This window comes from Janthinobacterium glycogeni, from assembly GCF_051380725.1.
Lineage (GTDB): Bacteria > Pseudomonadota > Gammaproteobacteria > Burkholderiales > Burkholderiaceae_D > Janthinobacterium.
In genome coordinates, this window is record NZ_JBNYXP010000001.1 from 797,198 (window position 1) to 853,754 (window position 56,557).

48 protein-coding genes (1 of these 48 only partly in view) are annotated in these 56,557 nt (G+C 62.5%); 20 read left to right on the top strand and 28 right to left on the bottom strand.

The annotated features are described in order from the left end of the window. Positions 1-1,100, top strand: the 3' portion of a protein-coding gene (locus ACQ4W4_RS03665; protein WP_436540817.1) for an aspartate aminotransferase family protein. It extends 223 nt beyond the left edge of the window; 1,100 of the gene's 1,323 nt are visible here — the last part of the coding sequence; its start codon lies off the left edge, out of view; it ends in the stop codon at positions 1,098-1,100. Here ACQ4W4_RS03665 and ACQ4W4_RS03670 read toward each other — a convergent pair. After that, positions 1,097-1,360: a PAAR domain-containing protein gene (locus ACQ4W4_RS03670; RefSeq protein ID WP_436541116.1), complete on the bottom strand. Its 264-nt coding sequence runs from the start codon at positions 1,358-1,360 to the stop codon at positions 1,097-1,099. The two genes, ACQ4W4_RS03665 and ACQ4W4_RS03670, sit on opposite strands and share 4 nt — an antisense overlap. A gap of 310 nt (positions 1,361-1,670) precedes the next feature. On the opposite strand from ACQ4W4_RS03670, the gene ACQ4W4_RS03675 reads away from it, so the two are divergent. The 4 genes from ACQ4W4_RS03675 (at position 1,671) to ACQ4W4_RS03690 (ending at position 8,441) form a co-directional block, all read left to right on the top strand. Then, positions 1,671-3,911 carry a protein kinase domain-containing protein gene (locus ACQ4W4_RS03675; RefSeq protein WP_436540818.1) on the top strand — a complete coding sequence of 747 codons (2,241 nt, stop codon included), beginning with the start codon at positions 1,671-1,673 and terminating at the stop codon, positions 3,909-3,911. Next, positions 3,908-4,465: a hypothetical protein gene (locus tag ACQ4W4_RS03680; RefSeq protein ID WP_141170352.1), complete on the top strand. Its 558-nt coding sequence runs from the start codon at positions 3,908-3,910 to the stop codon at positions 4,463-4,465. The genes ACQ4W4_RS03675 and ACQ4W4_RS03680 overlap by 4 nt, the downstream gene beginning before the upstream one ends. 242 nt (positions 4,466-4,707) lie before the next feature. Beyond that, positions 4,708-7,401: a DNA mismatch repair protein MutS gene (gene mutS, locus ACQ4W4_RS03685; RefSeq protein WP_436540819.1), complete on the top strand. Its 2,694-nt coding sequence runs from the start codon at positions 4,708-4,710 to the stop codon at positions 7,399-7,401. Beyond that, positions 7,398-8,441: a hypothetical protein gene (locus ACQ4W4_RS03690; RefSeq protein WP_436540820.1), complete on the top strand. Its 1,044-nt coding sequence runs from the start codon at positions 7,398-7,400 to the stop codon at positions 8,439-8,441. Before mutS ends, ACQ4W4_RS03690 begins: the two co-directional genes overlap by 4 nt. Positions 8,442-8,745: 304 nt before the next feature. Here ACQ4W4_RS03690 and ACQ4W4_RS03695 read toward each other — a convergent pair whose 3' ends face one another. Next, complete coding sequence (locus ACQ4W4_RS03695; protein WP_152250192.1) at positions 8,746-9,291, bottom strand: FKBP-type peptidyl-prolyl cis-trans isomerase; 546 nt, start codon at positions 9,289-9,291, stop codon at positions 8,746-8,748. A 93-nt stretch (positions 9,292-9,384) separates the two neighbouring features. Here ACQ4W4_RS03695 and ACQ4W4_RS03700 point away from each other — a divergent pair, with 93 nt between their 5' ends. Then, entirely contained in the window at positions 9,385-10,506 is a 1,122-nt protein-coding gene (locus tag ACQ4W4_RS03700; protein WP_436540821.1) for a JmjC domain-containing protein, read from the top strand. A gap of 353 nt (positions 10,507-10,859) precedes the next feature. Continuing rightward, positions 10,860-11,117, top strand: a complete 258-nt coding sequence (locus tag ACQ4W4_RS03705) for a hypothetical protein (RefSeq protein WP_077407633.1) — start codon at positions 10,860-10,862, stop codon at positions 11,115-11,117. 173 nt (positions 11,118-11,290) lie between these two features. Here the strand turns inward: ACQ4W4_RS03705 and bamC are convergent, their stop codons facing one another. The 8 genes from bamC to ACQ4W4_RS03745 form a co-directional block, all read right to left on the bottom strand. Beyond that, positions 11,291-12,484 (bottom strand): NlpB/DapX family lipoprotein, encoded by a 1,194-nt coding sequence (bamC, locus tag ACQ4W4_RS03710; RefSeq protein ID WP_436540822.1) that lies wholly within the window; start codon positions 12,482-12,484, stop codon positions 11,291-11,293. Between the two features lie 81 nt (positions 12,485-12,565). Continuing rightward, positions 12,566-13,444, bottom strand: a complete 879-nt coding sequence (gene dapA, locus ACQ4W4_RS03715) for a 4-hydroxy-tetrahydrodipicolinate synthase (RefSeq protein ID WP_436540823.1) — start codon at positions 13,442-13,444, stop codon at positions 12,566-12,568. An 84-nt stretch (positions 13,445-13,528) separates the two neighbouring features. Further along, a complete protein-coding gene (locus ACQ4W4_RS03720; protein ID WP_436540824.1) occupies positions 13,529-14,101 on the bottom strand; it encodes a class I SAM-dependent methyltransferase in 573 nt (190 codons plus the stop codon). A gap of 35 nt (positions 14,102-14,136) precedes the next feature. Then, positions 14,137-14,817 carry a site-2 protease family protein gene (locus ACQ4W4_RS03725; protein WP_436540825.1) on the bottom strand — a complete coding sequence of 227 codons (681 nt, stop codon included), beginning with the start codon at positions 14,815-14,817 and terminating at the stop codon, positions 14,137-14,139. A 140-nt stretch (positions 14,818-14,957) separates the two neighbouring features. Further along, a complete protein-coding gene (locus ACQ4W4_RS03730; RefSeq protein ID WP_436503514.1) occupies positions 14,958-15,581 on the bottom strand; it encodes an L-threonylcarbamoyladenylate synthase in 624 nt (207 codons plus the stop codon). A gap of 38 nt (positions 15,582-15,619) precedes the next feature. Beyond that, positions 15,620-16,504, bottom strand: coding sequence for a protease HtpX (gene htpX, locus ACQ4W4_RS03735; protein ID WP_436540826.1), 885 nt, complete (start codon positions 16,502-16,504; stop codon positions 15,620-15,622). Between the two features lie 223 nt (positions 16,505-16,727). Next, positions 16,728-17,561 (bottom strand): 3',5'-nucleoside bisphosphate phosphatase, encoded by an 834-nt coding sequence (locus ACQ4W4_RS03740; RefSeq protein WP_436540827.1) that lies wholly within the window; start codon positions 17,559-17,561, stop codon positions 16,728-16,730. Between the two features lie 90 nt (positions 17,562-17,651). Then, positions 17,652-18,527: an alpha/beta fold hydrolase gene (locus tag ACQ4W4_RS03745; RefSeq protein WP_436540828.1), complete on the bottom strand. Its 876-nt coding sequence runs from the start codon at positions 18,525-18,527 to the stop codon at positions 17,652-17,654. 207 nt (positions 18,528-18,734) lie between these two features. Between ACQ4W4_RS03745 and ACQ4W4_RS03750 the strand changes: the two genes are divergently transcribed. From ACQ4W4_RS03750 to ACQ4W4_RS03770, 5 genes are all read left to right on the top strand, one after another. Next, complete coding sequence (locus ACQ4W4_RS03750; protein ID WP_436540829.1) at positions 18,735-19,259, top strand: gamma carbonic anhydrase family protein; 525 nt, start codon at positions 18,735-18,737, stop codon at positions 19,257-19,259. 4 nt (positions 19,260-19,263) lie between these two features. Continuing rightward, on the top strand, positions 19,264-20,241 hold the full coding sequence (hslO, locus tag ACQ4W4_RS03755; protein WP_436540830.1) for an Hsp33 family molecular chaperone HslO: 978 nt from the start codon (positions 19,264-19,266) through the stop codon (positions 20,239-20,241). A 151-nt stretch (positions 20,242-20,392) separates the two neighbouring features. After that, on the top strand, positions 20,393-22,798 hold the full coding sequence (locus ACQ4W4_RS03760; RefSeq protein WP_436540831.1) for a TonB-dependent receptor: 2,406 nt from the start codon (positions 20,393-20,395) through the stop codon (positions 22,796-22,798). Next, on the top strand, positions 22,798-23,928 hold the full coding sequence (locus ACQ4W4_RS03765) for a glycerophosphodiester phosphodiesterase (RefSeq protein WP_436540832.1): 1,131 nt from the start codon (positions 22,798-22,800) through the stop codon (positions 23,926-23,928). Before ACQ4W4_RS03760 ends, ACQ4W4_RS03765 begins: the two co-directional genes overlap by 1 nt. A gap of 152 nt (positions 23,929-24,080) precedes the next feature. Further along, positions 24,081-24,359 carry a hypothetical protein gene (locus ACQ4W4_RS03770; protein WP_436540833.1) on the top strand — a complete coding sequence of 93 codons (279 nt, stop codon included), beginning with the start codon at positions 24,081-24,083 and terminating at the stop codon, positions 24,357-24,359. Positions 24,360-24,755: 396 nt separating this feature from the next. On the opposite strand, the gene ftsB is transcribed toward ACQ4W4_RS03770, so the two are convergent. The 3 genes from ftsB to pyrG all read right to left on the bottom strand — a co-directional run bounded on the left by ftsB (position 24,756) and on the right by pyrG (position 28,217). Then, positions 24,756-25,079, bottom strand: a complete 324-nt coding sequence (gene ftsB / locus ACQ4W4_RS03775; protein WP_035821182.1) for a cell division protein FtsB — start codon at positions 25,077-25,079, stop codon at positions 24,756-24,758. Positions 25,080-25,140: 61 nt separating this feature from the next. After that, positions 25,141-26,424 carry a phosphopyruvate hydratase gene (gene eno, locus ACQ4W4_RS03780; protein ID WP_070260371.1) on the bottom strand — a complete coding sequence of 428 codons (1,284 nt, stop codon included), beginning with the start codon at positions 26,422-26,424 and terminating at the stop codon, positions 25,141-25,143. A 140-nt stretch (positions 26,425-26,564) separates the two neighbouring features. Then, positions 26,565-28,217: a CTP synthase gene (gene pyrG, locus ACQ4W4_RS03785; RefSeq protein ID WP_436540834.1), complete on the bottom strand. Its 1,653-nt coding sequence runs from the start codon at positions 28,215-28,217 to the stop codon at positions 26,565-26,567. Between the two features lie 246 nt (positions 28,218-28,463). Between pyrG and ACQ4W4_RS03790 the strand changes: the two genes are divergently transcribed. Then, complete coding sequence (locus tag ACQ4W4_RS03790; RefSeq protein ID WP_436478735.1) at positions 28,464-28,868, top strand: PRC-barrel domain-containing protein; 405 nt, start codon at positions 28,464-28,466, stop codon at positions 28,866-28,868. A 54-nt stretch (positions 28,869-28,922) separates the two neighbouring features. Here ACQ4W4_RS03790 and ACQ4W4_RS03795 read toward each other — a convergent pair whose 3' ends face one another. From ACQ4W4_RS03795 to ACQ4W4_RS03815, 5 genes are all read right to left on the bottom strand, one after another. Further along, positions 28,923-31,178 (bottom strand): TonB-dependent receptor domain-containing protein, encoded by a 2,256-nt coding sequence (locus ACQ4W4_RS03795; protein ID WP_436540835.1) that lies wholly within the window; start codon positions 31,176-31,178, stop codon positions 28,923-28,925. A gap of 53 nt (positions 31,179-31,231) precedes the next feature. After that, the gene (locus ACQ4W4_RS03800; protein WP_436540836.1) at positions 31,232-32,005 is read right to left on the bottom strand and encodes an energy transducer TonB family protein; all 774 of its coding nucleotides are present in this window, start codon (positions 32,003-32,005) and stop codon (positions 31,232-31,234) included. Then, positions 32,002-32,427 (bottom strand): TonB system transport protein ExbD, encoded by a 426-nt coding sequence (exbD, locus tag ACQ4W4_RS03805; protein WP_436540837.1) that lies wholly within the window; start codon positions 32,425-32,427, stop codon positions 32,002-32,004. Before exbD ends, ACQ4W4_RS03800 begins: the two co-directional genes overlap by 4 nt. Positions 32,428-32,430: 3 nt before the next feature. Then, entirely contained in the window at positions 32,431-33,186 is a 756-nt protein-coding gene (gene exbB, locus ACQ4W4_RS03810; protein ID WP_436540838.1) for a tonB-system energizer ExbB, read from the bottom strand. Positions 33,187-33,328: 142 nt separating this feature from the next. Next, positions 33,329-34,237 (bottom strand): ChaN family lipoprotein, encoded by a 909-nt coding sequence (locus ACQ4W4_RS03815; RefSeq protein ID WP_436540839.1) that lies wholly within the window; start codon positions 34,235-34,237, stop codon positions 33,329-33,331. Between the two features lie 188 nt (positions 34,238-34,425). Here ACQ4W4_RS03815 and ACQ4W4_RS03820 point away from each other — a divergent pair, with 188 nt between their 5' ends. Further along, positions 34,426-35,835, top strand: a complete 1,410-nt coding sequence (locus tag ACQ4W4_RS03820) for an FAD-binding oxidoreductase (protein ID WP_436540840.1) — start codon at positions 34,426-34,428, stop codon at positions 35,833-35,835. A 122-nt stretch (positions 35,836-35,957) separates the two neighbouring features. Here ACQ4W4_RS03820 and ACQ4W4_RS03825 read toward each other — a convergent pair whose 3' ends face one another. After that, the gene (locus ACQ4W4_RS03825; RefSeq protein ID WP_436540841.1) at positions 35,958-36,437 is read right to left on the bottom strand and encodes a GNAT family N-acetyltransferase; all 480 of its coding nucleotides are present in this window, start codon (positions 36,435-36,437) and stop codon (positions 35,958-35,960) included. Positions 36,438-36,476: 39 nt separating this feature from the next. Continuing rightward, positions 36,477-39,608 (bottom strand): error-prone DNA polymerase, encoded by a 3,132-nt coding sequence (locus ACQ4W4_RS03830; RefSeq protein ID WP_436540842.1) that lies wholly within the window; start codon positions 39,606-39,608, stop codon positions 36,477-36,479. 97 nt (positions 39,609-39,705) lie between these two features. Between ACQ4W4_RS03830 and ACQ4W4_RS03835 the strand changes: the two genes are divergently transcribed. Both ACQ4W4_RS03835 and ACQ4W4_RS03840 read left to right on the top strand, forming a co-directional pair. After that, positions 39,706-40,500, top strand: coding sequence for a PhzF family phenazine biosynthesis protein (locus tag ACQ4W4_RS03835; RefSeq protein WP_436540843.1), 795 nt, complete (start codon positions 39,706-39,708; stop codon positions 40,498-40,500). Positions 40,501-40,677: 177 nt separating this feature from the next. Beyond that, positions 40,678-43,080 (top strand): TonB-dependent receptor plug domain-containing protein, encoded by a 2,403-nt coding sequence (locus tag ACQ4W4_RS03840; RefSeq protein ID WP_436540844.1) that lies wholly within the window; start codon positions 40,678-40,680, stop codon positions 43,078-43,080. Between the two features lie 121 nt (positions 43,081-43,201). On the opposite strand, the gene ACQ4W4_RS03845 is transcribed toward ACQ4W4_RS03840, so the two are convergent. Then, on the bottom strand, positions 43,202-43,597 hold the full coding sequence (locus ACQ4W4_RS03845) for a glyoxalase/bleomycin resistance/extradiol dioxygenase family protein (protein WP_326456305.1): 396 nt from the start codon (positions 43,595-43,597) through the stop codon (positions 43,202-43,204). Positions 43,598-44,007: 410 nt separating this feature from the next. Next, entirely contained in the window at positions 44,008-44,556 is a 549-nt protein-coding gene (locus ACQ4W4_RS03850; RefSeq protein WP_436540845.1) for a histidine phosphatase family protein, read from the bottom strand. Positions 44,557-44,738: 182 nt separating this feature from the next. Between ACQ4W4_RS03850 and ACQ4W4_RS03855 the strand changes: the two genes are divergently transcribed. After that, positions 44,739-46,937: an OsmC domain/YcaO domain-containing protein gene (locus ACQ4W4_RS03855; protein ID WP_436540846.1), complete on the top strand. Its 2,199-nt coding sequence runs from the start codon at positions 44,739-44,741 to the stop codon at positions 46,935-46,937. A 15-nt stretch (positions 46,938-46,952) separates the two neighbouring features. Continuing rightward, positions 46,953-47,549, top strand: a complete 597-nt coding sequence (locus tag ACQ4W4_RS03860; RefSeq protein WP_436540847.1) for a 2-hydroxychromene-2-carboxylate isomerase — start codon at positions 46,953-46,955, stop codon at positions 47,547-47,549. 3 nt (positions 47,550-47,552) lie between these two features. On the opposite strand, the gene coaD is transcribed toward ACQ4W4_RS03860, so the two are convergent. The 5 genes from coaD to ACQ4W4_RS03885 form a co-directional block, all read right to left on the bottom strand. Then, on the bottom strand, positions 47,553-48,701 hold the full coding sequence (gene coaD, locus ACQ4W4_RS03865) for a pantetheine-phosphate adenylyltransferase (protein ID WP_436540848.1): 1,149 nt from the start codon (positions 48,699-48,701) through the stop codon (positions 47,553-47,555). A 95-nt stretch (positions 48,702-48,796) separates the two neighbouring features. Further along, positions 48,797-50,131 carry an ATP-binding protein gene (locus ACQ4W4_RS03870; protein ID WP_046685864.1) on the bottom strand — a complete coding sequence of 445 codons (1,335 nt, stop codon included), beginning with the start codon at positions 50,129-50,131 and terminating at the stop codon, positions 48,797-48,799. A 2-nt stretch (positions 50,132-50,133) separates the two neighbouring features. Further along, positions 50,134-50,793: a response regulator gene (locus ACQ4W4_RS03875; protein WP_034750756.1), complete on the bottom strand. Its 660-nt coding sequence runs from the start codon at positions 50,791-50,793 to the stop codon at positions 50,134-50,136. 29 nt (positions 50,794-50,822) lie between these two features. Continuing rightward, entirely contained in the window at positions 50,823-52,340 is a 1,518-nt protein-coding gene (locus ACQ4W4_RS03880) for a Do family serine endopeptidase (RefSeq protein ID WP_436540849.1), read from the bottom strand. Positions 52,341-52,601: 261 nt separating this feature from the next. After that, positions 52,602-53,066 (bottom strand): Hsp20 family protein, encoded by a 465-nt coding sequence (locus ACQ4W4_RS03885; protein WP_070221455.1) that lies wholly within the window; start codon positions 53,064-53,066, stop codon positions 52,602-52,604. Positions 53,067-53,264: 198 nt separating this feature from the next. On the opposite strand from ACQ4W4_RS03885, the gene ACQ4W4_RS03890 reads away from it, so the two are divergent. Together ACQ4W4_RS03890 and ACQ4W4_RS03895 are read left to right on the top strand one after the other, a co-directional pair. Beyond that, positions 53,265-55,148 carry a M61 family metallopeptidase gene (locus ACQ4W4_RS03890; protein ID WP_436540850.1) on the top strand — a complete coding sequence of 628 codons (1,884 nt, stop codon included), beginning with the start codon at positions 53,265-53,267 and terminating at the stop codon, positions 55,146-55,148. 70 nt (positions 55,149-55,218) lie between these two features. After that, positions 55,219-55,569 (top strand): hypothetical protein, encoded by a 351-nt coding sequence (locus ACQ4W4_RS03895; protein WP_099668403.1) that lies wholly within the window; start codon positions 55,219-55,221, stop codon positions 55,567-55,569. 198 nt (positions 55,570-55,767) lie between these two features. Here ACQ4W4_RS03895 and ACQ4W4_RS03900 read toward each other — a convergent pair whose 3' ends face one another. Next, positions 55,768-56,526 (bottom strand): alpha/beta hydrolase family protein, encoded by a 759-nt coding sequence (locus tag ACQ4W4_RS03900; protein WP_436540851.1) that lies wholly within the window; start codon positions 56,524-56,526, stop codon positions 55,768-55,770. Between the last annotated feature and the right edge of the window lie 31 nt (positions 56,527-56,557).

Genomic DNA, 56,557 nt, shown 5'->3' on the forward strand with positions numbered 1-56,557 from the left:
TGGAGCAGCTGGCCGATTTTCTCGTCGAGCGGGCACCAGACGGCATCGACAGCGTGTATTTCGTCTCCGGCGGCTCGGAAGCGGTGGAAAGCGCGCTCAAGCTGGCGCGCCAGTATTTCGTCGAGCGGAGCCAGCCCCAGCGCCGCCACGTCATCGCCCGCCGCCAGAGCTATCACGGCAACACCCTGGGCGCGCTGGCCACGGGCGGCAACGCCTGGCGCCGCCAGCAGTTCGAGCCGCTTCTCATTGGCGTGACCCACGTGTCGCCCTGCTACGCCTGGCGCGACCAGCAGGCGCATGAAACGGATGCCGACTACGTGGCGCGCCTGGGCCAGGAACTGGAAGACCATATCGCCGCACTGGGCGCGGAGAACGTCATGGCCTTCATCGCCGAGCCCGTCGTCGGCGCCACGGCCGGCGCCCTGCCCGCCGTCGCCGGCTATTTTGCGCGCATGCGCGACATTTGCCAGCGCCACGGCATCCTCTTGATCCTCGACGAAGTCATGTGCGGCATGGGCCGCACGGGCAGCCTGTTCGCCTGCGAGCAGGAAGGCGTCACGGCCGACCTGATCTGCATCGCCAAGGGCCTGGGCGCCGGCTACCAGCCCATCGGCGCCGTGATGGTGTCGCAAGACATCCGCGACACCCTCCGCGCCGGCACGGGTTTCTTCCAGCACGGCCACACGTACATCGGCCACGCCACGGCCTGCGCCGCCGCGCTGGCCGTGCAGCGGCAGATCGAGGAACGCGCTTTGCTGGCCAACGTGCGCGCCATGGGCGCCTTGCTGAACGAGCGGCTGCAGCAGCGCTTCGACGGCCATGCGCACGTGGGCGACATCCGCGGCCGCGGCCTGTTCCTGGGCCTGGAACTGGTGCAGGACCGCGCCACCAAGCAGCCGTTCGATCCGGCCCGCCGCCTGCACGCGCGCATCAAGGCGCACGCCATGCAGAACGGGCTGATGTGCTACCCCATGGGCGGCACCATCGACGGCCTGCATGGCGACCACGTGCTGCTGGCGCCGCCCTACATCATCGACGCCAGCCACGTCGACGAGATCGTCGACAAGCTGGGCGCGGCCATCGACACGAGCCTGGCCTAAGCGCGCCCGCTGCTTCCGACGGTAGACATCAGTCTGGCGCCGCAGCTGGTCTTGTGGCCGTCAAACGCCACGGGCACGCCATCGATCAGCACCTGCGGATCGCCCTCGGCGATCACGCAGCGCACATGGCCCTTGATCGGGCAAACGCAAGGGTCGCCCTTGCGCGCCACAGCCACACCCAGCACCGTACTCTTCGGCGCCGCGCCCACCACCTTGCCGCCGTGGCTGGTGGGATCGTTCAAACGGATCACGCCACGCATCATGCCTCCCATCCTGGTCCAACGCATACAGCGGCATCTGTCCATACGGTGCCGCTCCCGCCTGCATTATCGGGCGCTACGGACCAGTCATCATTGCGTTCGAGCACATTGACGGCATACCGACCGCCGGAATACCAATAGTGGCCCAACAGCACTTTTGTTCACTCCTTGCCAATATTAATTGACTTATTCGAAACAATCGTTTTAAATCAGGATGTTACTCAAAATCAATCATCTTGCGCATTCCAACATCGCATTGACCCTTTTCGATGCTTGACGCCCACGTTGATGCACTCTCAAGCCAAGGTATATGGAACTGCTCGACTCCCAGCGTCAGACCCCGCCGCAAGACGACACGATCAGCGGGCACTACGAAGTGCGCCGCTTGCTGGGCGAAGGCGGTTTCGGCCATGTGTTCGAAGCCTGGGATGCCAAGCTGTGCCGCAGCGTGGCGCTCAAGCGCCTGAAACCGCAAGCCGACGTGCTGCATCCGGAAAAACTCATCAATGAAGCGCGCCTGGCCGCCTCGCTCAAGCATGCGGCCTTCGTGCGCATCTTCGCCATCGAGGGCCAGGGCACGGGCCAGTCCATCGTCATGGAACTGGTGGAAGGCCAGACGCTGGGCCAGTTCATGCACAGCGGCAAGGCGGACTTGCAGGCCGCGCTCGACATCGCCTACCAGATCGCCGACGCCATGGACGAGGCGCACGCCATGGACCTCGTGCACGGCGACCTGAAACCATCGAACCTGATGCTGGAAGCAAGCGGCAAGGTGCGCATCCTCGACTTCGGCCTGGCCCGCCACATCGACCCGCAAGCCACACAAACGACTACCCTGTGCGACTTGCAGGGCACCATCGCTTACATGGCGCCCGAACGCCTGATGGGCCGCCTGCCCGACACGCGCGGCGACGTGTATGCCTTGGGCGCCATGCTGTACGAAATGCTGGCCGGCCAGCGCCACTTCGCCCACCTGAACGGCCTGGCCCTGGCCGCCGCCCACATGCAGGCGACGCAGCCGTGGCCCGACCTCCCGGACTCCGTCCCACCCGCCATCAACGCCCTCGTGCGCGCAATGACGGCGCACGACCCGGCCGAACGGCCACGCACCATGCGCGATGTGCGCGAGGCGATCGGGGCGCAGCGCGGGGAACCGCTCCCCCTGGCGGCGCCACTTGCCGACGCGACGTCCGCGAAAGAAGAACCGCCCGCCAGCGTCTCCATCCGCCTGCCCCTGCCCCGCAAGCGCACCCTGAAATGGGGTGCGGGCGTGGCGCTGCTGGCGGTGCTGGCGGGATGGCAGCTGCCCAATATCATTCCTGCCGTCAAATCGTTCGTCACGGGGGAAAAGGCACCCGCGCCGTATTCGGAGATGGCCAGCATGGCGGCGGGGATGGAAGCATTGCGCTCGTTTGACCAAGAAAGCGCACAGAAACAGGCAGTTGAATATTTCAGTACCGTACTCAAACACAATCCTGAACACGCTGCGGCAAATGCCGGCCTGTCACTGGCTTTCACATTGCACTATTTTGGCAGTGGGCGTGATGAAACTTGGCTGAAACGCGCAGACATTGCCGCAAAACAAGCATTGGCAGCCGACGATCAACTGGCTCTTGCCCATGTGGCACAGGCCTGGGTACTGGAGTACCAAGGCAAACGTCCGCAAGCGATGCAGGAAGTCACGGCAGCCTTGAACCTTGAACCAAGCAATCTGCTGGGCATGTATGGTAAGGCGCGCCTACTCATCCATGCACAAAAATTTGACCTGGCTCAGGAAGTGCTTGACAAGGCTATCACACTATATCCCCGTAATCGCCCTTTGATTTCTATCCTGGGCAAACTGCACTACAACCTAGGCAATTACACGGAAGCTGAAAAGCACTTTCGGAAAGCTATACAGATAGATCCGCATGTGGCCAATGCCTACGCCCAACTCAGCGGCACACTGGACCGTCTGAATCGCAGTGACGAAGCCCTGCAGGTGCTACAGCAAGGATTACAAGTGCATCCTGACTGGGAACTGTATACCAACCTCGGCAATGCCCTGTTTAACCGGGGCGACTATCTGGGAGCAGTGCAGGCATTTAAGAAAGCCGTTTCAGACAATAAAGGCGGTCCCGGTAACTACCTGTTATGGGCGAACCTGGCGGATGCCCAACGGTGGGTACCCGGACAGGTTGAATTGTCACGCGACTCTTACCGGCGCGCAATTACGCTGATTCAAGTGATGCTACGCCACTCGCCAGACGACCCAAAAATCAATTCTCGGCTGGCGCTGTATTCAGCCTACGCGGGCTCGCAAGACGATGCGCTCAAGCACGTAACACAAGCTGTCCAGCTTGCTCCCACATTGCCAGACATCCAGTTCAGGGCCGCACTAACCTATGAACTGATAGGCAAGCGCAATGAAGCGATGGCGGCGTTGCAACAGGCACTGGAACGCGGCTACCCCCTCAACCTGATCGAATCAGCTCCCGATCTGTTGACACTACGGCGAGATGTTCGCTATCAGAAATTACTTATTAATATGGAAAGAAATCAGAAAACATGACGTATGAAAAACCCTGGATGAAGTTATCGGTCCATTTTGATGCAGACCAAATCACTAACCAGCTCGACTATGCGTTTACTTCCTGCGACGGCAGCGCTGACCCGCGCCACGGCCCCTACATGGGCGGTGTGCATTTTCAGCAAGGCCAGCACGTCTACCTGGAAGTCAATTGCTGTGGCACAAAGGCGAGTGGTTTTACCTCTTTCCAAATCGTCGATTGCTGCCTCATCAGCGTACCCCAGCTGACCCAAATCGGCCCCGACGTACCCACCCGCTACTCGCTGCCATCTCCCTTTCTGCAAGCGACCGGCGCCACCTATCAGGTGCCCCTGGATTTCGAGTCCCATGTCCTGCCACCAGACCCTGCCCTGCCCGATCTGCGCCGCATCCGCCAGGATTGGAAACACAACCTTGACGTGGGTCAGAGCAAGGGGCGCTGGGAACTCTCGTTCGTACTGACTGTACGCATCATTCGAGGCGAGCAAGACTTGCCGGAATTGCGTGTCTTCAGTTTTGACCCGGAAGCATCAATAGGCGGCACTGTCGATACGTAATCCGTACAGCCACCGACAGACACTTTTCGCCCAACCACTAGTACTACCGGATATCCAAGCCGCGCCACCTCCGCGCGGCTTTTTCACATCCGCACGCAATACGCCGCCCCGCCCGCCGAAAGCGGTAAAATGACGGCCTTGAACCCAAGCTCCGCCCCCTGGCGCGGCCTTGAACGCACACAGCACCACACACAGCCCGGCAGGCACGCCTTTCCTGCCGCCGGACCAACGACAAAGAACACATGACCACCGTCCCAAAAGAAATCAACGCCGCCGCGGCAAAGAAGAATTCGGCTGAAAAGCTCACGCCCATGATGCAACAATATATGGGCATCAAGGAAAACCACCCGACGATGCTGGTCTTCTACCGCATGGGCGATTTCTACGAGCTGTTTTTCGAGGATGCGGAAAAAGCCTCGCGCCTGCTGGGCATTACCCTGACGGCGCGCGGCGTGGCCAGCGGCAACCCCATTAAAATGTGCGGCGTGCCGTTTCATTCGCTCGATGGCTATCTGGCCAAGCTGGTCAAGCTGGGCGAGTCGGTGGCCATCTGCGAACAGATCGGCGATCCGGCCACCAGCAAGGGCCCTGTCGAGCGCAAGGTCATGCGCGTGGTCACGCCCGGCACCCTGACGGATGCGGACTTGCTGCCCGAGAAGGCCGAGCGCCCGCTGCTGGCCATGTGCAGCATCACGCAGCGCAAGACGGTCACCACGGGCCTGGCCTGGCTGTCGCTGGCCAGCGGTGCCTTGAAGCTAATGGAATTTTCCGGCGACAGCGCCACCGTGGCCGTGCGCCTGCAGCAGGAGCTGGAACGCATCGTGCCGGCCGAAATTCTCAGCGGCGACAACGGCAACCTGTTCGACGATTACGCGGGCACGCACATCAACCGCGTGCCGGACTGGCATTTCGACGTGGTGGGCGGCCACAAGGCCCTGCTGGATCAATTGGGCGTGGCGACCCTGACGGGCTTCGGCGCCGACGGCCTCGGCGCCGCGTTCGGCGCGGCCGGCGCGCTGCTGCGCTATGCGCAATCGACGCAGGGACGCGGTCTGCAGCACGTGCGCTCCCTGACAACCGAGACGGAAAGCGAATTCATCGGCCTGGACGCGGCCACGCGGCGCAACCTGGAACTGACGGAAACCATCCGCGGCCAGGAATCGCCGACCTTGTTTTCCCTGCTGGATCATTGCCGCACGGCCATGGGTTCGCGCATGCTGCGCCACTGGCTGCACCATGCGCGGCGCGACCAGAACGTGGCGCGCGCGCGCCATGAAGCCATCGCCGCGCTGGCGCAAAGCGAAGCGGCGGGGCCCTTGGCCGCCACCCTGGCGCAAGTACCCGATATCGAACGCATCACCACGCGCATCGCGCTGCTGTCGGCCCGTCCGCGCGACCTGGCCGCCCTGCGCGACGGCTTGCTGCAACTGCCGGCCCTGCGCGGCGACGTGGTCCGTTGCTATGGTCCTGGCCAGGGCGGCGAAAGCGGCTTGCTGGCTGCCATCCATACGGCCTTGGCCACGCCGACCGCCTGCCTGGACTTGCTGGTGCGCGCCGTGGCGCAGGAACCGGCCGCGATGGTGCGCGACGGCGGCGTGTTCGCCACGGGTTTTGACACGGAACTGGACGAACTGCGCGCGCTGTCGGAAAACGCGGGCCAGTTCCTGCTCGACCTGGAAACGCGCGAACGCGCGCGCACGGGCATCGCCAACCTGCGCGTCGAATACAACAAGGTGCACGGCTTTTACATCGAAGTCACGCACGGCCAGACGGACAAGGTGCCGGACGATTACCGCCGCCGCCAGACCCTGAAAAACGCCGAGCGCTACATCACGCCGGAACTCAAAGTGTTCGAAGACAAGGCCCTGTCGGCACAGGACAAGGCCCTCGTGCGCGAAAAACTGCTGTACGACCTGCTGCTGGCCGACTTGGCGCCGCACATTGGGACTTTACAGACCATTTCGCAAGGCCTGGCCCAGCTCGACACTTTGAATGCGCTGACGGAACATGCGCAACAGCACAACTGGGCCGCGCCGCAACTGGTCGAGGAACCGTGCATCAACATCGTAGAAGGCCGCCACCCCGTGGTGGAAAAGCAGATCGAACGCTTCATCGCCAACGATTGCCGCTTCGTCAACGAGCGCCGTTTGCTCCTGATTACCGGCCCGAACATGGGCGGTAAATCGACCTTCATGCGCCAGGTGGCATTGATCACCCTGCTGGCCTACGTGGGCAGCTACGTGCCGGCCGCTTCCGCCACCATCGGCCCCATCGACCGCATCTTCACGCGCATCGGCGCCACCGACGACCTGGCGGGCGGACGCTCGACCTTCATGGTGGAAATGACAGAATCGGCGGCGATTTTGAACGGCGCCACCGAGCACTCGCTGGTGCTGATGGATGAAGTGGGCCGCGGCACCTCGACCTTCGATGGCCTGGCCCTTGCCTGGGCCATCGCGCGCCATCTGATCGACAGCAGCCGCAGTTTCACCCTGTTTGCCACGCACTACTTTGAGCTGACGCAACTGCCGGATAGCCACCCGAGCGCGGCCAACGTGCATTTGTCCGCCGTCGAGCACAAGGACAGCATCGTCTTCCTGCACGCCGTGCAGGCCGGTCCCGCCTCGCAAAGCTACGGCTTGCAGGTAGCGCAACTGGCTGGCGTGCCGCAGCCTGTGATCAAGGCGGCGCGCAAGCACCTGGCGCGCCTGGAAGCGCAGGCACTCGACGCCACGCCGCAACGCGACCTGTTCGCGCTGCCTTCCGCCGATCCGTATGCGCAAGAGGAAGAAGAGGAAGCGGGGGCGCCGCTGGCCGCGCTGAACGCGGCGCAGCAAGCCTTGCTCGACGCCATCGCCGACCTCGATCCCGACGCGCTCACGCCGCGCGATGCGCTGGAGCAGCTGTATCAGTTGAAACGGCTGGCCGCCGCATGACGATCCGGCGCGGCATTGTTAGCCTGCGCCTGCTGGCCGCCGGCTTGCTGGCCGTCAGTCTGCCATGGCAGGCGGCGCTGGCCGCCCCAGGCGACCAGGCCGGCTTCGAGTTTGCGGTGCTGGGCCACTCCTTCAACGCGGGGCCGGACGACGGCCCCCTGAAGAAAGCCATCGCCGAAACGAGCGCCTTCAATGCCTCGTTCGTGGTGGCCACCGGCATCAAGGCCGCCAGCGAATCGTGCAGCGACAAACTGTACAGCCAGCGCAAGGAGGTGCTGGACGCCAGCGGGCCGCCGCTGATCGTCTCGCTGTCGGCCAGCGACTGGGCCAACTGCCGCAATTCGCGCGGCAGGGTCAACGCCATCGAACGCCTGAACCGGCTGCGCGACGTGTATTTCGCCGACGACCAGAGCCTGGGCCAGCGCAAGCTGACCCTGTCGCGATTGTCATCGACGGCGAAGTTCCGCAGCTATGCGGAAAACGCCCACTGGGAATACGGCGGCGTGCTGTTTGCCACCGTCAACCTGCCCGCCAACAACAACCATTTCCTGCCAGAAGCGGGACGCAACAGCGAATTCGAAGACCGCCTGGTGGCCAACCGTTCCTGGCTGCAGCGCCTGTTCGCCATGGCGCAGCGCAAGAAACTCGACGGCATCGTGCTGTTTTCCGATGGCGATGTGGGCGTACTGGACGAAGAAGACAATTCGCTGCTGCCCAGCTTCAGTTCGAAACAGGATGGTTTTGCGGGACCGCGCAAGCAGATCCGTACCCTGGCGAAGAAGTTCAGCGGCAAAGTCTTGCTGGTCGATACGCAACGCGATGGCGACGCGGAGGGCAAGGAAGGGAAAAGTAAAAAGGCCGCGGCCAGGACGGACGCGCCAAAGATCCGCTGGAAAGGCAACCTGGGCCACGTCAGCATCGACAACGACTGGTCCGCCATCACCGTACGGCCCGGCAAAACCCCATTCTTTGAGGTGCGTCAACGTGCCACTCGGCCATCGGCGCAGGCACGGGCCAAGGCATCGACTGTGCGCCGATAAAAAATAAGGCCGACGAAGTCGGCCTTTATTCATTCAATCCACCAGCGTCACGACGCCTGACAAAACCGTCGCGAGCGGCAGTGATTTGTGGCCGAGAAGCGCAACCGTACTCCAGTACGGTGAGCATCGCCGGTCGCAAAGCGCGCCGCGCAGCAGGTTTGGTCGGGTGTTACCCAGCAGCGTCACGACGCCTGACAAAACCGTCGCGAGCAGCTGCGCGGCGTGGCCGAGAAGCGCAACCGTACTCTAGTACGGTGAGCATCGCCAGCCGCGCCCCGCTGCGCGCAGCAGGTTTGGTCAGGTGTTAGTGGATAGGGTGGGTGCGGAAGTGATCGCCGTCTTCGCCTTCATCATCTTCATCGCCATGGTCATGGCCGTGTGCGCCATGCACGTGGCCATGGGCGATTTCTTCTTCGGTGGCTTCGCGCACGTCAGCGACGGTCAGCGAGAAGCGCAGCGCGATGCCGGCCAGTGGATGGTTACCATCCAGCACGACCTTGTCGTCGGCGATATCGGTCACGGTGAAGATCATCGCTTCTTCATCCGGCGAATCGCTTTCCGGCATGCCTTCGAACTGCATGCCCACTTCCAGCGGCTCAGGCAGGCGATTGCGCGGCTCGACCTTGACCAGGGCGGGATCGTATTCACCGAAAGCATCATCCGGTTCGATCTGGATCGTGTTGGAATAGCCAACTTCCTTGCCGTCGAGTTCTTCTTCGATCTTCGGCAGGGTGTTTTCATAATCACCGTGCAGGTAGACCATCGGCTGACGGCCGTCTTCGATCAGATTGTCTTGCGCGTCTGACAGTTTGTAGTTGACAGTCACGACCGTATTTTTGGCAATCTTCATTATGCTTCCTTTCATTGTATAAGCTGGCAAATTATACCTTCACGCCGCCAACGGCAGGCGCATTCCTGCATTTCCGGTTGTTATAATGGGCGCATGAAAAAATTAACTCTCCTCGGCGATATCACGCCGGCGCAATTCCTGCGCGACTACTGGCATAAAAAGCCCTTGTTGATCCGTCAAGCCGTGCCTGGCTTCAAGGCGCTGTTCGATATCAAGGCCCTGGCCGAGCTGGCTACCCTGGACCACGTCGAATCGCGCCTGGTCAGCCATGCGGATGGCCACTGGAACATGCAGCAAGGTCCGTTGACCAGCCTGCCCTCGCTGAAACAGAAGGAATGGACGCTGCTGGTGCAGGGCGCTAACTTGCACAGCGCCAAGGCCGACGCCCTGCTGCGCCAGTTCCGCTTCCTGCCCGACGCGCGCCTGGACGACCTGATGGTCAGCTTTGCCACCGATGGCGGCGGCGTGGGTCCGCATTTCGATTCCTATGACGTGTTCCTGCTGCAAGGCCAGGGCAAGCGCCATTGGCGCATCGGTGCGCAGAAGGACCTGAGCCTGATCGACGGCTTGCCGCTGAAAATCCTCAGCAACTTCACGCCCGATGAAGAATTCACGCTGGAACCGGGCGACATGCTGTATTTGCCGCCCCACTACGCGCACGACGGCGTGGCCATCGGCGACTGCCAGACGTATTCGATCGGTTTCCGCTCACCCACGTTCCAGGAACTGGGCGAAGCCTTTTTGCAATTCATGGCCGATTCGATCGACTTGCCGGGCATTTACAGCGATCCCGACCTGAAAGCGTCGGGCAAGCCGGCGGAAATCCCCCGTGAGATGCTCAGCACCATCACCGAAGAAATGAACAAGGTGCGCTTCACGGAAGAAGACGTGACCATTTTCCTGGGCGAACACCTGTCGGAACCGAAGCACAATGTGTTTTTCACCCCGCTGTCGAAGCCATTGACGGTGGGCCGCTTCGCGGACGCCGCGCAGAAAAAGGGTGTCGTGTTGTCGCGCAAGACGTTGATGCTGTATCGTGGCAAGAATGTCTTCATCAATGGCGAATCGTTTGCCATTGGAAAAGCCGACAAAACGGCCCTGGAAACTCTGGCCAACGAACGCGCCCTCGATGGTGCCGCCGTGGCCCAGGCGTCCGATGACGTGATGGATGCCTTGTACACCTGGTATCAGGATGGCTGGATCGAACTGGCTTGAATGAGAGTGTCGTAGCAAAGTGGTATTACAGTAGGTAAAATAACAGCTTCTGTGCCAGCGCAATGAAACATATTATTTTTATATCGTTTTGTCGCGCTTTCGCAAATCGCTTACACTTGCTTGCAATTTGCTTCGGCAAATATTGCGATATCACAAAATAGTTGCGAATTTGCCTCTTGCTCCTATTGCGACGCACCAAAAATCGCTATAATATTCGGTTAGGAAGTTTCCGTTGTCTGGCAGGCACCACCTGGTACGAAAAGCCTTCGAAGACGACCTAACGAGCGATAATTACCGGTAATTATTCATCGCAACAATATTGATTTATTTTTTGAAATAATTAAGGAAAACAAATGAAAAAATCCCTGCTGATCGCCTCCCTGATGGTTGTTGCTCTGGCTGCTTGCAGCAAAAAAGAAGAAGCTCCTGCACCAGCACCAGTAGTTGAAACCCCAGCACCAGCACCAGCAGTTGAAGCTGCTCCAGCTGCTGCTGCTGCTGACGCTGCTGCTTCGGCCGCTACCGACGCTGCTGCTGCTGCTTCGGCTGCCGCTTCGGCCGCTACCGACGCTGCTTCGGCTGCTTCGGCTGCTGCATCGGCTGCTAAGTAATTTAGCACCCTGCACTAGAGAAAGCCGGCCTTCGGGCCGGCTTTTTTGCGTCCGGCGCTTTATCCGCGGGATAAAGCGCCGGACGCAAACATATTAAAAAAGGCTGGTCCGGTTTTCCGGGCCAGCCTTTTTTAATGCGCGGCAGACTCTGATGCCTGCCGCGAATGTAGCGCTTATTTCAACTGATCGTTCAGCAGACCCAGGATCTTCTCGGCCACTGGCGAGGTATCTGGCTGGCCTTCGTTGCCGAGGATGCTGACCCGGCTGGTCGAGCCCGTGCCGGCCTTGACGAGCACGCGGTAGCGTTGCGCTTCCTTGTCCTTGTCGGACGACGAGCCCCAGCTGAACAGCTTCGAGAAGAAGCCATCTTTCTTGACCGCATCCGGATCGACGTAACGCACGAAATACGTGCCTTGCGTGCGGTCGCGGTCTTCCACGGTGAAGCCAACGCGGTCCAGCGCCAGGCCGACACGGCGCCAGGCGCGGTCGAAACCTTCATCGACTTCGATGGCGCGCGCCGGCGTGGCGGCATCGCCCACCAGCTTGGCATGCTGCGGCTGCACAATCGCGGCATCGACGGACGTCTTCGCTTGCGCTTCGTCGCTGGCCGCGCCCAGGCGCGTCATCAGCTTGGCCAGGAATTGCGCTTCCAGACCCGGATCGTTCGGGCGAGCGGTCCAGGTGGTGGTTTCCTTGTCGCGGCCGGTGACAACCTCTTCCACGCCGCGGTGGCTGATGTAGATCTCGGTCGAACCGTCGGCCAGGCGCTCCACGCGGGTGCGGAACTTGTCTTTTTCACCGGTCGAGTAGAGCGAATCGAAGGCCTTGCCGATGGTGCTGCGGATAAAGTCTTGCGGTACCTTGGCGCGGTTTTCGTTCCACTCGGTTTCCATGATGCCCGCCGTCGGCTGGTCGACGGCAATGGTAAAGCCCGAATCTTCCCAGAACTGCTTGAGTTGCGGCCACAGCACCTCAGGCGACTGCTTGACGACCAGCCAGCGCTGGTTGCCCGCGCGCTCGACCTTCACGCCGCCTGCCGTGACCGGCACCACGCCGACCACGCCGTCGGCGCCCACGACGACCGGGGTACCGGCCGTGGCGTTGCGCTGCGCGTTGTAGCCGGAAGCCGTGGCCACGCCGTTTTTCGCATCCGGCAAGGAGTAGCGGTTGTCCTGCTGCAATTGCGTCAGGTCAGGCGGCACGTCCAGGGTGCCGGCTTTCTTGACCGACTTGTAGTCGACCTTGTCGCCGCCGACTACCGAACTGATCATGCCGCAGCCCGCGAGGCTGGCTGCGACGGCGCCGATGACGATGCCGCGGACGGCGAAGGTGGCAGGCGCCGATTGGTTTTTCTTGCAATTAGTCATGTCGTAACTGGATAAGAAGCTAAGTAGCAGCTGGAATCAGGGAAGGTCCGGACTGGTCAAGTCCGGGCTTAAAGTTCGGCCTTAAGACAGGACGCCGGCGTCGCGCAAGGCATCGCGCACGGTGGCATGGCAATTTTCAGCCAGCGGCACCAGTGGCAAGCGTATGCCGGCAGGCATCAGGCCCATTTCGGCCATCGCCCATTTGACGGGCACCGGGTTGGGCTCGACAAACAATTTCTGGTGCAGAGGGAACACTTTGTTATTGATGGCAATCGCCTTGGCGCGTTCGCCCGCCATGGCCGCGACGCACAGTTCGTGCATGGCGCGCGGCGCGACGTTGGCCGTCACGGAAATGTTGCCGTGGCCGCCGCAGAACATCAGCGCCATGGCCGTCGGATCGTCGCCCGAGTACACGGCGAAGTCGGCCGGCACGAGGCGCAGCAGGTCGACGCCGCGGCCGATATTGCCGGTCGCATCTTTCACGCCGACGATATTCGGGATGGCGGACAGGCGCACGATGGTCTCGTTGCTCATGTCGGCAACCGTGCGGCCCGGCACGTTGTACAGGATGACGGGGATGTCGACGGCTTCGGCGATGGCCTTGAAGTGCTGGTACATGCCTTCCTGGGTAGGACGGTTGTAGTACGGCACCACTTGCAAGACAGCATCGGCGCCCGCTTCTTTCGCGTAACGCGTCAGCTTGATGGCCTCGGCCGTGGAGTTGCCTCCGGCACCGGCGATGATAGGAATGCGTCCCTTGGCATGTTCGACGGTCAACTGGATCAGTTCACAGTGTTCTTCCACGCTGACTGTTGCCGATTCGCCCGTTGTGCCAACGATGACGATGCCGTCCGTACCCTCGGCGATATGCCAGTCGATCAGCTTGCGCAAACCTGGAAAGTCCAGACTGCCGTCTGCGTGCATCGGGGTGACGATTGCTACAATGCTGCCCTTGATCATAGTAAGTTTATAGCGCCGATAAATAAAACAACGATTGTAGCGGATAGCCCGCGCCTGTGGTGCATTCTGACATAGTATGGCCGCTCAAAACGTCGGCAGCAAGGCTGCCAACCGTGGAAAATCCGGCCGGACGGCACAAATTCGTTGCACCAGAGCAGCTTTTGGCCGTTCCACGCGTCCATCCTCATACGCTACCACACGCAAGCCCTGCTGCACCGCCCAGGTCAGCATTTCGCCTTCCTTGAGCAGGAATTTCGGATTCGACGGCTTGCCGAACTGCTCATTACCCTCGGCAAACGTTTCATACAGCAGCACGCCATCGGGTGCCAGGCTGGCAAGCATGGCTTCCAGCAGCGGCCGGTGCAGATAATTGGTGACGACGATGCCGGCAAAGCGGCCGGGTGCGAAGGGCCACACGGCACCCGGCGCCTCCAGGTCCACCAGCGAGGTGGTAATGCCCGTGCCGGCCGCCTTTTCCAGCATTTCAGGATCATGGTCGAGCGCGAGCACCGGGTGGCCCAGGCTCACCAGGTGGCGCGCATGGCGGCCTGCGCCGCAAGCCAGGTCCAGCACTTCGCCGCCCGGGATCAGGGGCGCCCAGCGGCGCAGCCAGCCGGAAATCGCTTCGGTTTCTACAGTTGGTTCAATTACTTGCATCGGTACTTCCATCAGTTAATTTCGTTTTGGCAGCATCAGCCCAGCAGCATGCGCAGCGGCAAGGTCAGCGCATACAGGATCTCCACCGCCTTCTGCAGCACCCCGCTCAACGCCAAGCCCAGGTAGCCCTTGTAGCTCAGAAAAATCAGCAGAGCGAAGACGAAGGGCGTGTAGCGGTCGATGCTGGCGTACTTCCTGGACAAACCGGCGGGCAGCACGCCAGCGACGATACGCCCGCCATCGAGGGGCGGCACGGGTATCAGGTTAAAGCAGAACATGACCACATTTACCGCCACGCCAGCCAGGCTCACCTCGTCAAGGAAGTTGCGCATGGCGAAACCCGGCGATACCGTGCTCAGCAAGACGTGCGCAATCATCCAGCCCAACGCCATGGCCAAATTGGCCATCGGCCCGGCCAGCGCCACCCAGGCCATCTGTCCCTTCGGATTGCGCAGGCGGCTGAAATCGACGGGCACCGGCTTGGCGTAGCCGAACGGCACGCCGATCGCCCAGTACAAGGTCAGGGGCAGCAAAATCGTGCCGAAAAGATCGATATGCCGGATGGGATTCAGACTCAGCCGGCCCTCGTTCGAGGCCGTCGGATCGCCGAAATACCGGGCCGCGTAGCCATGCGCGGCTTCATGCAGGGAAATGGCAAACAGCACGGGCACCAGATACACCGCGACTGTCTGGACCGTCACATTGATATCATTCATGATGCCGATTTTAACAGAGGCGCCCGCTGTCCTTTCTTATGTTGCCATTAAGACCCTGCCTTGCCGGGAGCGTCCTTGGCTGGCAGCGGATGCGTTCCGCTGCCGGGACAGGCTAGAAAGACGGGCGCCGGCCAGGCCGCCTACAATCCCAGCACGGCCGGGTCGCCGCGTCCCACGCGCACCACTTCCGGTTCCGGCCCCGTCAGGTCGATAACGGTGCTGGGACCATGCGCGCAGACGCCGCCGTCGATGATCAGGTCGACCAGTTTTTCCAGGCGTTCGCGGATGGTGTCGGCATCCGTCAGGCTGTCTTCGTCGCCAGGCAAGGTCAATGTCGCACCGAGCAGCGGCTGGCCCAGTTCTTCCAGCAGGCATTGCACGATGCGGTGCTGCGGCACGCGCAGGCCGATGGTCTTGCGCGAAGGATGGCTGAGGCGGCGCGGCACTTCCTTGGTCGCTTCCAGGATGAAGGTGTAGGCGCCCGGCGTGGCCGCCTTGAGCAGGCGGAACTGGCGATTGTCGACTCTGGCATACACGCCCAGCTCGCTCAAGTCGCGGCACAGCAAGGTCAGATGGTGCTTTTCATCCACGCCACGGATGCGGCGCAGGCGCTCGACGGCGCCCTTGTCGTCGAGCTGGCACACCAGCGCGTAGCAGGAATCGGTGGGCAAGGCCACGACGCCGCCGGACTGGATGATCTGCGCCGCCTGCTTGATCAAACGCAATTGCGGATTCTCAGGGTGAATATGAAAAAATTGACTCATGTGTAAGCGTTCTGGCGAACCAGCTTGTTAAGTTAGCATTATTGTACGCCGCGCAGCGCGGCGATACGTTCTTCGATGGGCGGATGGGTGGCGAACAGCGCGCCCCAGCCGCCATTGCCGCCGCTGATGCCCAGCGCCTGCATCGATTGCGGCAGTTCGCCCGGATGCACGCCGCCCAGGCGGGCCAGCGCATGCATCATCGGCGTGGGGCTGCCCAGCAGCTTGGCGGAACCGGCGTCGGCGCGGAATTCGCGCTGGCGCGAGAACCAGGCGACGATGATGGAAGCGAGCAGGCCGAAGATCACTTCGCACACCATCACGGTCACAAAGTAACCGATGCCGCGCCCGCCGCCTTCGCGGTTGTTATTTTTCAACAGCACATTATCGACAAAGAAACCCACGACGCGGGCCATGAAGACGACAAAGGTATTCACCACGCCCTGGATCAGGGTCAGGGTCACCATGTCGCCATTGGCGACGTGGGCGATCTCGTGGCCCAGCACGGCTTCGACTTCATCGCGGTTCATGCTTTGCAGCAAACCGGTGGACACAGCCACCAGCGCCGAATTCTTGAAGGCGCCCGTGGCAAACGCATTCGCGTCGCCTTCGTACACGGCCACTTCCGGCATCGCGATGCCGGCCCGCTCGGACAGCGCCCGCACGGTATTGACCAGCCACAACTCCGTCGAGGACGTCGGGTTGTCGATCACGCGCGCGCCCGTGCTCCACTTGGCCATGGGCTTGCTGATCAACAGGGAAAAGATCGAGCCCGTGAAGCCCACCACCAGCGAAAACACCAGCAGGCTGCCCAGGTTCAGGGTACTGCCGCGCGCCGGATTGCCCACGCCCAACAAGCTGAGGACGAGCGACAGCACCAGCATCACGGCCAGGTTGGTTGCGATAAACAGGACGATACGTTTCATGGGCGATGGCTCCGGATGGCTATGTATAACAAGAATAACGAAAAGATATGCACGCTAACGCCGATTTCAAGCAGCTGGCTCCGGCGACACGACGGCGCATCGGCAGCCAGGAAAATCGTCGCGAGCGGCAGTGATTTGTGGCCGAGAAGCGCAGCTGTACTTTAGTACAGCGAGCATCGCCGGCCGCAAAGCGCGCCGCGCAGCAGATTTGCCTGGCTGTCAGCTAAAACCAGTCGTGCCAGATCGGTGTCACGTTGGCTGGCAAGGGCGGCAGCTTGGCAAAATCCACGCGCGATTCGCCGGGCGCATGGAAATCCGTGCCGCGCGAGGCGAGAAAGCCGTAGGCATTGGCCAGCTGCGCGTATTCCGGATACTGGTCCGGACTGTGGCTGCCCGTGACGACTTCGATGGCCACGCCGCCGAGCTGCTTGAATTCATCGAACAGCACGCCTTGCGCCATGTCGCTGAAGCGGTAGCGGCCCGGGTGGGCGATGACGGCCACGCCGCCCGCGCCGCGTATCCAGCCCACGGCTTCGGCCAGGGTGGCCCAGCGGTGCTCGACGTAGCCCGGCTTGCCTTCCGACAGGTATTTCTTGAACACGTCAGGGATATTCGCGCATTTCCCCGTTTCCACGATGTAGCGGGCAAAGTGCGTGCGCGACATCAGGTCCGGGTTGCCGACGAATTTCAAGGCCCCTTCATAGGCGTCGGGGATGCCGGCCAGGTCCAGCTGGCGGGCGATTTCGCGGCCGCGCGCGTCGCGCCCCGAGCGCGTCTGGTGCAAGCCCTGCACGAGGCCCGGATTGTTTTCATCGACTTGCAAGCCCACGATGTGCACGGTTTCGCCGGCCCAGGTGATCGAAATTTCCACGCCGGCCACGAAGCGCATGCCCAGATCGAGCGCGGCCGCGCGCGCGGCGGCGACGCCGGACACCTCATCGTGGTCCGTCAGCGCCCACACGTCGACGCCGGCCTTGCGTGCGTACGCAGCCACGGCGGCGGGCGCGAGCACTCCGTCGGAAATATTCGAATGACAATGCAGGTCAACTTTAAGCATGTGACAACAATACCCTGCACGGGCTCAGCATGGAAGAAGTTTTCATTGTACGCTGCTTGTCAAATCGCGCTGCGGCGTTCCCGACACACATCAGGTCAAAAATGCTTCCACCAGCCGCGCCAATGCCGCCGGTTGATCATGATGCAGCATGTGGCCCGCGTCCGCCATCATCTCGCAGCGTACATCCTTGATGCAGGCCAAACGCCGGTCGATCTCGATGCGCGCCTGTTCCTTGGGCCCCATCCATTGCCACATATTCGTGTCATCGGCCTCCACCCACAGCACGGGCGCCGTGATGCGGCGCCAGCACGCCATCACTTCTTCCACCTGGTACAGGATGGGATTGACGCGTTTGTGCTGCGGGTCGCCCAGGATGTCCCATTCACCCGCTTCGTTCTGTGCCGACCAATGCTCGGCCAGGAAGGCCGCGCGCTCGTCCGGCAGGCGCGGATTGGTCTTTTGCAGGCGCTCGGCCACGGCGCGTTGCGAAGGATAGCTGCGCATGGCGGGCGCCTCGCGCAATTCGTCCAGCCACTTGGCGTAGCGGCCCGGCGCCTGCTCCGGCTGCGTCGCCATCATGCCGAAGCCTTCCAGGTTGATGAAACGGCTGATGCGCTCGGGCCGCACGCCCGCGTACAGGCCGGCCACGTTGGCGCCCATGCTGTGGCCCAGCAGGTTGACGGGCGCGTCCGGCGAATAGTGCAGCAGCATGGCGTCCAGGTCGGCCAGGTAGTCGGGGAACCAGTAGGTGTCCGATTGCGTGTAGTCGCTCAGGCCAAAGCCGCGCCAGTCGGGGGCGATCACGTGCCAGTCGCCTTTCAGCTCGTCAACGACGAACTGGAACGACGCGGCCACATCCATCCAGCCGTGCACCATGAAGAGGATGGGCGCCCCTTCGCGGCCCCAGTGGCGCACATGCGTGCGGGCGCCGCGGATGTTGATGCATTCGGAACGGGAAAGTTTCATGGGTTTCATCTCATTGCCTGCCTTGAAAGTGGCGCGGATGGCGCCACATGCTGTGTCTGTAGATAGGATGGACATAAAAGTACGACCGTTCGATAATTATACCGGATTGACGGTCGGCGCTCGGACTTGTCATGCAACAGCGTAAAATAGCGCAAAACTTTCGCGTCCGGCCGTGCCTGGCGCTTCCACCACCGCCACAGGCTAACGATGACACTCTACCAATTGGGCGCCGATGCGCCGCAGATTGATGCTTCCGCTTTTGTTGCCGACACGGCCAACGTGATCGGCAAGGTGACTCTGGAAGCGAATACCTCCGTATGGTTCGGCGCCACCATTCGCGGCGACAACGAACGCATCACCGTGGGCGCCAACAGCAATGTGCAGGAAGGTGCCGTGCTGCATACGGACCCCGGTTATCCGCTGGACATCGGCGCGAACGTGACCATCGGCCACCAGGCGATGCTGCATGGCTGCACGATCGGCGATGGCGCCCTGATCGGCATCCAGGCCGTGATCCTGAACGGCGCGAAGATCGGCAAAAACTGCCTGGTCGGCGCGGGCGCGCTGGTCACGGAAGGCAAGGAATTTCCCGACAATATGCTGATCCTCGGCTCACCGGCGAAAGCCGTGCGGGCCCTGACGGCAGACGATATCACCAGGCTACAAGGCAACGCCGTGAACTATGTGCAGCGCGGCCAGCTATTTAATACGCAACTCAAGAAGATTGGATAAGAGAATGACGACTGAAACCACGGGCGCCGTCAGCGCCGCCACCGGCCAGGATACCCTGCAAAAATTTATTTTCGACAACGCCGCCGTACGCGGCCAGTTCATCGACGTTTCGACCACCTGGCAGGAAGTGGTGTCGCGCCACGCCTACCCGACGGCCGTGAAAAAAGTACTGGGCGAAATGGTGGCCGCCGCCGCCCTGCTGTCGGCCAACCTGAAATTCAACGGTTCCATCATCATGCAAATCCATGGCGACGGTCCCGTGCGCCTGATGGTCGTCGAGTGCGATTCCGACCTGCGCCTGCGCGCCACGGCCAAGCTGGACCCGGACGCCACGATTCCCGACGTGGCCACCGTGCCGCAATTGCTCAACGCCACGGGCAAGGGCCGCTTCATCATCACCCTGGATCCGGCCGACAAGGTGCCGGGCCAGCAACCGTACCAGGGCATCGTGCCGCTGGATGGCGCCGACATGGCCACCGTGATCGAAAACTACATGTTGCGCTCGGAACAGCTCGATACGCGCCTGTGGCTGGCCACGGACGACACTGTCTCGCGCGGCCTGCTGCTGCAAAAGCTGCCCCACCATGGCGGCAAGGCCGAAGCGACGCCCGTGTCGGAAGAAGACGCGCTCGACACATGGAACCGCGCCGTGATGCTGGCCTCGACGCTGAAAGAGGCGGAAATCCTGTCGACGGACATCGAGACCCTGATGCAGCGTTTGTTCTGGGAAGAAACGATCCGCGTCTTCGATCCGCTGCACCCAAGCTTCCATTGCACTTGCACGCGCGAAAAAGTGGGCAATATGCTCAAGATGCTGGGCGAGGAAGAAGTCAACAGCACGCTGGAAGAAGTGGGGCAAGTGGGCGTGAACTGCGATTTCTGCGGCCAGCACTACGAATTCGACAAGGTCGATTGCGCGCAGCTGTTCATCACGGATGCCCCGGCCGAGGTCTTGATTCCGCCAGCGGCCAGCATCAACTAAGCATTCCAGTTTCGTCATGAATCTGCCGCGCCGCCCTTGAGGCGGCGCGATTGTTTCCACTGTCATCGTTCCGTCATCAGTTCGTCATCAGCCCGTCACGCGCCGCCGTTACGCTGCGCAGCTTGTATTACTTCCCACTTTCCACAGGCTGATGATGACCACCCACTTGACGCTGGCCCTGCGCCGCCATTCCTTCCATGTTTTGCTGGGCGCCTGCGCCGCTGGCCTTTCCTTGCCGACGCTGGCGCAAACGGCCGTGGCCGCCGCCGTGGCCTCGGCCGCCGCCGACATGGCCGCGCCTGCCGCCGATGACGGCGCGACGATGGCCACCGTGGAGATTTCCTCGCGCAAGACGCGCTCTTCCGTCGCCCTGAGCAAGAATGAAATCCAGAAAATCCTGCCCGGCACGAATCCCCTGAAAGCCCTGCAAACCTTGCCTGGCGTCAGCTTTCAGACGGCCGATCCGTGGGGCAACAACGAGCAGAACCTGTCGCTGTTCGTGCATGGCTTTTCCGGCCAGCAACTCGGCTACACCATGGACGGCGTGCCGCTGGGCGACCAGCAATACGGCAACTACAACGGCCTGTCGCCGCAGCGCGCCGTGATCAGCGAAAACGTGCGCAGCGTCGTGCTGTCCTCGGGCGCCGGCGACCTGGCCACGGCGTCGACCAGCAACCTGGGCGGCACCATCGAAACCTATTCCAGCGACCCGCTGGCCACGCAAGGCGCCAGCGTGCAGCAAACGGTGGGCAGCCACCGCACCTCGCGCACGTTTGCCCGCTACGACACGGGCGCCTTCGGCGACGGCGGCAGCGCCTATTTCTCCATCCTGCACCACGAAGCGCGCGCCTGGGATTTCGATGCGCGCCAGGGCGGCGACCAGTTCAACGCCAAGTACGTCAACCGCAGCGAGGCGGGCAAGCTGACCCTGTTCTTCAATTACTCGGACAAGATCGAGCCGAACGAAGACAGCACCGTGCACGTGGCGGGCGAGACGAGCGCGCCGTACACGCGGCCCTTCCTGTATCCGGACTTCAAGGCGGCCCTCAATTACCTGTCGCCGACGGGCGCCACACCGGCCGCCGACGGCAACAATTACCGCAACTACTACAGCGATGCGCAGCGCACCGACTACCTGGCCTACGCCAAGTTCGACGCCAACCTGGCCGAAGGCATGACCTGGTCCAACCAGGTGTATTACCACAAGGATGACGGCGCGGGCGTGGTGGCCGGCCCCATCGGCGTGGCCGGCTTGCCTGGCCTGTTCAGCGTGTACTACCCGAAGCAGAACCTGAAACAGGTGTTCGGCAACTCGGGCTACGCCGTGCGCACGACGGAATACGACATCAAGCGCGGCGGCCTCCTTTCCACCTTGCGCAAGGAGCTCGGCAATCACCAGCTGGAAGCGGGCCTGTGGCTGGAACAGAACCGCTCGTCCGCCTACCGCCGCTGGTATGCGCTCGACGTCAACAACCCCACCTCGCCGTACGACCGTCCCAGCAACCCTCTGATCACGCAGTACGGCAGCGAGATCGACAACAAGGTGGTGCAGCTGCACTTGCAGGATGAATGGCGCATCCGCCCCGATATCGCCCTGCAGGCCGGCTTCAAGTCCAGCCTGCAGTTCGCCGACGGCCAATTCCCCGTGCAGCCGGCCAAGGGCGCCATTGCAGGCGGTTCGACGGCCTTGCCGGTCGGTACCATCAACACGAAAAAATGGTTCTTGCCGCAAGTGGGCGCGCGCTGGGATGTCACGCCGCAAGACCAGCTGTATTTCAACATCCAGAAAAACATGCGCCAGTTCGTCACCTATGGCGGCGGCGGCGCCTCGCCGTGGAGCTTGTCGAGCCAGGCCGCTTTTGATTTGTTCAAGCGCGACGCCAAACCGGAAACGGCCCTCACCTATGAAGTGGGCGTGCGCGGCAGCCATCCATTGAACCTGGGCGCCATCACGGCCATCGATGGCCAGGTTAACGTCTACCACGTCGATTTCAGCAACCGTTTGCTGCAGATCAGCCCCACGCCCGTGATTTCCTCCATCATCGGCGGCAATCCCGTGCTGGCCAACGTGGGCAGCGTACGCACGGACGGCATCGATATCGCCGGTACTATCCACTTCGGCAACAATTTTTCGTTCTACAATGCCCTGTCGTACAACCGCTCGCAGTACGCGGACAATTACAACAATGGCGCCGCGCTGGTGCTGACGGCGGGCAAGAACGTGCCGGGCTCGCCGGAATGGCTGAACAAGTTCGTGGCCTCGGCTACCTTTGGCGATATCGAAGTGCAACTGACGGGAGACTATGTGGGCAAGCGCTACGCGACGTACACCAACGATTTGTCCGTGCCCAGCTATTTCCTGATGGGCCTGGGCGTGTCGGGCAAGCTGCCAGCCATGGCCGGCTGGCTGAAAAACCCGCGCTGGCGCGTGAATGTGAGCAACCTGGCCAACCGCGAAGGGTCCTTGAACGTAGTGGTGGGCGCGGCCGACAAGACCTACAACACTTTTCCGATCGCCCCGCGCCAGGGCTTCCTGACCCTGACGGCGGATTTCTGATGCGTACGCCTATCCTTCCGCAGCGGCATTTTTCGCGCCGTAACTTCGTCCAGGCGGCCGCCGGCGGCCTGGCCCTGGCGGCCGCGCCCGGCTTTGCCGCCGGTCTGCTGGCCACGCCCCCGAGCCGCCCGCTGGTGTTCGCGCACCGGGGCGCCAGCGCCCTGCGCCCCGAACATACCTTGGCGTCGTACGCCAAGGCCATCCTCGACGGCGCCGACTACGTCGAGCCGGACCTGGTCGCCACGCGCGACGGCATCCTCGTGGCGCGCCACGAAAGCAACCTGGTCGACACCACCGACGTGGCGCGCCGGCCCGAGTTTGCCAGCCGGCGCGGCAGGAAGATGGTCGACGGCGAATGGCACGAAGGCTGGTTCGTCGACGACTTCACGCTGGCCGAACTGAAAACCCTGCGCGCCATCGAACGCTTGCCGAAAGTCCGCACCGGCAACACCTTGTACGATGGACAATTCCAGATCCCGACCTGGGAAGAAATCATCGATTTTGTTGCAGCGCAATCGGCCGCCAGCGGACGCGTCATCGGCCTTGTGCCGGAGCTGAAAAGCTCCACGTATTTCCGCGATACAGGCCTGGCGCTGGAGGACCGTTTCCTGTCGACCATGCTGGCGCACGAATACACGCGCCGCGCACCGATCGAAATCCAGTCCTTCGAAGTGGCGAATTTGAAGTACCTGCGCGAGAAGCTGGGACGGCGCGCCAACGTGCGCCTGATGCAGCTGGTGGTGGGCGGCGACGTGCGCCCGATGGATGTCGTCAAGGCGGGCGGCAAGCTGACCTTCGGGCAAATGATCACGCCGGCCGGCCTGCGCGACATCGCCGCCTACGCGGACGTGGTGGCGCCGCCCACGCGGGGCGTCATCGCGCTGGGCGCCGACCAGCGCCTGGCCAAGCCCTCGTCCATCGTCGACGATGCGCACCAGGCAGGCTTGCTGTTGCACACGTGGACCTTCCGTCCGGAAAACCGCTTCCTGGCGGCCGACTTCCGCGATGGCAATGGAGACAATGCGCGCAACGAAGCGGGTTCCGTGGCGGAAATGCGGCGCTATATCGAGACGGGACTGGACGGCTTTTTCAGCGACGATCCGGGTCTGGGACGCATCGCCGCCGGATAAACATTTCGTAACAAATTCTTTTTCAGGGCGTGGCCGATGGCTACGCCCTTATTATTCGTTTCTTGAATTTCTGAAATTGGAATTTGAAATTAGACATATATCGTCAACTCCATTATTGTGCAATGCAACAACAGACCATTCATGGAGGGCATATGTCCACTTTTACCAACACCTACAGCAACGACGACAACTATTTCAGCAACCTGGGCCGCGCCACGCGCGCCTTCCTGGGCGCCCTGCTCGCTTCCAAGCCATACAGCGAACTGGCCCAGAAGGAAGTCATCGCCACCGCGACGAGCAGCGCCGACGACGAGCGTTATGTGCGCCCGAGCAAGCGCGATTTCGCCCTGCTGAACTCGGAAGCGAACCGCTACGAAAAACTGATGCCGAATCTGGCAGCCGAACTGCGCTTCCTCGCTTCGCGCGGCTAAAAAAACGCCCAGAGCGGCGTTGCCTGCGCCTCGCCGTACGTTCGTACTGTCTTCGGCTTGGCGCCTGGCCCTGGACGTTTTTTTATGCTGACTAAACGCATGTCCAAAAGTGCGTTGCCTGCGCCTGGCCCTGGACGTTTTTTACCTAAATAATTATTAACAAGGAATTTTTATGATATTTCTCGAAACCGTACTGGTAAGCGTGGCCGTCGTGGTCACCGGCATCCATTTTTACCTGATCTCGACCGGCAAGGCCCGTTTCTGATCGGCAAGCAGCAGTAGCACCACGCCGCGCCATGCGGCCAGTCGTGTGCAGCAGTACAAGGTAACAAGGTAGCAATGTGATATGTCAGCCTGGCAATCGGTCCAGGCTGGCAAGTGGGAAGTAGTACTATCTTAATGTGGCGCTGCGGCGTCCACCGGCGTTTCCAGCAGTGGCGGGGTCTGGCCCTTGCGCACGATCTGCACGAAAATCTCATTCTGTTTGACCATGCCCAGCTCATAGCGGGCACGCTCCTCGACGGCGCCCGTGCCATCCTTCAGGTCGCGCACTTCGGATTCGAGCTTGGCGTTGCGCGCCTTCAATTCCATATTCTTTTTATTCGCCACCGCCACTTGGGCTTCCATGTCGGCAACGCGCAGCCAGCCGCCTTTACCCAGCCAGAGGGGAAATTGGATCAGCAGCAGCAGGGCTGCCAGGGCGAGCGTAATCAGGCGCATGGGGTAGTCGGTTAACAAACCGGCCGGATATCTCCGGCCGGCCAGTGGGTTTTACATCAGCTTACTTCAGATTATAGAACGCATCGCGGCCAGGGTAGCTGGCGATGTCGCCCAGGTCTTCCTCGATACGCAGCAGCTGGTTGTACTTGGCCATGCGGTCCGAACGCGACATCGAGCCGGTCTTGATCTGCAGGGCGTTCGTGGCAACGGCGATATCGGCGATGGTCGAGTCTTCCGTTTCGCCCGAGCGGTGCGAAATGACGGCCGTGTAGCCGGCGCGCTTGGCCATTTCGATGGCGGCGAAGGTTTCCGTCAGGGTACCGATCTGGTTGATCTTGATCAGGATCGAGTTGGCGATGCCTTTCGAGATGCCTTCTTTCAGGATCTTGGTGTTGGTGACATACAGGTCGTCGCCGACCAGTTGCACTTTCTTGCCCAGTTCCTTGGTGAGGATCGCCCAGCCGTCCCAGTCGCCTTCATGCATCGCGTCTTCGATCGAGATGATCGGGTACTTGTCGCACCAGGTCGCCAGCAGGTTGGTGAACTCGGTGGCCGTCAGGCTCAGGCCTTCGCCTTCCATTTCGTACTTGCCGTTCTTGTAGAACTCGGACGCGGCGCAATCGAGGCCGATGGCGATCTGCGTGCCTGGCTCGTAGCCCGCTTCTTCGATGGCCTGGATGATCAGCTTGATGGCTTCTTCATGGTTGGCCAAGGATGGCGCGAAACCGCCTTCGTCGCCCACGTTGGTGTTCAGACCCTTCTTGTGCAGGATCTTTTTCAGCGTGTGGAACACTTCCGCACCGTAGCGGACGGCTTCCTTGAACGACGGGGCGCCCACGGGAATGATCATGAATTCCTGGATATCCAGGTTGTTGTCGGCGTGCGCGCCGCCGTTGATGACGTTCATCATCGGCACTGGCATCTGCATGGCGCCCGAACCGCCGAAATAGCGGTACAGCGGCAAGCCCGCTTCTTCGGCGGCCGCCTTGGCGACAGCCATGGAGACGGCCAGGATGGCGTTGGCGCCCAGGCGCGATTTGTTTTCCGTGCCGTCCAGGTCGATCAGGGTACGGTCCAGGAAAGCCTGTTCATTGGCGTCCAGGCCCATGATGGCTTCGGAGATTTCGGTATTGATGTTCTCGCATGCCTGCAGCACGCCCTTGCCGAAGTAGCGCTTGGCGTCGCCATCGCGCAATTCCACGGCTTCGCGCGAACCGGTCGAGGCACCCGACGGCACGGCCGCACGGCCCATCACGCCCGATTCCAGCAACACATCGCATTCGACGGTCGGGTTACCGCGCGAGTCCAGGATTTCGCGACCGATAATATCAACAATAGCACTCATGTCATTCTCCAAAGTTAAGCGTAACAGGGGCTGCACACTGCGTTCTGATGCGCAATTGCACAAAGGGGGCAAAGAAACTCCCGGCGGGAACCATCTGGCCGGGAGCTGTCTTACGGGTAATACTGTCGCGATCGACCGCGTTATTGCGCAGCGGCGTTGGCTTCTTTGTGCGCCAGCGCTGCCTTGATGAACGAGGTAAACAACGGATGGCCGGTGCGTGGCGTCGACTTGAACTCAGGATGGTATTGCACGCCCATATACCATGGGTGGGAATTTTCACCCGTGCGTGGCAATTCCATGATTTCGCACAAATCTTCGCTCGGCGTGCGGGCCGAGACGATCAGGCCAGCCGCTTCGACACGGGCCAGGTAGTGATTATTGGCTTCGTAGCGATGACGGTGACGCTCGGTCACCACGCTGCCGTAGATCTCGGCGGCGAGGGTGCCCGGATTGACGGCGCAGGTCTGCGCGCCCAGGCGCATGGTACCGCCCAGGTCCGAGTTTTCATCGCGCAACTCGACTTTACCATCGTGGTTTTGCCACTCATTGATCAGTGCAACGACAGGTTGATCCGTATCAAGGTCGAACTCGGTCGAATTCGCGTTCGGCATGCCAGCCTTGTTGCGCGCGTATTCGATCAGGGCCACTTGCATGCCCAGGCAGATGCCCAGGTAAGGGATCTTGTTTTCACGGGCGAACTGGGCGGCCTTGATCTTGCCTTCCACGCCGCGCTTGCCGAAGCCGCCCGGTACCAGAATGGCATCATACTTGGCCAGGTTCTCGCAACCGGTCGTTTCGATTTCTTCCGAATCGATGTACTCGATATTGACGCGGCTTTCCGTGTGGATGCCGGCGTGGCGCAGCGCTTCGATCAGCGACTTGTACGATTCGGTCAGCTCGACATACTTGCCGACCATGCCGACGGTCACTTCCGCCTTCGGGTGTTCCATCGTGTAGATCAGCTTGCTCCAGATCGACAGGTCGGCCGGTGCGGGATCGAGGTCCAGCGCGTCGCAGATGATCTTGTCGAGGCCTTGGTCGTGCAGCATTTGCGGCACTTTGTAGATGGTGTCGACGTCCCATACGGAAATGACGGCGTCTTCCTCGATGTTCGAGAACAGCGAGATTTTCGCGCGCTCGTCTTCCGGGATCGCGCGGTCGGCGCGGCACAGCAATGCGTTGGGCAAGATGCCGATTTCGCGCAGCTTCTGCACCGAGTGCTGGGTCGGCTTGGTCTTCAGTTCACCGGCCGAGGCGATGTAAGGCACCAGGGTCAGGTGGACGAAGGCCGTGTTCTTGCGGCCGGCGCGCAGGCTCAGCTGACGCGCCGCTTCCAGGAAGGGCAACGATTCGATATCGCCGACGGTGCCGCCGATTTCGCACAGGGCCACGTCGTAGCCTTCGGCGCCACGGCGGATGTAATCCTGAATTTCATTGGTGATATGCGGAATCACCTGCACGGTCTTGCCCAGATATTCGCCCCGGCGTTCCTTGCGGATCACCGATTCATAGATCTGGCCGGTGGTGAAGTTATTCACCTTTTTCATGCGGGTGGAGATGAAGCGCTCGTAGTGACCGAGGTCGAGGTCGGTTTCGGCCCCGTCGTCGGTGACGAAGACTTCACCGTGTTGCATAGGGCTCATCGTGCCAGGATCGACGTTGATATACGGGTCGAGCTTGAGCATGGTGACTTTAAGGCCGCGCGATTCGAGGATCGCGGCGAGGGAGGCGGCGGCAATCCCTTTTCCAAGGGAAGACACAACGCCACCAGTGACGAAGACAAATTTGGTCATTGCAGATGGTGCCGAACGGCACGTGCGGGAAATTGAAATTATACACTAAAGCCCGCCTGCGTCGCCCCCCGCGCGCGGAAATTTGCGCCAAATACCGACTATCCCTGCCCCTCCTGCTGTCTACGCACAACAAAATTACCCAATAGCAAGAATTGAAATATTTCCAATTCCATACTTTGTGTGGGAGACCGAACAGACCCTGCCGCGCCCTGGCGGCAGACTGGGATTTTTCAACAGGAGGTCACCATGAGCTACGAAGAACGCGACGCCTACGGCATGTATGTCAACCGCGGCCACAAAGGCCCCGGCCCTGAACTGATGGGTGCGGACACCCTGATCGGCGACCATGTGCACAATGCCAAGGATGAACACCTGGGCGAAATCAAGGAAATCATGATCGACATGCGCAGCGGCAAAATCGCCTACGCCGTCATGTCGCACGGCGGTGTCTTCACCATCGGCGAAAAGCTGTTCGCCGTGCCTTGGGAAGCGCTGCTGCTCGACACCGTCAACAAGCGCTTCACCCTGAACGTCGACAAGGAACGCATCGAAAACGCGCCCGGCTTCGACACGGATAACTGGCCGAACATGGCCGATACCACGTGGGTGAACTCCATCCATAGTTACTACGGAACTACCCCTCGGGAATAAGCTCGCAACGACATCCGCCCCGGTACCAGACATCGGGGCGGTGTCACTCCCGCCCTAGAAGCGATATTCCAATCCAGCAATATACGTCCTGCCCCTTGCCGTGCTCAACGGCGTGTTGTCCTGCGACTGCGACGGCATCGAGTTCAGCCGGTTCAGCGCTTCCGAAAAATCCTTGTTCATGGCATTCTGCACGGACAGGCGCAGGAACAGATTCTTGCTGACCTGATAGCTTGCATACAAATCGATCACGGCCGGGATCTTCGGATTGTCGGCCTTGAGCACTTCGCCCGTCGCTGCATCGGCGTCATTGTCCGGCGACAGGCGGCGGTTCGAGCCCGTGTGCTTGAGGATGGCGCCCACTTCCAGCTTGTTGTCCAGCAAACGCGTGCCCACGTCGAGGTTGTAGTACACGCTGGGCAGCTCGCTGATGTCGGCCGCGCCGAACCACGCGCTGGCGATCGACGTGGGCTGGCGCGTCGTTTCGCGCGTGTACGACAGGCGCGCATACGCAGGCCCCAGGTGATATTGCGCTTCCAGTTCCCAGCCCCGCGAATACACGGGCGTGGCCGAGTTGATGTAGATATACATATTGGTCACGTAGTCATCCACATTCTTCCAGTCCTTGGCGATCACTTCCGCGATATTGCACTTGCGCCCGCTGTCGCACACGAGGAAGGACTGGCTGGTGATATAACCGTCGATCTTGCTCTTGAAATACAGGGCCTTGAAATTCAGCGCATCGTTAGCGCTCAGCAAGCCATGCAGGCTGGAATTAAAGCCCAGCTGGTAAGTGCTGGCCCGCTCGCCCTTCAGGAAGGGGTTCATCGATGCCCCGCCGTCATTCGAGAAAAACACTTCCTGCGGATTCGGCCCGCGCATGGTGCGCTCGGCGCTGGCAAACGGCTGGAACCACGGCGTCACCTGGGCGGAAACGAGCAGCGAGGGATTGATGCCATGCTCCTTGAGCGCAATATTGCTTGCCCCTTGCGGGAAGCACTGCACGCGCAAGTCGCAGGCAGGCTTGTAGCCCGTCAAGTTAAAGTGCGTGTAATTGAGACCAGCATTGAGCTGATAGATGCCGCGGTTGTATTGCAGGCCCGCATACAGGCTGTCGATCTTTTGCTTGCCGGTGGGACCGAACGTATTGTTTTCAATCGATTGCTGGTTCGCGTCCGGGTTGTCCGGGTCGTCGACGAGGCTTTCCACGTGCTTGCTGTACTGATTGCGCATCAGCTTGCCGCCGATGGTCACCAGCGCATCGCCGCCGGCCAGCCTGAAGCTGCTGGTGTTGTTGATGTCGACCGCGTCGGCGCGGTTGGCCGCATTCGTGTTGATGAAATTGGTCAGCGCCTCGGGCATGTATTTCTGGTTGCCGCGGCTGCTGCTGGCCACCACATTGAGGTCGATCAACTCGGAGAACGGCGTGTAGTGGTATTTGACGTAGTAGTCATCGCTGTGGATATCGCGGCGCGTAAACGTGCTGCGGTAATCGCGCGCCGACAGTTCCAGCGCATGGAAGTCGCTCAATTTGAGGTCCAGCTTGAGCAATTGCGACCTGGGCTTTTGCTTGTAATAGCGGTTGTAGCCGAAACCGAATTCCTCGCTGTTGACTCCCTTCGCATTCTTGTAGTTGTTGCCGATCACGCTCGCACTGGTGGCGGCCATGAAGCCCACGCTGCCGCCGTCGAAGGCAGGGTTTTTCATGGCCACGGCCAGCATGGCGCTGCGTCCCACGCCGTTATTGCCGGTCCACATCTTCGTGCGCGCCCCCGTCTTTTCCCCGGCGAAGACGATGTCATCGACGCCGATGGTGCGGAAATTGGCGCTGCCGGCCAGCGCATTGACGCCGTCGCCGCCGACGACATTGCCACGCGACACGTCCACGCCGATGATGAAGTTCGGGTCGATCAGCGCGCCGAACTGGCTGCTGGGCACGCCGCCGTGCGACACGGACGACGGCGCGCTGCCATAGTAATTCTGGCTCACGCCGTCGACCATCATGTTCACGCGCCCCAGGCCCGACAGGCCGCGGATGTTCACGCTGACGGCGCCCTGCGCCGGATCGATCTGGGTAAACGTGCCCGGCATGCTGCGCACGATCTGGTCGACCGGCTGCAAGCGCGTATCGGCCCCGCGTGCGCTGACGGCGCCCGGTTTTTCCAGCGCCTGCTGCTCCACGGATAGCGCTTGACCCGATACGTTCAGCGGCGAAAACTGCACCTTGCCGCTTTCCTGTGACTGCGCCCCAGCCTGCTGCGCCAGCAACGCCATGCAGACGCCCACGGCTTGTGCCATTGTCTTGATATGCATACACCCTCGATTTGTTATGGATAGATTTTTTTAATGAAAAGCAATCGGCATCCTCATGCCTGGTCAGGTCCTGGTTCCAGCTTGAACGAGACGGGCAAGGTGACGGTCACCGTACCCTGGTGCAGGACGTTGTCGGGCGGCGCCGGCAACGGCTGCGCGCGCTGCAGCACTTGCAGCGCTTCGCGGTCGAGCAGCACCGTGCCCGACGACGTGACCAGCTCACTGGCCAGCAGCTTGCCGTCGCGGTTGACCTGAAAGCGCACCCAGGCGGCGCCGGCCCGCCTGCGCTGGCGCGCGTCGCCCGGATAGCGCTTGAAATGGGCCAGGTGGCCGAGCACCCGGCTTTGCCAGCTGGCCGGCGCCGCGCTGGCGGGCGGCGTGTCGCTGTCGAACGGCGCCGCCTGCGGACCGCGCACGGTGCTTGGTGCCGGCGTGGCGCTGCTGCTGGCCTGCGCCAGCAAGGACGCTTCCCTGGCGGCATCCTTGTCTGGATCTGGCGACGGACTGGCTTCTGCCTTCGCTTCTTTTTCGGCGGCGACGATGTCCGGCGCGGCGGCGCGCGCCAGCACGGGCAGCGCTTGCTGCCTGGTCGTACTCTTTTTCGGTTGCGCTGCGCTGGACGCGGCCGACTGGCGCGCCCCTGCCACTGCCGCCTGTTGTGTCTCCGGCGACATCGCTTGCGCGGCAAATACGACCATCACGCTGGCGGGCGGCTGCGCGGGCGCGACGGCAACGGGCTGCCAGCCGGCCCACAGCAGCAGCGCCAGCGCCGTAGCCGCCACCAGCGACGTAGCGATGCCCCAGCTCAATACCGGACGCGGCCTCACCCGCCCTCCCGGCCCACCAGGCCCACTTTCAAATAGCCGGCCTGGCGCAGGGCATCCATGACGCCCAGCACGTCTTCATAGGCGGCTTGCTTGTCGGCCTGGAAAAACAGCGTGCGCTGGCGGTCGCCGCCCGTCCGGGCGTCGAGCAGGCGGCCCAGCTGCTCGCGCGCCACGGGCGACTCGCCCAGGTACAGGCTATGGTCGGCTGTCAGGGAGACGAACAACGGTTTGTCGGGACGCGGCTCGGGTTGGGCCGTGGCGGCCGGCAAGTCGATCTTCAGGTCGACGGTCGCCAGCGGCGAGACCACCATGAAGATGATCAGCAGCACCAGCATCACGTCGATGAAGGGCGTGACATTGATGTCGCAGAGCTCCGGCATGTCGGCCGTGTCGTCGTCCGGTGACGGAAACAGGGACGCCATGGCTCAGGCCTGCTGGCGCGTGTCGAGGTCGCGGCTCAGCATCAGCAGCACTTGCGCGGAAGCGGCGCGCAGCTGCGCCTTGTACTGATTGATGCCGCGACTGAGCACGTTATAAATGACGACGGCGGGTATCGCCGCCACCAGGCCCAGCGCTGTCGCCAGCAAGGCTTCCGCGATACCGGGCGCGACGGTCGCCAAATTTGTGCTCTGGCTGACGGCGATGCCGATAAAGCTGTTCATGATGCCCCACACGGTACCAAACAGCCCGACGAACGGTGCCACGGCGCCGATGCTGGCCAGCAGACCGATGCCTTGCGACATGCTGCGTACATTTTGCGCGATCCACTGTTCCTGGCGGAAACCGGCCCGCTCCTTCAGGGCCGCCGCCGGCGCGCTGGTATGCGACAGACTCAGTTCCTGCTGCACCTCGGCCAGCAGCTGCTGCGCCAGCGAATGGCTGCCTGCGCCCTCCACTTTGACGGCCGCGTCCGGCAAGGAGATGGCCGTCTTCAGCATGGCAACGGCTTGCGCCGCCGCGCGCCGCGCTTGCAGCAAGCTGGCGCCCTTCACCAGCAAGACCACCCAGGTGGCCAGCGCGGCGAGCAGCAAGCCGATGAGCACGCTTTTGACGATCTGGTCGGCGGCGAAGAACATGCCCAGCGGCGACATATCGTGCGGCAAGGCGGACGCGTGCGCCGTGGCATGGAAGAGGGAAAGAAACACGCCGCCGGCGGCGGCTTTGCTACAGAGGATACGCATGAGAACTTTGACAGGTAACAGGCATGGCTGCGCCAACGGCGCGCACGCGCATGCAAAAAAAATCGGAAAAACTACCTGGCTGCTGCGAAGAAGCTTGCTGGGGAGGAGTGCCGGGCTGAACGCCCGGCGAAGTTGCAACGGCTTACTTGGCGCTGGCGACGGCAGGTGCCGCCACGGGCGTGTACCACACAAAATCCGCCTGCGGCGCCAGCACCGTGGCGCCCTGCTGGGCCAGCACGAGCACCAAGGGTGCCGGGCCGCCCGTCAAGTCCTGCACATGCAGCGGCACGCCCAGGTCCTTGTGCGCATGGTAGGCGCCGGCGATCAGCACGGCGGGCGCGGGCGCGGCCAACAGGCGCTCGGCCATGCGGCGGTCGCGCTGCTGCTGCACCGACAGCATCGCGGCCAGGCGCGGCGCGTCGATCTGGTTGTCGTGCATGACGCGGATGATGTCTTTCAGTTTGTCATGGACCTTGGCATCGTTGGCCAGGTTCGAATGCTGGCCCTGCACGGCCGGCTGGTCGATAAACAATTGCTTGATCTCGCTGCGGTCCAGGTTGGCCGACCAGACGGGATATGGCGCGCGCATCACGGTCATGACCAGGTCGCCATATTGCGCCCACTTCCAGCCGGGTTGCCAGGCCAGCAGCTCGGCCACGTGCTCGGGGCGCACGACGGGGTCCGTCTGCAGCCACGGCTTGACCTTGTCCACCTTGGCTTGCTGGTCCGGGTTCAGCATTTCCAGCAGCACGCTGCCTTGCGGGCGCTGGTCCTGCAATTGCTGCAGCAGCCACTGCTCGATCCGGTGGTGGCTGAGCTGGTCATGCTGCTCGCCCACGATGACCCGGGGCGCGGCGGCCAGCTGGGCCAGCAATTGTTCGGCAGTCAAGCGCTGGCCGCTGCGCAGGTCGACGATCTCGCCCAGCTGGCGCACGTCTTGCACAGTAGCCGATGCGGCAGTCGTGGTACCCAGCGGAGCGGCGCTGCTGCAGGCGCTCAGCGCCAGCACGCAGGCGGGCAGGACGGCGGCGAGGGACAAGGGGAATTTCATGGCATGGCCTTTCGGATGGAAGCACGCATTGCAAAATCACTACTGGCGGGCATTTTAATGGAAATGATTCTCATTTACAACCAATGCACGGCGCGCCATGCGGATTTTTTTACAAGCGGCAAAAAATTAACTGGCGCTTCCGTGCAATCCCCGGAGGCGGAGTAGAATAAAAAAAACGGAGGACTCGCGTGAATCAAACTGACCAGTTGGCGGTACTGAAAAAACCGCTGCCCGTATCCCTTGCTGCCGTACTTTCCCTGATCTTTGCCGACCGCTTTTCCATGACGCAATCCATGCGCGAACACCATGGCCGCGACGAGTCGAGCTATCCCCCCATGCTGCCGGACGCCGTCATCTTCGCCCATTCCACCGAGGAAGTGGCGGCCGCCGTCAAGTTGTGCAGCGCGCACGACGTGCCCGTCATCGCCTACGGCAGCGGCACCTCGCTCGAAGGCCATGTGCTGGCCCTGCATGGCGGCGTGACGATTGATCTGTCGCACATGAACCAGATGGTAGCCGTGCATGCTGAAGACTTGACGGCCACCGTGCAGGCGGGCGTGACGCGCAAGCAATTGAACGAGGAGCTGCGCGACACGGGCCTGTTCTTCCCCATCGACCCGGGCGCCAATGCATCCTTGGGCGGCATGGCGGCCACGCGCGCCTCGGGCACGAACGCCGTGCGCTACGGCACCATGCGCGAAAACGTGCTGGCCCTGACGGTGGTGACGGCCGACGGGCGCATCATCAGGACGGGGACCAGGGCGAAAAAATCGTCGGCCGGCTACGACCTGACGCGCCTGTTCGTCGGCAGCGAGGGCACGCTGGGCATCATCACGGAAGTGACGGTGAAACTGTATCCGCTGCCGGAAGCGATCTCGGCCGCCGTATGCTCGTTCCCCGGCACGGGCGAAGCCGTCAGCGCCGTGATCCAGACCATCCAGATGGGTATTCCTGTGGCCAGAGTCGAGTTTCTCGATGAAAATGGCGTCAAAGCCATCAACGCCTACGACAAGATGGCGCTGCCGGAAAAGCCATTATTACTGTTTGAATTTCACGGCACGCCGGCCAGCGTGGCCGAGCAGGCGCAGCTGGTGCAAGCCATCACGGCGGAGCACGGCGCCAGCGATTTCGAGTGGGCCAGCCGCCCCGAAGACCGCTCGCGCCTGTGGGCCGCGCGCCACAACGCGTATTTCGCCCTGCTGCAGATGCGCCCCGGCAGCCGCGCCATTTCCACCGACTGCTGCGTGCCGATTTCGCGCCTGGCCGAATGCATCCTCGCCACCCAGGCCGATTGCGAGGCGCAGGGCCTCGTCTATGCCATCATCGGCCACGTGGGCGACGGCAACTTCCACGTGCAGATGCTGGTCGACCCCGATGATCCGGCCGACATCGCGCGCGCCGAAAAGGTCAACAGCGACATGGTCACGCGCGCCATCGGCATGGACGGCACCTGCACGGGAGAACACGGCGTGGGCATGCACAAGATGGCCTTCCTCGTGGAAGAACATGGCGAGGGCGCCATCGACACCATGCGCGCCCTCAAGCATGCGCTGGATCCGAAGAACATCATGAATCCCGGCAAGATCGTGCGCTGGTAAATCGGCACACAATCGGCACGATAAGTTCACAAGGAATGCAGGGTCAATCCCTTCGGGAGCGGAATTCTCCCCACTGGGGAAAATTCCCCCACCGGGTCTGCCCCCCGGCCCTTGCCGTTGGATTATGTTGACAACTCCATGCGCATCGGCACAAACGCGATGCCTCCCGTCTCCACCTTCGGCCCTGTGGCGACAAAACCCAGGCTTTCATACAGGGGCAAGGCGTAGGCCGAGGAATTGACGGTAAACGCCGTCACGTCGCCTTTTGCCAGCGACGCATCGCGGGCGGCCTGCCACAGGCGGCGCGCCATGCCGCGCCGGTGCAGGGCGCGCGGCACGAACATGTGGAACAGATGCGTGTTGTCGCGCATGGCCACCACGCCGGCCAGTTCGCCGTCGATATGCGCGAGCTGGTAGGCGTAATTGGGCAGCGACAGATAGCCTTCGATGGCGGGCTGGCGGCAGTTCTCGATGAACTTTTCCGCCCCCGCGCCGTCCGGGTGCAGGGTCAAAAAGGGCATCAAGTCGTCGATCAGGGCGACGATGGCGGGCGCGTCGGCGACCAGGGCGGGACGCAGTGTCGGTTCGGGTAATATTGTCATATTCAAATAATGCCATGCCCTCCGCCCCGCCGGCAACTCTCAGCAAAAATCGCGGCTGCTGGTCCGCAAACGCCCCAGCAAGTGCGACATATCGACCAGACGCTTGGCCACCAGGTTGCGCACGATGCCTTCCCTTTGCCACACGCCGTACACGCCCAGCAGCGGCGCGCTCAGCACTTCGCGCCGCTGGCTTTCCACCAGGTCGGGCCAGACGATCACGTTGACGGTGCCCGTCTCGTCTTCCAGGGTCATGAAGATGACGCCCTTGGCCGTGCCCGGGCGCTGGCGCACGGTGACGATGCCGCAGGCGCGCGCCAGCTGGCCATCCGTGTAGCTGGCCAGGCTGGCGGCGGGCAGGAAACGCTGTTCCAGCAATTGCCTGCGCAGCAGCGCCAGCGGGTGGCGGCCCAGGGTCAAGCCCTGCGCGCGGTAGTCGCTGACGATGCTCTCGCCTTCCGTCGGCGCGGCCAGCATGGGCAATTCTTCCTCCGGCGTGGTGGCACGCAGCAAGTCCCTGTCGGGCACGGCGCCGGCCGCCTGCCACAGCGCCTCGCGCCGGTGCCCGGCCAGCGCGTGCAGCGCGTTGCCGGCAGCGAGCACCTGCAAGTCATGGCGGTCCAGGCCGCCACGCCGCGCCAGGTCGGCCACGTCGACGAAGCTGGCGATGGCGCGCGCATCCTCGATGCGTTGGGCCGCCTCGGCGCGCATGCCGAACAGGCTGTTCAAGCCCAGGCGCACGGCCGGTGCATCCCCCTCCAGCGCCGCGTCCCAGCCGCTGACGGCCACGTCGACGGGCAGCACGGGCACGCCATGGCGGCGCGCATCCTGCACCAGTTGCGAGGGGCTGTAGAAGCCCATGGGCTGGCTGTTGAGCAAGGCACACAGGAAGGCGGCCGGTTCGTGGCATTTCAGCCAAGAACTGGCGTACGTCAGCAGGGCGAAACTGGCCGCGTGCGACTCGGGAAAACCGTATTCGCCAAAGCCCTCGATCTGGCTGAAGATGGCCTCCGCGAACTCCCGTTTATACGCATTTTTGACCATCGTTTCGACGATGCGTTCCTTGTAATTGTTCATGCCGCCCTTGCGTTTCCAGGCCGCCATGGCGCGCCGCAACTCATCGGCTTCGCCGGGCGTGAAATCGGCCGCGATGATGGCCACCTGCATTACCTGCTCCTGGAAGATCGGGATGCCCAGGGTGCGCCCCAGCGCCTTTTCCAGGCCCTTCGGATAGTCGACCGGCTCCTTTTCCTGGCGCCGCTGCAGATATGGATGGACCATGCCGCCCTGGATGGGGCCGGGGCGCACCAGCGCCACTTCGATGACGAGATCGTAGAATTCACGGGGCCGCAGGCGGGGCAGCATGCTCATCTGCGCGCGCGACTCGATCTGGAACACGCCGATGGTGTCGGCCTCGCACATCATGTCGTAGGTGGCCGGGTCTTCCGCCGGAATATCCTGCAGGCGGAGTGGTTCGCCGCGCCGCGCACCGACCAGTTCCAGCGCGCGGCGCAGGGCCGACAGCATGCCCAGCGCCAGCACGTCGACCTTCATCAAGCCCAGCTCTTCCAGGTCGTTCTTGTCCCACTCGATGACGCTGCGTTCGGCCATGCTGGCGTTTTCGATCGGCACCAGGCGCGACAATTTTCCTTGCGCGATGACAAAGCCGCCCGGATGCTGGGACAGGTGGCGGGGAAAGCCCAGCAGCTGCTGCGCCAGGCCGGCCCACTGCTGCGACAATGCCGCTTCCGGGTCGAGCCCGCATTCGGCCAGGCGCTCGAGCAGATCGCGCTTGCCGTCGAACCAGCGATGCGCCTTGGCCACCTTTTCCACGATGGCCAGGTCGATCCCCAGCGCCCGCCCGCTGTCGCGCAAGGCGCTCTTCGGCCGGTAGCTGATCACCACGGCCGCCAGCGCGGCCCGCTCGCGCCCATATTTTCCGTAGATATATTGGATGACCTCTTCGCGCCGCTGGTGCTCGAAATCGACGTCGATGTCGGGCGGCTCGTTGCGCTCGCGCGACATGAAGCGCCCGACCAGGCAATTGCCGCGCGCCGGGTCCACTTCCGTGATGTGCAAGCAATAGCAGACGGCCGAATTGGCGGCCGACCCCCGGCCCTGGCACAGGATGTTTTGCGAGCGCGCAAAGCGCACGATGTCGTACACGGTCAAAAAGTACGCTTCATACGACAGCTCGGCGATCAGCTCCAGCTCCTGCTCGATCTGTTCCTGTACGTTGGCCGGAATACCGAGCGGAAAGCGGATGCGCGCGCCCGCATAGGTTTCTTCGCGCAGATACGTCGCCGGCGTGTGGCCGTGCGGCACCAGCTCGTCGGGATAGTCATAGCGCAGGCTGTCGAGTGAAAATGTGCACAGTTTGGCGATGCGCACGGTTTCCGCCAGCGCTTGCGGCGGATACACATTGGCCAGGCGCAGGCGCGCGCGCAGATGCTGTTCCGCATTTTGCGCCAGCGCATAGCCGCACTCGCCCACGGGTTTACCCACGCGTATCGCGCACAGGGTGTCGAGCAGCGGCTTGCGCGACCGCACATGCATGCAGACATGGCCGACGGCCGCCACGGACAAGCCCAGCGCCTGCGCCGCCTCTTGCACGGCGCCGCGATGGGCGTCATCCTGCGCCCGCTGCAGCAGGTTCAGACCGATCCAGCTGCGCTCGCGGCCAAAAGTGGATGCCATCCACTCTCCCTGCGCGCGCACGGTTTCCGCCTCGGCCGCATAGCCGGGCAACAAGATCATCAGGCAGCCGGGCAGTCCCCGCAAATGGGCAAATTCGGCCGACGGCGCGGTGAAGTCGTCCGGCGTCAGCAGGTAGCGCCCCTTGGCCGCCCGCGTGCGCGCCATGGTGATCAGTTCCGACAAGTTGCCGTAACCGTCGCGGTCCCGCACCAGCGCCAGCAGGGACAGCGCCGGGCTGCCGTCGGCCTGCGTCAAATGAAAATGCGCACCGATAATCAGCGGAAAACCGGCCCGCTTGGCCGTCGCATGGGCGCGCACGACGCCCGCCAGCGAGCACTCGTCCGTGATGGCCAGCGCCTTGTAACCGAGCTGCACGGAGCGCGCCACCAGCTCTTCCGCATGCGAGGCGCCATGCAGGAAGCTGAAATTGCTCAGGCAGTACAACTCAGCATACTCGGGTAAGACGGCGCCCCACATGATCTACCTCAATACTGTATATAAACACAGTATATTATACTCATCTGAAAACGGCCATCTCAGTTATGCTGGGGTTTTACCTTTTGTCTCGACCGCCATGATCGTCCACTTATTAAAATGTTTCGGCGCCGCACCCGGTGGCGGCAATGCGGCACTGGTCGTGGAAAACGACGACAGCAGCGAAACGGCGCGCCAGCAATTCGCCCGCGAGCGGCAAGTGAGCGCCTGCGTCTTCCTCGACCGGCAGGCGGACGGCGCGGAGGGATGCCTCGTGCTCGACTATTTTTATCCGCACACGCGCAGCCCCCTGTGCCTGCACGCCACCATGGCGGCCGCGCATGTGCTGCTGACGGGGCCCGGCGCGCCGGCGGCGCTGACGGTGACGACCGCCATGCATGGGCAAGCCTTGCAGCTGGTGCGCCGCGCGGAGGGATTATTCATCGGCCTGGCACCGCAGCCGGCGCCGGCCGTCACGGTGGAAAAATATATTCCGTCGGAACTGATGGGCCAACACATGCACTTGCTGTCGCCGCCCGTGATCGCCTCCGTCGGCAGCCCGAAGCTGCTGCTGGAAGTGGCCGACCGCACCACCCTGCGCGCGCTGCGGCCTAACCTGGAACTGATCGCCGACTGGAGCGCCTTGCACCAGGTCAGCGGCTGCTATGCGTACTGCCGCACGGGCGAGCAAGAATACGAAGGGCGCAACTTCAACCACCTCGACCCGGCGCTGGAAGACAGCGCCACGGGCGTGGCGGCGGGCGCGCTGTCAGCACACCGACAACAGTCGCTGCGCCTGCATCAGGGCCACGTGACGCAACAGCCGTGTCTGATCGAGGTGCAATACAGCGCGCAGGCAATCTGGGTGGGCGGCATGGTGCAACGCAGCACCTGAATGGGGCGTCGCGCACCGGTACAAGGCAAGCGGCGCAGCGGCCAAAAGATAATCAACCAGGAAACAACAGTTACAGCAAATTTGTAATAAGAAAACAAAGTATCGCTGGTGAATGCTGAAATGATGGCACTAGAATCAAGTCACGAATTTTGCTCATCAGCCACTTGGAGATACTGCGTGCCGACCCTCACCACCTTGCGTAAAGCAGTCCTCATCAGCCTGTACGGCAGCGCCGCCCTGGCCGCCTTCAGTCCCGCCGCCATGGCCCAGTCCACGGAAGCGGCCGCCACGGACGGTCCCGTGCAAACGGTCAGCGTGGTCGGCTCGCGCCGGGTCGCCAGTTCCGCCACCGATACGATGGTGCCGGTCGATATCATTCCGATTTCCAAGGTGGCCGAGCAAGGCGGCCAATTCGACCTGGCGCAGTCGCTGCAATACATCTCGCCCTCGTTCAACTCCACGCGCCAGACGGGCGCCGACGGGGCCGACCTGATCGATTCAGCCGCCCTGCGCGGCCTCGGCTCCGACCAGACCCTCGTGCTGGTGAATGGCAAGCGGCGCCACACGACGGCCCTCGTCAACCTGTTCGGCGCGCGCAACCGCGGCAACACGGGCACGGACATGAATGCGATTCCTTTGCTGGCGATCAAGAACGTGCAAGTGCTGCGCGACGGCGCCGCCGCCCAGTACGGCTCGGACGCCATTGCCGGCGTGATCGACATCGAACTGAAGAAAAGCCTGGGCTGCGAAGCGGTGGCCGGCTACAGCCAGTATTCCGCAGGCGACGGCAAGAATTACATGACCTCCGCCTACTGCGGCATCGCGCTGGGCGACAAGGGCACCCTGGCCATCACGGGCGAGTACCTGGACAGGGGCCGCTCGAACCGCGCCGACGCGGACAGCATGCGCATCATCGGCGACACCAAGTCCAAAAACAAGACCCTGTACGTGAATGGCGACTACGCCACCAGCGGCACGGGCAAGCTGTACTTCACGGCCGGCGCGCAGACGCGCGACGCCTCCAGCGCCGCGTTCGGCCGCGGCGGCATCGGCAGCGACGACATCCCGTCGCGCAATTCGGCCGCCATGTACCCGGACGGTTTCGTGCCGTTCATTAACGGCAAGATCGACGACCAGTACGCCACCATCGGCCACCGCAGCCAGATCGGCGAATGGCATGCGGACTTTTCGCAAACCTATGGCTACAACAAGATGCGCTACGACATCAGCCATACCTTGAACGCCTCGATCGCCAACCTCGACCTGATGAACGGCGGCAAGGGCGTCAGCGCCAGCAGCTACGACGCGGGCGGCTTCTCGTTCCAGCAGCTGACCAGCAACGCCGATTTCAGCCGCTACTACGACACGGTGATGAGCGGCATGAACGTGGCCTTCGGCGCCGAGTATCGCAGCGAGGAATACAAGATCATGGCCGGCGAACCGGGCTCCTACAGCGACGCCGACGGCGTGGGCGTCGGCGGCAATGCAGGCAGCCAGGGCTTTCCCGGCTTCCAGCCCGGCGATGCCACCAAGGCCAAGCGCCACAGCATCGCCGCGTATGGCGACGTGGAACTGGACTGGACGGAACGCCTGAAAACCCAGGCCGCTGTGCGCTATGAAAAATTCAGCGATTTCGGCTCCACCGTGACGGGCAAGCTGGCCGCCAGCTATAAAGTGGCGCCCAACGTGCTGCTGCGGGGCTCGGCCAGCACGGGCTTCCGCGCGCCATCGTTGCAGCAAGTGTATTTCTCGTCCACCTTCACCGACTTCATCGGCGGCGTACCCACCGACGTGGTACTGGCACCGAACGGCGGCGCCGTCGCCAACGCGGCCGGCATCCCCAAGCTGAAAGAGGAAAAATCCACCAGCTTTACCTTGGGCGCCACCTGGACGCCGACGCAAGCCATTTCCGTGACGGCCGACCTCTACAACATCAAGATCAAGGACCGCATCGTGCTGTCGGGCCGCTTCAATGCCGACAACTACCCGGACCTGGCCGCGCGCCTGGCCCTGCTGGGCGTGGGCGAGGCGCAATTCTTCGTCAACTCGATCGACACGCGCACGCGCGGGCTGGACCTGACGGCCTCGCACAAGGGCGAACTGGCCGGCAACCGCCTGACCACCTTCCTGGCCTTGAACTTGAGCAAAACAGAAGTGACGAAGGTCAAGACGCCCGCCTCGCTGACGGGCTTCGAGGATGTCCTGCTGTCCGAGCGTGAACGCCTGTTCATCGAACAGGGCGGCCCCCGTTCGAAAGCCACCCTGGGATTCGACTACATCACGGGCAAGCTGGAGTCGGACTTGCGCATCATCTATTTTGGCCCGCAAACCCTGGGCACCTTCAGCGGCACGGCTGAAGGCGTACCGAACGCCCGTTACGCGGCCAAGACCTCGGCCGACTTGAGCTTTACCTACAGCATCAACAAGAACACCAAGCTGACCTTTGGCGGCAACAACATCTTCAACGTCAAGCCCACCACGCAAAACGCGGACGAGACGGACAACGGCTTCAAATACGACAGCGTGCAGTTCGGCCTGAACGGCGCCTCGTATTTCGGCCGGCTGTGGGTGAAGTTCTGATCGCCGTGTCCACCTGAAAAACAGCGGCTGCGCCAGCATGGGCAGCCGCTGTGTCTGCCTCAACACGGCTCAGATGGCAGGAACTTGACGAGAAATGGCTTGCCCCCTCGTCCAGGGTAATTCAGGCCGAACAGTTCAGCATCCACTGCACCCCGAACTGGTCCGTCAATTTACCGTAATAATCGCCCCATACCTGTATGGCGAGCGGTGTCGTGACCACCCCTCGATACGCCAACTTGTCAAAAAGCTGTTTCGTTAACTGCCTGTCATGCATTTGCAAAATATGTGCGGACCCGCGCATGGGTTCTGCATCCTCATTGTCAGAAGCAAAGAACAATACGCCAGGCCCTTCAAATCGGGCATGCATGATTTTCCCGCGCATGGATTCATTACTGACCGGCATGCCATCTACGCCAAAGCGCAATACATCGCTTATCTTGCCCAGCCCGCATTGCGTATAGAACGCCAATGCTTGTTCGCAAGTGGTAGTAAAGAAAAGATAATTGGATAATTGCATCAACTCATCCTTGCATCAAGTTAGACGAAGCGAAAGGACGGAGCGGTGAAGTGCATGAGATTCAGATGCCATCAACCCTCCAGTATTGGCTGCAGACAGCCCCCATGAAGGATAGCCAATTATCAATCCGAAAAACGCATGCATTGTCACGAAAACACCGATGACCGCCAATGGACGCTGCCCCCGTACACACGGATATCGCTTCAGCGCCCCTGCGTCTCCAGTTTTCGCACAAAATCGCTTTTCCGGCCATCCCACAGGCATTTCCGGCATCGACCGTCATTGAAGACGTGCACGCACCGTGGCAAGCCATAGATGACCGAGGCACATTCGGGACACAGGCTGGCCATGCCTTCGGCCTCGTCACGGTATCGGCTGCCGCATTCGTCACAGGTTTTCACAGTTCACTTTCACAATTCATACACTCCCATGCTCCAGTACCGGCTGCCTTGCCTGTCGCGGGCACGCCAACCCAATGCCTGCAGCTCCTTGCCGATCAATCGATTCATGATGCCATGCCCGACCAGCAGCACCGGCCCCTGGGCCGCAAGCGCAACAAGGCGCTCGGCGGCGGCCCTGGCGCGCCGCCGGGTGAGCGTGAGCGAGTCCGATCCGCGCGCATAACCGAACAGCCAGAGCAGGCGAAAAATCACTGCCCAGGCTTCCGCCGGCAGCCAGGGGGCTTTCCAGAGCGCAAAGGGCAGCCCGGCCTCAGTGAACATCGCCTCTTGCATGAACGGCAAGTCGCCCAGTGCCCTGGCCGACGAGCATGCCCTCGGTGCCGTGCTGGCTACGATGGTCGAGGCGGAAAGTGCCGCCGCACAGCACTGCGCCGGTATGTCACCTTCTTTGATGAGCGATTGATTGTAGAGCTCAATCCACTGCCCCATTTGCATCGGCGCTATCCAGCGCCCCCTGGCGAGTCGGGGCTCGCCGTGTCGCATTAATGTTATTCGCATACTCAGTCAGATCGCCTCGCACATTTATCCGTCCGCCTCATGGGGGGAACGTCCCCCTCGCCTGCCCTGCCGGCCTGGTCCGGCGGCTGCCGGCGGACCAGGCCGCAGTGAACAATCTTTGCCCCGCAGCGGAAAGCACGGATAATAGCGCCTAACTCATAAGCACAGTATTGGATTACCTCATGGAAATTAAAGTCAACTTTCTCGACAAGCTGCGTCTCGAAGCCAAGTTCGACGATTTTACGGTCATCGCCGACCAGCCCATCCGCTATAAAGGCGATGGTTCGGCGCCCGGCCCGTTCGATTACTTTTTGGCATCATCGGCCTTGTGCGCGGCCTACTTCGTGAAGTTGTATTGCGATACGCGCAATATTTCCACCGAAAACATCCGCCTGTCGCAAAACAATATTGTCGATCCGGAAAACCGTTACCAGCAAATCTTCAAGATCCAGGTCGAGCTGCCGGCCGATATCTCGGCCAAGGACCGCCAGGGCATCCTGCGCTCGATCGACCGTTGCACGGTGAAAAAAGTGGTGCAGACGGGCCCCGAGTTCGTCATTGAAGAAGTCGAGAACCTGGACGCCGATGCCCAGGCCTTGCTGGCCCTGAATCCGGCCCCGGGCGCGAGCACCTATATCGTCGGCAAGGATTTGCCGCTGGAACAGACCATCGCCAATATGTCGGGCCTGCTGGCGGGCCTGGGCATCAAGATTGAAATCGCCTCGTGGCGCAACATCATTCCGAATGTGTGGTCGCTGCATATCCGCGACGCGCATTCGCCCATGTGCTTTACCAACGGCAAGGGCGCGACCAAGGAAAGCGCGCTGGCCTCGGCCCTGGGCGAGTATATCGAGCGCCTCAGCAACAACCATTTCTACGCCGGTTCGTTCTGGGGCGAAGACATCGCCAATGCAGCGTTCGTGCATTATCCGAACGAGCGCTGGTTCAAGCCGGGCCGCAAGGATGCGCTGCCGAAGGAGATTCTCGACGAGTATTGCCGCGACATCTACAACCCCGATGGCGAGCTGCGCGGCTCGCACCTGATCGACACCAATTCCGGCAATGCCGAGCGCGGCATCTGCTCGCTGCCTTATGTGCGCCACTCCGATGGCGAGGTCGTGTATTTCCCGTCGAACCTGGTTGAAAACTTGTATGTCAGCAATGGCATGAGCGCCGGCAATACTTTGGTCGAAGCACAGGTGCAATGTCTGTCGGAAATTTTCGAACGGGCCGTCAAGCGCGAAATCATCGAAGGCGAGATCGCCCTGCCCGACGTGCCGCAGGAAGTGCTGGCGAAATATCCGGGCATCCTGGCCGGCATCGCCGGATTGGAAGAACAGGGTTTTCCCGTGCTGGTCAAAGATGCGTCGCTGGGCGGCGTGTACCCGGTGATGTGCGTCACCCTGATGAACCCGCGCACGGGCGGCGTGTTTGCCTCGTTCGGCGCGCACCCGAGCCTGGAAGTGGCGCTCGAGCGCAGCCTGACGGAATTGCTGCAGGGCCGCAGCTTCGAAGGCTTGAACGACTTGCCGCAGCCGACGTTTGCCAGCGAAGCCGTCACCGAGCCGAACAATTTCGTCGAACACTTCATCGATTCGAGCGGCATCGTCTCGTGGCGCTTCTTCAGCGCCAAGGCCGATTACGATTTTGTCGAGTGGGATTTTTCCGGTCACGGCGAGAACTCGAATGCCGAGGAAGCGGCGACCCTGTTCGGCATCCTCGCCGGCATGGGCAAGGAAGTGTACACGGCCGTATATGACCAGCTGGGCGCCACCGCCTGCCGCATCCTCGTGCCCGGTTATTCGGAAGTGTATCCGGTCGAAGATTTGATATGGGACAACACCAACAAGGCGCTGCTGTTCCGCGCCGACATCCTGAACCTGCATAAGCTGGACGATGCCAGCCTGGAAGACTTGCTCGACCGCCTGGAAAACAGCGAGCTCGACGAGTACGGCGACATCGCCACCCTGATCGGCATCGAGTTTGACGAAAACACGGTGTGGGGCCAGCTGACGACCCTGGAACTGAAGCTGCTGATACAGCTCGCCTTGCAGCAGTTCGAGGAAGCGAAAGAGCTGGTGGAAACCTTCCTGCAGTACAACGACAACACGCTCGAGCGCAAGCTGTTCTATCAAGCCTTGAACGTGGTGCTGGAAGTGGAACTCGATGACGAGCTGGCGCTGGACGACTACGTCGTCAATTTCCGCCGCATGTTTGGCAACGAACGCATGGACGCTGTGCTGGGCTCGGTAGATGGCAGCGTGCGTTTCTTCGGCCTGACCCCGACCAGCATGCAGCTGGAAGGCCTCGACAGGCACCAGCGCCTGATCGACAGCTTCAAAAAACTGCACGCGGCGCGCGCCAAGGCGGTGGCCGCCTGACTTGGGAGCGCTACCATGGCCGCACTGGAATTCTGGTTTGATTTCGGCAGCAACTACAGCTACCTGAGCGCCATGCGCATCGACGCGCTGGCGCGTGAAAAGAAGGTGCAGGTCATCTGGAAACCCTTCCTGCTGGGCGTCGTCTTCAAGGCGCTGGGCTGGGAGACGTCACCCTTCGTCCTGCAAAAACTCAAGGGCGACTACACGTGGCGCGACATGGCACGCCAGTGCGACAAGTACGGCTTGCCATGGCGGCAACCGGGCGCCTTTCCCCGCACGGCGCTGCTGCCCATGCGCGTGGCGCTGATCGGCGCGGACCAGGGATGGATTGCGCCCTTTGCGCGCCGCATGATGGCGATGAATTTTGCCGCGGACCGCGATATCGACAACCTCGCGGCCGTCAGCGAGGCCCTGGAGGAACTGGGCCTCGATGCACGCGCCATCCTGGCGCTGGCTTTGACACAGGACAACAAGCTGCGCCTGCGCCGCCAGACGGAACAGGCGCAAGCCTTGAAGCTGTTCGGCGCCCCCAGCTTCATCAGTGAAGGTGAATTATTCTGGGGCAACGACCGGCTCGACGATGCGCTGGCGCACGCCGCCGCCCGCCCCTGACAGTCATCCGCCAGCCAGCGCCGCGATCTCTTTCCGCATGTTGTCAATCGCCCGCTCGTTGTACTGGTCGGCGAAATACGCATCGCCGAACAGCTGGCCCGCCTGCGCCTTGCCGCATAAATGCTGCAGGGCCAGGCTCCGCTGCTGCTTGAAGCGCACGGGGTCCACGTGCGCGTATTCGCGGCCGATGGCTTGCGTGTAGGCGAGGTACACCTCTTCATCCTGCCCCAGGATGGCCAGGTCGGCGCTGAGCATGGCGTCTTTCAGCGCGTGGCTGATGCCGGGCCCCTGGAAATGGTCGGTGGCGCGTATCAGTTGCGCCACATCCTGGTTGTCGCCCGCATCGAGGCCGCTGGCCAGCCACAGCTGGGCGCTCGCCTCTTCACTCGAATACAGGGCATCGTCGTCGTGGCTGTAGACGGCGTCGTGGAACCAGAACGCCTTCTTCACCAGCGCGCTGTCGCGCTTGGGCGCATAGGTATTGTCGGCCCACACGCGGATTTCGGACAGGCCGTGCACCAGATGGTCGAGGTTGTGATAATGGCGGTCAGCGCCGCCATACGCCTGCGGTCCCGTCAGGTGCGCGAACCAGTGGTCAAACACGGCGATGTCATCTTGCGAGGCGGTGGCGTAGTGCCACAGCGCTTCCCATTCCTTGCGCAGGCAGTCGAGTATCCATGCCTGGTAGGCGGGGCCGGGAACGAATTTCTTCATGGTCCAGTTCCAGCCGACAGGCCCTTCCAGCGCCTTGACGAAGCTGGAACTGACGGAGCCGAGGTCGCGCGGCGGCATGACGAAGATGGTCTTGGCGCCCTGCAGCACATCCACGTTCGTTTGCTGGATCAGGTTTTCATAGTCGAAATCGGCCGTCGTGCGGATGCCGCGGATCAGGTAGTCGCAGCCGTGCTTTTTCGCCGCGCGCGCCGTGTAGTCGCCCTTGACGATGACCACCTGCACATTGTCCCAGCCGCACTCGCGCGCGCTCTGCTCGATGATGCGCTTGCGGTCTTCGGCAGGGAACTGCGGCTTCTTGGCGGGGTTTTGCGACAGGAACACGATCACCTCGTCGGCGAGCGAACGCGCTTCGCCGATCACCCACATGTGGCCGTTGGTGATGGGGTCGAGGGTTCCTGAAAATCCGATCTTCTGCATGCTGCGCTCCGTGGTCTGGTTCTGCTTGTTTCGCAGACAATATAGGGCCACGGCGCGCGCGTCAATGCAACATGCCAAAGATCATGATCAAAACGCTATTTCTTCACGGCTTGCGGGAATTCCACGCGCACGCACAGGCCGCCCAGGCGCTCGGATTTGTCGAGCACCAGGCGCGCGCCATGGCGCTCGGCGATGGCCTTGATGATGGCCAGCCCCAGGCCGCTGCCGTTGGCGTCCGTGCCGGGCACGCGGTAGAAGCGGCTGAAGACGCGCTCGCGCTCCTCGGGCGGGATGCCGGGACCGCTGTCTTCCACCGATAACGTCACGCCGACGGGGCTGGCGCGCAGGTCGATGTCGACCGTGCCGCCCTGCGGCGTGTACTTGATGGCGTTGTCGACCAGATTGCGCAGCATGATGTTGAGCGCATCGGCCTGGCCCGCCACCTTGGCCGCATCCATGTGGTGCAGGCCCAGGTCGATCTTGCGCGCCTGCGCGATGCCGGCCATGTCGCCCAGCGCGCGCTTGACGACGTCGTTCAAGTCCACCGCCTGCAGCTGGTCGCCGCTGGCGGCGCTCGCTTCCTGGCGCGCCAGCACCAGCAGCTGCTCGACCAGGCGCGTGGCCCGCTCGATGCCCGCGCTCACGCGGCTGATCGCCAGGCTGCGTTTTTCTTCCGATTCGGCCCGTTCCAGGCTCAATACCTGCAGTTTCAGGGCCGCCAGCGGCGTGCGCAATTCATGCGCCGCGTCGGCGACGAAATGCTGCTGCGCGTCGAACGCCGTTTTGACACGCCCGAACAGCAGGTTCAGTTCATGCACCAGGGGCCGCACTTCGTCGGGCAAGCCCGCTTCCGAGACGGGCGACAGATCGTCCGCCTGGCGTGCCGCCACCTGCTTGCGCACGCGCGAGACGGGTGCCAGCGAACCGCTGACGACCCACCAGACGACCAGCATCAGGATAGGCGCCATCAAGGCGATGGGTCCCACCGTGCGCAGCGCCAGGCTGCCGGCCATGCGCTTCCTGACGGCCATGTCCTGGGCGATCTGCACGGTCTGGGAACTGGTTTGCACGGAAAAGATGCGGTAGGTGGTGCCGTTCGCTTTCACGTTGGAAAAGCCCAGCACGGCGCGCTGCGGCAATTCCGCGCGCGTGATCGAGCGGAACACCTGCACGCCGTCCGGCGTCCATACCTGCACCACCATGTCGTTGTTGACGGGGTCGGCCGGCAACGCTTGCGCATGGTTGGCCAGCGGCGCGCCGGAGCGCAGCGACAGGGCCATCTGCTGCATGTGATAGTCGAAGATCTGGTCGGCGTCGTACAGGGCGCTGCGGTAGGCGATCGACGCCTGCGCCAGGGCCGCCATGATGATGGCCGCCAGCAAAAACCACAGCAGGCGGCCGCGCAACGAATGCGTCACCGTGACCTTCATCCTCATGCCTTCGGCACCATGTAGCCGAGGCCGCGCACGTTCTGGATCAGGTCGCTGCCCAGCTTCTTGCGCAAGCCGTGGATATACACTTCCACGGCATTGCTGTTGACCTCATCCTTCCAGCTGTACAGCTTTTCTTCCAGCTGCGCGCGCGACAGCACGATGCCGGGACGGGCGATCAAGGCTTCCAGCACGGCCCATTCGCGCGCCGACAGGTTGACGGGATGGCCCTCGGCGATCACTTCGCGCGTCAGCGGATTGATGGAGACGCCCTGGTGTTCGAAGACCGGTTCCGGCCGCCCCGAGGCGCGCCGCAGCAGGGCGCGTATGCGCGCCAGCAATTCGTCGAGGTCATACGGCTTCAAGACGTAATCGTCGGCGCCCGCGTCGAGGCCCGCGATGCGTTGCTCGATGGCGTCGCGCGCCGTGGCCACCAGCACCGGCGTGTCGAGCTTGCGCAGACGCATCGAGCGCAGCACGTCGAGGCCATCCTTGCGCGGCAAGCCCAGGTCCAGCAGCACCAGGTCGTAGGTTTGCGTCTGCAGAGCCGTATCGGCCATGTCGCCATCCTTGACCCAGTCCACCGCGTAATGCTCGGCGCGCAGCAAGTCGAGCACCACCTCGCCGATCATCGTATCGTCTTCTACCAGCAATAAGCGCATGGCTTGCCTCTCTCTAGTTACTCTTGTTTTCAGCCCAAACGCACGGGAATGAAGATCTTATCGGGGCCGCGCTGTATCAGCAAGGCCACCGACTTGGCGGATTTTTCCACCACGTCGCGCACCTGCTCGACCGTGTTGACGGGGCGGCCATTGACCGACAATAGCACGTCGCCCGGCTGCACTCCGGCATTCGCGGCGGCACCGCCCGCGTCTTCCACCAGCAGGCCGGCGCTGATGCCCGCCTCGCGTTTTTCATCCGATTGTAACGGACGCAGGGCCAGGCCCAGTTTTACCTTGCCGGCGGCGCTGTCGCTCTTGGCCACTTCGGCCACCTTGTCGGCCGCATTGCCCAGGGTCGCCGTCAGGCTGACGATCTTGCCGTCACGCCAGACATCCATGCTGATCTTGTCTCCTGGCAAGGAGGTGCCCACCAGCGCCGGCAAGTCGGCCGAGCCGATGATGCGCTGGCCATTCACCTTGCGCACGACGTCGCCCGATTTCAGGCCCGCCTTGTCGGCCGGGCTGCCACGCTCCACGTTGGCCACCAGCGCGCCTTCCGGCGTGGCCAGCTTGAACGAGTCGGCAAAGCCCTGGTTGACTTCCTGCACCGTCACACCCAGCTTGGCATGGCTGGCCTTGCCCGTGGCGACGATCTGGTCCTTGATGCGGCCCGCCAGGTCGATGGGAATGGCGAACGACAGGCCCTGGAAGCCCCCCGTCTGGCTGTAGATCTGCGAATTGATGCCGACCACTTCGCCGCGCGTATTGAACAGCGGGCCGCCCGAGTTGCCGGGGTTCACCGCCACGTCCGTCTGGATGAAGGGCACGTTGCTGTCGTCCGGCAGGGAACGGCCCTTGGCGCTGACGACGCCGGCCGTCACCGTGCTGTCGAAGCCGTAGGGCGAACCGATGGCCAGCACCCACTCGCCCACTTTCAGGTCGCTTGAATGGCCGAGCGGCACGACGGGCAGGTTGTTGGCGTCGATCTTCAGCACGGCGATATCGGTCTTCGGATCCGTGCCGAGCACCTTGGCGCGGAATTCGCGGCGGTCGTTGAGCTTGACGGTCACTTCGCGCGCATCGCGCACCACGTGGGCGTTGGTCATGATGACGCCGTCGGGGCTGACGATGAAGCCGGAACCGAGGCCATGCGTGGGCACGTCGCGGCCACCGCGCTGTCCGCCCTGCGGCCCTTGGAAGCGGCGGAAGAATTCGAAGAAGGGGTCGTTGCCGAAGTCGTCGTTGCCGGCCTGGGCCGATGGGTCGTAGGCCACCTTGGTGCTGCCCGTGACGCTGATGTTCACCACGGCCGGGCTGTTGCGCGCGGCGATCTGGCTAAAGTCGGGCAAGGCCACCAGCGGCGCGCTGGCGGCGGGCGCCACGGCGGCAGCCACGGGGGCGGCGGGTGCGCCAGCGGCGGCGGCATTCGCGCCGGCATTGTTCTGATGCACCACCATGGCGCCACCGGCGCCCAGCACACCGATCGCGGCCAGCGCGGCTACGGTGCGTTTGATTTTCAGGGATGCGGTATTCGTTTGCTGTTCCATGAATTGCTCCTCATTCAATGAGATTTTGATGTATGCAATAGTGGGCCACGAGTCTTAGGCGGTGCTTAACATTTTTCCATTTGGAAACAGGCATTTGCGCCTTTAAGCAAGGTTTAATCTTGCGTGCCGCTTGACAATCAATGGAAGCCCGAACGGGTTCCAGACGTGACACTGGCCGGATTAACCGGCCAGTATTTTACTGCATGGGAGAGGCTAGCCCCTCCCGCCTATGCCGGCGCGTGGCGCCGGGATCAGCTCCGCTCAGGCTGCCTGGCGCTGTTCCAGCACACTGACGGTATCGCTGCCGGTGCCGGTGCCGATCTCGATCTTGCGCGGTTTCAGCGCTTCCGGCACTTCACGCACCAGGTCGATGGTCAGCATGCCGTTTTCAAACGTGGCGCCCGTGACCTTCACGTGGTTGGCCAGCTGGAAGCGCTGCTCGAAATCGCGGGCAGCGATGCCTCGGTGCAAGAACGTGCGCTCGACGCCATCTTTCTGCTTGCGGCCCGTGACGTGCAGCGAATCGCGTTCCGTGATGATGTCGATTTCTTCGCGCGAGAAGCCGGCCAATGCCATCACGATGCGGTATTTATCTTCCGACACCAGTTCGATGTTGTAGGGCGGATAGCTCGGTTGCGCATCGGCACGTTGTTCGTTGAGCAGCTGTGCCAGGCGGTCAAAGCCGATGGCGGAACGATACAGAGGAGCAAGGTCAAAAGTACGCATGATAAATATCCTTTTCAAATGAAGCGATAAGAGGGGCGGACCTCACCGTGAGCATCCGCCTGTTACCGATATACGGCCTCTCCCGTTCCTTTCAAGGCCTTGAAATTGGCGCAAAACGCCCCAGACGGCCTCGAATTTGTAAGAAATTTTTACAGAATGCTAGACTCGGCCTTTGTCCTCCCCGAAGCCGCCCCGCCCATGCCCTACTCCCGTTCCCTCCTGCATTCGGTCCTCGTCCTCCTCGTTACCACCACCGCCCAGGCCGCCTCGCCTGGCGCAGCGCCCATCATGCTGCACGTCGATGCCAGCAACGTGGCGCAGCAATTGTTCAGCATCCGCGAAAGCATCCCCGCCGCGCCCGGCAAGCTGACCTTGCTGTATCCGCAATGGGTGCCGGGCAACCACGGCCCCAGCGGTCCCCTGAACCAGCTGGCCGGCCTGCGCCTGTCCGCCAACGGCGCGCCCCTGGAGTGGCGGCGCGACCCCGTCAACATGTTCGCTTTTCACCTCGACGTGCCGGCCGACGCCACGGCCGTGGAAGCGCAATACCAGCTCCTTTCACCCGTCGACACGAGCCAGGGCCGCATCACCATGACAAGCGCCATGCTGGGCGTGCAATGGCATGCGATGACCCTGTATCCGGCCGGGCGCGCCGCGCGCGACATCGTCGTGCAGCCATCGTTGACCCTGCCGGCCGGCTGGGAATTTGCCAGCGCCCTGGAAGTGCGCGCGCGGGCGGCCACGCCGGCCAGCCAGCGAGTCGATTTCGAGCCGTTGGACCTCGACACCCTGGTCGATTCACCCGTCTTTGCCGGACGCCATTTCGAGCGCATCGACCTCGACCCAGGCGCCAAGGTGCCCGTACACCTGAATGTGATGGCCGACAGCGCCGACAGCCTGGAAGCGTCGCCGCAGCAAGTCGAGCAACACCGGGCCATGCTGCAACAAGCCTATAAACTGTTCGGCGCGCGCCATTACCGCCACTATGATTTCCTGCTGGCCCTGAGCGACGAGTTCGGCGGCATCGGCCGCGAACACCTGCAATCGAGCGAAAACGGCGTCAAGCCCGGTTATTTCAGCGAGTGGGACAAGAACGAGGCAGGCCGCGTGCTGCTGCCGCACGAACTGGTGCACTCGTGGAACGGCAAGTTCCGTCGCCCCGCCGGCCAGGACACGGCGGACTTCAACACACCGCTGCAAAACAGCCTGCTGTGGGTCTACGAAGGCCAGACGCAGTACTGGGGCAATGTGCTGGCGGCCCGCTCCGGCCTGGTCGAGGCAGCCAACATGCGCGACCTGTTCGCCGCGACGGCGGCCCAGTACGACGTCATGCCCGGGCGCAGCTGGCGCACCATGCAGGATACGACGAACGATCCCATCATCAATGGCCGGCGCCCCATCGCCTGGAGCAGCTGGCAGCGCGACGAGGATTACTATATGGAAGGCGCGCTGGTCTGGCTCGACGTCGACACCACCATCCGCGCACTGTCGGGCGAGCGCCGCTCGCTCGACGACTTCGCGCGCGCCTTCTTCGGCATGCAGGATGGCGGCACCACGCCCCTGCCCTACACCTTCGAGGATGTCGTCGCGGCCCTGAACGCCGTGCAGCCGCACGACTGGGCCACCTTTTTGCGCACGCGCCTGGATGGCCACGGCCCCGGCGCGCCGCTCGATGGCCTGGCCCGCGCCGGCTGGAAACTGGTCTACCGCGACACGCCCACGCCCTTCCTGAAAGCGAATGAAGAGCGCAGCGAGAGCACGGATCTGAGCTATTCGCTGGGTTTAACGATCGACAAGGACGGCAAGCTGGGCAAGCTGCTGTGGGACGGCCCCGCCTTCCAGGCCGGTTTGTCGGGCAACACGACCTTGCTCGCCGTGAATGGCACGGCCTACACGCCCAAGCTCTTGAAGGCGGCCATCCAGGCGGCCAAGACCCGCCCGCAGCCGATCAACTTGCTGGTGCGCAAGGGCAAGCAATTCCAGACGGTGGCGCTCGACTACCACGGCGGCTTGAGGTATCCGCAACTGGAGCGCATCGCCGGCACGCGCGACCGCCTGTCGGCCATCCTGCAGGCGCGCTGAGGCGGCGATACCAGAGAGATGTTGCGCCGCGCGCCCCATGCGGGGCCGGCTTTTGGTGTATGCTGGCGGCATGAACAATGACACCGACATCCAGCTCAGCGGCCCCTTCAAGGCCACCGACGGCTCCGGCCGTGCCCACGACATCAAGGCCATCCGCATCTTCGACGAAGGCTACGGCATCATCGACGTCTACGTCGATTTCGCCGCCCCGCTCGAAGCGGGCGCCTGCAAGGACAAGACCCTGGTCGGCCACATCCTGGCCCGCCTGCGCAGCCTCGGCTACGTGGGCCCCGACTTCGGCCATGGCGACCTGGGCTTGCAAGACAAGAAACTGATCGTCCTGGAAGCGCCCGAGGAATTTTCCGCTTTTGCAGTGAGCAAGGGCTGGAAGGATCTATCCGCCGAATTTGACGAAGACTGAGAACACCTGACCAAATCTACTGCGCGTCGCGCTTTGCGGCCGGCGATGCTCACCGTGCTTTTGCATGGCTGCGCTTCTCGGCCACAAATCACTGCCGCTCGCTACGATTTTGTCAGGTGTTGTAAAGTACCAATAGTATCCGCGCCGCGCCAGCTTCTGCTGCCGCGGCGTTTTTCATGGGCGACCGCTTAGTTCAGCTTAGTTGATATAACGCGCGCTCCAGGCGGCGATGACGTTGGCGACATACGCCGCGTCATCGCGCCCCGTCAGCAAGTGGTCGGCATCGTCGAGCGAGACGAAGCTTTTCGGGTGCTTGGCGGCCGTAAAGATATCCATCGCGTTCGACAGGCTCACCGTCGTGTCGTGCGGCGCGTGCATCACCAGCAGGGCGCGGCGCAGGCCGGCGATGTGCTCCTTTAAACTGTGGCTGCCCGCGTCGTCGACGAATTGCTGGCGGATGCGGAAAGGCCGCCCTTCCAGCCGCACCAGCGCCTCGCCCTCGGCGGCGATTTGCTCCAGGTGCGCGCTGAACATGCGCGTCACGTAGGCGGGCGTGCTCGGCGCGGCCAGGGTGGCGATGGCGGTCGCTTCCGGCACCTGCGCGGCGGCGGCCAGCACGGCGGCGCCGCCCAGGCTGTGGCCGATCAGCAATTGCGGCGCGGCATGTCTGGCCCGCAAAAAGTCGGCGGCGGCGATGAGGTCGTCCACGTTCGACGAGAAATTGGTGGCGGCAAACTCGCCTTCGCTGGCGCCCAGTCCCGTGAAGTCGAAGCGCAGCACGGCGATGCCGTGTTCCGTCAAGCCTTGCGCGATGCGCCGCGCGGCCAGCACGTCCTTGCCGCAAGTAAAACAGTGGGCGAACAGCGCGTAGGCGCGGATGGCGCCGTCGGGCGCGTCGAGGCGCGCCGCCAGCACATGGCCGTGCGCGCCGGGAAAATCTTGCCGGGTGGATTTCATTGTCTCAGATCAAAGCTGCCGCGCAGGGCGG

What these genes read in the sequence shown, in the direction of transcription:
- pyrG (WP_436540834.1), bottom strand. Translation starts at nt 28,217, where the DNA reads ATGACCAAATTTGTCTTCGTCACTGGTGGCGTTGTGTCTTCCCTTGGA.
- ACQ4W4_RS03880 (WP_436540849.1), bottom strand. Translation starts at nt 52,340, where the DNA reads ATGGAACAGCAAACGAATACCGCATCCCTGAAAATCAAACGCACCGTA.
- ACQ4W4_RS03760 (WP_436540831.1), top strand. Translation starts at nt 20,393, where the DNA reads ATGATGACCACCCACTTGACGCTGGCCCTGCGCCGCCATTCCTTCCAT.
- ACQ4W4_RS03850 (WP_436540845.1), bottom strand. Translation starts at nt 44,556, where the DNA reads ATGCGAATAACATTAATGCGACACGGCGAGCCCCGACTCGCCAGGGGG.
- ACQ4W4_RS03895 (WP_099668403.1), top strand. Translation starts at nt 55,219, where the DNA reads ATGAACAATGACACCGACATCCAGCTCAGCGGCCCCTTCAAGGCCACC.
- ACQ4W4_RS03825 (WP_436540841.1), bottom strand. Translation starts at nt 36,437, where the DNA reads ATGACAATATTACCCGAACCGACACTGCGTCCCGCCCTGGTCGCCGAC.
- ACQ4W4_RS03750 (WP_436540829.1), top strand. Translation starts at nt 18,735, where the DNA reads ATGACACTCTACCAATTGGGCGCCGATGCGCCGCAGATTGATGCTTCC.
- ACQ4W4_RS03900 (WP_436540851.1), bottom strand. Translation starts at nt 56,526, where the DNA reads ATGAAATCCACCCGGCAAGATTTTCCCGGCGCGCACGGCCATGTGCTG.
- ACQ4W4_RS03670 (WP_436541116.1), bottom strand. Translation starts at nt 1,360, where the DNA reads ATGCGTGGCGTGATCCGTTTGAACGATCCCACCAGCCACGGCGGCAAG.
- exbD (WP_436540837.1), bottom strand. Translation starts at nt 32,427, where the DNA reads ATGGCGTCCCTGTTTCCGTCACCGGACGACGACACGGCCGACATGCCG.
- htpX (WP_436540826.1), bottom strand. Translation starts at nt 16,504, where the DNA reads ATGAAACGTATCGTCCTGTTTATCGCAACCAACCTGGCCGTGATGCTG.
- ACQ4W4_RS03705 (WP_077407633.1), top strand. Translation starts at nt 10,860, where the DNA reads ATGAAAAAATCCCTGCTGATCGCCTCCCTGATGGTTGTTGCTCTGGCT.
- ACQ4W4_RS03855 (WP_436540846.1), top strand. Translation starts at nt 44,739, where the DNA reads ATGGAAATTAAAGTCAACTTTCTCGACAAGCTGCGTCTCGAAGCCAAG.
- ACQ4W4_RS03725 (WP_436540825.1), bottom strand. Translation starts at nt 14,817, where the DNA reads ATGAATGATATCAATGTGACGGTCCAGACAGTCGCGGTGTATCTGGTG.
- ACQ4W4_RS03795 (WP_436540835.1), bottom strand. Translation starts at nt 31,178, where the DNA reads ATGCATATCAAGACAATGGCACAAGCCGTGGGCGTCTGCATGGCGTTG.
- ACQ4W4_RS03675 (WP_436540818.1), top strand. Translation starts at nt 1,671, where the DNA reads ATGGAACTGCTCGACTCCCAGCGTCAGACCCCGCCGCAAGACGACACG.
- ACQ4W4_RS03790 (WP_436478735.1), top strand. Translation starts at nt 28,464, where the DNA reads ATGAGCTACGAAGAACGCGACGCCTACGGCATGTATGTCAACCGCGGC.
- coaD (WP_436540848.1), bottom strand. Translation starts at nt 48,701, where the DNA reads ATGCAGAAGATCGGATTTTCAGGAACCCTCGACCCCATCACCAACGGC.
- ACQ4W4_RS03745 (WP_436540828.1), bottom strand. Translation starts at nt 18,527, where the DNA reads ATGAAACTTTCCCGTTCCGAATGCATCAACATCCGCGGCGCCCGCACG.
- ACQ4W4_RS03890 (WP_436540850.1), top strand. Translation starts at nt 53,265, where the DNA reads ATGCCCTACTCCCGTTCCCTCCTGCATTCGGTCCTCGTCCTCCTCGTT.
- ACQ4W4_RS03695 (WP_152250192.1), bottom strand. Translation starts at nt 9,291, where the DNA reads ATGAAGATTGCCAAAAATACGGTCGTGACTGTCAACTACAAACTGTCA.
- dapA (WP_436540823.1), bottom strand. Translation starts at nt 13,444, where the DNA reads ATGATCAAGGGCAGCATTGTAGCAATCGTCACCCCGATGCACGCAGAC.
- ACQ4W4_RS03870 (WP_046685864.1), bottom strand. Translation starts at nt 50,131, where the DNA reads ATGAAGGTCACGGTGACGCATTCGTTGCGCGGCCGCCTGCTGTGGTTT.
- ACQ4W4_RS03875 (WP_034750756.1), bottom strand. Translation starts at nt 50,793, where the DNA reads ATGCGCTTATTGCTGGTAGAAGACGATACGATGATCGGCGAGGTGGTG.
- mutS (WP_436540819.1), top strand. Translation starts at nt 4,708, where the DNA reads ATGACCACCGTCCCAAAAGAAATCAACGCCGCCGCGGCAAAGAAGAAT.
- ACQ4W4_RS03740 (WP_436540827.1), bottom strand. Translation starts at nt 17,561, where the DNA reads ATGCTTAAAGTTGACCTGCATTGTCATTCGAATATTTCCGACGGAGTG.
- eno (WP_070260371.1), bottom strand. Translation starts at nt 26,424, where the DNA reads ATGAGTGCTATTGTTGATATTATCGGTCGCGAAATCCTGGACTCGCGC.
- ACQ4W4_RS03765 (WP_436540832.1), top strand. Translation starts at nt 22,798, where the DNA reads ATGCGTACGCCTATCCTTCCGCAGCGGCATTTTTCGCGCCGTAACTTC.
- ACQ4W4_RS03720 (WP_436540824.1), bottom strand. Translation starts at nt 14,101, where the DNA reads ATGCAAGTAATTGAACCAACTGTAGAAACCGAAGCGATTTCCGGCTGG.
- ACQ4W4_RS03815 (WP_436540839.1), bottom strand. Translation starts at nt 34,237, where the DNA reads ATGAAATTCCCCTTGTCCCTCGCCGCCGTCCTGCCCGCCTGCGTGCTG.
- ftsB (WP_035821182.1), bottom strand. Translation starts at nt 25,079, where the DNA reads ATGCGCCTGATTACGCTCGCCCTGGCAGCCCTGCTGCTGCTGATCCAA.
- ACQ4W4_RS03680 (WP_141170352.1), top strand. Translation starts at nt 3,908, where the DNA reads ATGACGTATGAAAAACCCTGGATGAAGTTATCGGTCCATTTTGATGCA.
- exbB (WP_436540838.1), bottom strand. Translation starts at nt 33,186, where the DNA reads ATGCGTATCCTCTGTAGCAAAGCCGCCGCCGGCGGCGTGTTTCTTTCC.
- ACQ4W4_RS03770 (WP_436540833.1), top strand. Translation starts at nt 24,081, where the DNA reads ATGTCCACTTTTACCAACACCTACAGCAACGACGACAACTATTTCAGC.
- ACQ4W4_RS03700 (WP_436540821.1), top strand. Translation starts at nt 9,385, where the DNA reads ATGAAAAAATTAACTCTCCTCGGCGATATCACGCCGGCGCAATTCCTG.
- ACQ4W4_RS03830 (WP_436540842.1), bottom strand. Translation starts at nt 39,608, where the DNA reads ATGTGGGGCGCCGTCTTACCCGAGTATGCTGAGTTGTACTGCCTGAGC.
- ACQ4W4_RS03845 (WP_326456305.1), bottom strand. Translation starts at nt 43,597, where the DNA reads ATGCAATTATCCAATTATCTTTTCTTTACTACCACTTGCGAACAAGCA.
- ACQ4W4_RS03885 (WP_070221455.1), bottom strand. Translation starts at nt 53,066, where the DNA reads ATGCGTACTTTTGACCTTGCTCCTCTGTATCGTTCCGCCATCGGCTTT.
- hslO (WP_436540830.1), top strand. Translation starts at nt 19,264, where the DNA reads ATGACGACTGAAACCACGGGCGCCGTCAGCGCCGCCACCGGCCAGGAT.
- ACQ4W4_RS03860 (WP_436540847.1), top strand. Translation starts at nt 46,953, where the DNA reads ATGGCCGCACTGGAATTCTGGTTTGATTTCGGCAGCAACTACAGCTAC.
- ACQ4W4_RS03690 (WP_436540820.1), top strand. Translation starts at nt 7,398, where the DNA reads ATGACGATCCGGCGCGGCATTGTTAGCCTGCGCCTGCTGGCCGCCGGC.
- bamC (WP_436540822.1), bottom strand. Translation starts at nt 12,484, where the DNA reads ATGACTAATTGCAAGAAAAACCAATCGGCGCCTGCCACCTTCGCCGTC.
- ACQ4W4_RS03835 (WP_436540843.1), top strand. Translation starts at nt 39,706, where the DNA reads ATGATCGTCCACTTATTAAAATGTTTCGGCGCCGCACCCGGTGGCGGC.
- ACQ4W4_RS03730 (WP_436503514.1), bottom strand. Translation starts at nt 15,581, where the DNA reads ATGAGTCAATTTTTTCATATTCACCCTGAGAATCCGCAATTGCGTTTG.